46 protein-coding genes and 2 pseudogenes are annotated in these 53,728 nt (G+C 72.8%); 20 read left to right on the forward strand and 28 right to left on the reverse strand.

Going from position 1 to position 53,728, the window contains the following annotated elements; genetic code table 11:
* Nucleotides 1-431 precede the first annotated feature (431 nt).
* From AB0K02_RS29340 to AB0K02_RS29350, 3 genes are read right to left on the reverse strand one after another with little or no spacing between them, the layout of a single operon-like run.
* A complete protein-coding gene (locus AB0K02_RS29340; protein ID WP_365995583.1) occupies nucleotides 432-1,025 on the reverse strand; it encodes a TetR/AcrR family transcriptional regulator in 594 nt (197 codons plus the stop codon).
* 37 nt (nucleotides 1,026-1,062) lie between these two features.
* Nucleotides 1,063-2,715 carry an AMP-binding protein gene (locus AB0K02_RS29345; protein WP_365995584.1) on the reverse strand — a complete coding sequence of 551 codons (1,653 nt, stop codon included), beginning with the start codon at nucleotides 2,713-2,715 and terminating at the stop codon, nucleotides 1,063-1,065.
* Nucleotides 2,712-3,476 carry an SDR family oxidoreductase gene (locus AB0K02_RS29350; protein WP_365995585.1) on the reverse strand — a complete coding sequence of 255 codons (765 nt, stop codon included), beginning with the start codon at nucleotides 3,474-3,476 and terminating at the stop codon, nucleotides 2,712-2,714. The genes AB0K02_RS29345 and AB0K02_RS29350 overlap by 4 nt, the downstream gene beginning before the upstream one ends.
* Before the next feature lie 164 nt (nucleotides 3,477-3,640).
* Here AB0K02_RS29350 and AB0K02_RS29355 point away from each other — a divergent pair, with 164 nt between their 5' ends.
* The 4 genes from AB0K02_RS29355 (at nucleotide 3,641) to AB0K02_RS29370 (ending at nucleotide 8,512) form a co-directional block, all read left to right on the forward strand.
* Entirely contained in the window at nucleotides 3,641-4,882 is a 1,242-nt protein-coding gene (locus AB0K02_RS29355) for a DUF1343 domain-containing protein (RefSeq protein ID WP_365995586.1), read from the forward strand.
* 295 nt (nucleotides 4,883-5,177) lie between these two features.
* Complete coding sequence (locus AB0K02_RS29360) at nucleotides 5,178-6,470, forward strand: serine-threonine protein kinase (protein ID WP_365995588.1); 1,293 nt, start codon at nucleotides 5,178-5,180, stop codon at nucleotides 6,468-6,470.
* Between the two features lie 114 nt (nucleotides 6,471-6,584).
* Nucleotides 6,585-7,196, forward strand: coding sequence for a hypothetical protein (locus tag AB0K02_RS29365; RefSeq protein WP_365995589.1), 612 nt, complete (start codon nucleotides 6,585-6,587; stop codon nucleotides 7,194-7,196).
* 242 nt (nucleotides 7,197-7,438) lie between these two features.
* Nucleotides 7,439-8,512: an RNA ligase (ATP) gene (locus AB0K02_RS29370; RefSeq protein ID WP_365995590.1), complete on the forward strand. Its 1,074-nt coding sequence runs from the start codon at nucleotides 7,439-7,441 to the stop codon at nucleotides 8,510-8,512.
* A 51-nt stretch (nucleotides 8,513-8,563) separates the two neighbouring features.
* Here AB0K02_RS29370 and soxR read toward each other — a convergent pair whose 3' ends face one another.
* Complete coding sequence (gene soxR, locus AB0K02_RS29375; protein WP_365995592.1) at nucleotides 8,564-9,043, reverse strand: redox-sensitive transcriptional activator SoxR; 480 nt, start codon at nucleotides 9,041-9,043, stop codon at nucleotides 8,564-8,566.
* Nucleotides 9,044-9,151: 108 nt separating this feature from the next.
* On the opposite strand from soxR, the gene AB0K02_RS29380 reads away from it, so the two are divergent.
* Nucleotides 9,152-9,613 carry a MaoC family dehydratase gene (locus AB0K02_RS29380; RefSeq protein WP_365995594.1) on the forward strand — a complete coding sequence of 154 codons (462 nt, stop codon included), beginning with the start codon at nucleotides 9,152-9,154 and terminating at the stop codon, nucleotides 9,611-9,613.
* Here the strand turns inward: AB0K02_RS29380 and AB0K02_RS29385 are convergent.
* The 3 genes and pseudogenes from AB0K02_RS29385 to AB0K02_RS29395 form a co-directional block, all read right to left on the reverse strand.
* Nucleotides 9,601-10,227: a TetR/AcrR family transcriptional regulator gene (locus AB0K02_RS29385; protein WP_365995595.1), complete on the reverse strand. Its 627-nt coding sequence runs from the start codon at nucleotides 10,225-10,227 to the stop codon at nucleotides 9,601-9,603. The two genes, AB0K02_RS29380 and AB0K02_RS29385, sit on opposite strands and share 13 nt — an antisense overlap.
* A gap of 54 nt (nucleotides 10,228-10,281) precedes the next feature.
* The gene (locus AB0K02_RS29390) at nucleotides 10,282-10,569 is read right to left on the reverse strand and encodes a YiaA/YiaB family inner membrane protein (RefSeq protein WP_365995596.1); all 288 of its coding nucleotides are present in this window, start codon (nucleotides 10,567-10,569) and stop codon (nucleotides 10,282-10,284) included.
* 92 nt (nucleotides 10,570-10,661) lie between these two features.
* Nucleotides 10,662-11,479: pseudogene (locus AB0K02_RS29395) on the reverse strand (acyl-CoA dehydrogenase family protein).
* 62 nt (nucleotides 11,480-11,541) lie between these two features.
* On the opposite strand from AB0K02_RS29395, the gene AB0K02_RS29400 reads away from it, so the two are divergent.
* Genes AB0K02_RS29400 through AB0K02_RS29410 form a run of 3 tightly spaced genes read left to right on the forward strand, consistent with a single transcriptional unit; the run spans nucleotide 11,542 to nucleotide 13,940 of the window.
* Nucleotides 11,542-12,198: a TetR/AcrR family transcriptional regulator C-terminal domain-containing protein gene (locus tag AB0K02_RS29400; protein ID WP_365995597.1), complete on the forward strand. Its 657-nt coding sequence runs from the start codon at nucleotides 11,542-11,544 to the stop codon at nucleotides 12,196-12,198.
* Between the two features lie 15 nt (nucleotides 12,199-12,213).
* Complete coding sequence (locus AB0K02_RS29405) at nucleotides 12,214-12,915, forward strand: winged helix-turn-helix domain-containing protein (protein WP_365995598.1); 702 nt, start codon at nucleotides 12,214-12,216, stop codon at nucleotides 12,913-12,915.
* 32 nt (nucleotides 12,916-12,947) lie between these two features.
* The gene (locus tag AB0K02_RS29410; RefSeq protein WP_365995599.1) at nucleotides 12,948-13,940 is read left to right on the forward strand and encodes a DMT family transporter; all 993 of its coding nucleotides are present in this window, start codon (nucleotides 12,948-12,950) and stop codon (nucleotides 13,938-13,940) included.
* On the opposite strand, the gene AB0K02_RS29415 is transcribed toward AB0K02_RS29410, so the two are convergent.
* From AB0K02_RS29415 to AB0K02_RS29445, 7 genes are all read right to left on the reverse strand, one after another.
* Nucleotides 13,861-15,207 (reverse strand): MFS transporter, encoded by a 1,347-nt coding sequence (locus AB0K02_RS29415; RefSeq protein WP_365995600.1) that lies wholly within the window; start codon nucleotides 15,205-15,207, stop codon nucleotides 13,861-13,863. The two genes, AB0K02_RS29410 and AB0K02_RS29415, sit on opposite strands and share 80 nt — an antisense overlap.
* 456 nt (nucleotides 15,208-15,663) lie before the next feature.
* Nucleotides 15,664-16,743 carry a zinc-binding dehydrogenase gene (locus tag AB0K02_RS29420; protein WP_365995601.1) on the reverse strand — a complete coding sequence of 360 codons (1,080 nt, stop codon included), beginning with the start codon at nucleotides 16,741-16,743 and terminating at the stop codon, nucleotides 15,664-15,666.
* A gap of 16 nt (nucleotides 16,744-16,759) precedes the next feature.
* The gene (locus AB0K02_RS29425) at nucleotides 16,760-18,154 is read right to left on the reverse strand and encodes an aldehyde dehydrogenase family protein (protein ID WP_365995602.1); all 1,395 of its coding nucleotides are present in this window, start codon (nucleotides 18,152-18,154) and stop codon (nucleotides 16,760-16,762) included.
* Between the two features lie 213 nt (nucleotides 18,155-18,367).
* Nucleotides 18,368-19,597, reverse strand: coding sequence for an MFS transporter (locus AB0K02_RS29430; RefSeq protein WP_365995603.1), 1,230 nt, complete (start codon nucleotides 19,595-19,597; stop codon nucleotides 18,368-18,370).
* Between the two features lies 1 nt (nucleotide 19,598).
* A complete protein-coding gene (locus tag AB0K02_RS29435; RefSeq protein WP_365995604.1) occupies nucleotides 19,599-21,023 on the reverse strand; it encodes a citrate:proton symporter in 1,425 nt (474 codons plus the stop codon).
* 118 nt (nucleotides 21,024-21,141) lie between these two features.
* The gene (locus tag AB0K02_RS29440) at nucleotides 21,142-23,319 is read right to left on the reverse strand and encodes a molybdopterin oxidoreductase family protein (RefSeq protein ID WP_365995632.1); all 2,178 of its coding nucleotides are present in this window, start codon (nucleotides 23,317-23,319) and stop codon (nucleotides 21,142-21,144) included.
* A gap of 250 nt (nucleotides 23,320-23,569) precedes the next feature.
* Nucleotides 23,570-24,190, reverse strand: a complete 621-nt coding sequence (locus AB0K02_RS29445; RefSeq protein WP_365995605.1) for a TetR/AcrR family transcriptional regulator — start codon at nucleotides 24,188-24,190, stop codon at nucleotides 23,570-23,572.
* A gap of 99 nt (nucleotides 24,191-24,289) precedes the next feature.
* Here AB0K02_RS29445 and hmgA point away from each other — a divergent pair, with 99 nt between their 5' ends.
* From hmgA to AB0K02_RS29465, 4 genes are all read left to right on the forward strand, one after another.
* Nucleotides 24,290-25,618, forward strand: coding sequence for a homogentisate 1,2-dioxygenase (gene hmgA / locus AB0K02_RS29450; protein ID WP_365995606.1), 1,329 nt, complete (start codon nucleotides 24,290-24,292; stop codon nucleotides 25,616-25,618).
* A 23-nt stretch (nucleotides 25,619-25,641) separates the two neighbouring features.
* Nucleotides 25,642-26,394: a GntR family transcriptional regulator gene (locus AB0K02_RS29455; protein ID WP_365995607.1), complete on the forward strand. Its 753-nt coding sequence runs from the start codon at nucleotides 25,642-25,644 to the stop codon at nucleotides 26,392-26,394.
* A gap of 14 nt (nucleotides 26,395-26,408) precedes the next feature.
* Nucleotides 26,409-27,629: a type ISP restriction/modification enzyme gene (locus tag AB0K02_RS29460; protein WP_365995608.1), complete on the forward strand. Its 1,221-nt coding sequence runs from the start codon at nucleotides 26,409-26,411 to the stop codon at nucleotides 27,627-27,629.
* Nucleotides 27,630-28,094: 465 nt separating this feature from the next.
* Nucleotides 28,095-29,291: a CaiB/BaiF CoA-transferase family protein gene (locus AB0K02_RS29465; RefSeq protein ID WP_365995609.1), complete on the forward strand. Its 1,197-nt coding sequence runs from the start codon at nucleotides 28,095-28,097 to the stop codon at nucleotides 29,289-29,291.
* A gap of 35 nt (nucleotides 29,292-29,326) precedes the next feature.
* Here AB0K02_RS29465 and AB0K02_RS29470 read toward each other — a convergent pair whose 3' ends face one another.
* Entirely contained in the window at nucleotides 29,327-29,590 is a 264-nt protein-coding gene (locus AB0K02_RS29470) for a hypothetical protein (RefSeq protein WP_365995610.1), read from the reverse strand.
* A 283-nt stretch (nucleotides 29,591-29,873) separates the two neighbouring features.
* Here AB0K02_RS29470 and AB0K02_RS29475 point away from each other — a divergent pair, with 283 nt between their 5' ends.
* On the forward strand, nucleotides 29,874-30,809 hold the full coding sequence (locus AB0K02_RS29475) for a serine/threonine-protein kinase (RefSeq protein ID WP_365995611.1): 936 nt from the start codon (nucleotides 29,874-29,876) through the stop codon (nucleotides 30,807-30,809).
* A 105-nt stretch (nucleotides 30,810-30,914) separates the two neighbouring features.
* On the opposite strand, the gene AB0K02_RS29480 is transcribed toward AB0K02_RS29475, so the two are convergent.
* Nucleotides 30,915-31,724: an SGNH/GDSL hydrolase family protein gene (locus AB0K02_RS29480; RefSeq protein ID WP_365995612.1), complete on the reverse strand. Its 810-nt coding sequence runs from the start codon at nucleotides 31,722-31,724 to the stop codon at nucleotides 30,915-30,917.
* A 285-nt stretch (nucleotides 31,725-32,009) separates the two neighbouring features.
* On the opposite strand from AB0K02_RS29480, the gene AB0K02_RS29485 reads away from it, so the two are divergent.
* Nucleotides 32,010-33,104, forward strand: coding sequence for a DUF5925 domain-containing protein (locus AB0K02_RS29485; RefSeq protein ID WP_365995613.1), 1,095 nt, complete (start codon nucleotides 32,010-32,012; stop codon nucleotides 33,102-33,104).
* Between the two features lie 247 nt (nucleotides 33,105-33,351).
* Here AB0K02_RS29485 and AB0K02_RS29490 read toward each other — a convergent pair whose 3' ends face one another.
* Nucleotides 33,352-33,732, reverse strand: a complete 381-nt coding sequence (locus tag AB0K02_RS29490) for a GntR family transcriptional regulator (RefSeq protein ID WP_365995614.1) — start codon at nucleotides 33,730-33,732, stop codon at nucleotides 33,352-33,354.
* Between the two features lie 69 nt (nucleotides 33,733-33,801).
* On the opposite strand from AB0K02_RS29490, the gene AB0K02_RS29495 reads away from it, so the two are divergent.
* Entirely contained in the window at nucleotides 33,802-34,731 is a 930-nt protein-coding gene (locus tag AB0K02_RS29495) for a GNAT family N-acetyltransferase (RefSeq protein WP_365995615.1), read from the forward strand.
* Nucleotides 34,712-35,194: a DUF402 domain-containing protein gene (locus tag AB0K02_RS29500; RefSeq protein WP_365995616.1), complete on the forward strand. Its 483-nt coding sequence runs from the start codon at nucleotides 34,712-34,714 to the stop codon at nucleotides 35,192-35,194. The genes AB0K02_RS29495 and AB0K02_RS29500 overlap by 20 nt, the downstream gene beginning before the upstream one ends.
* On the opposite strand, the gene AB0K02_RS29505 is transcribed toward AB0K02_RS29500, so the two are convergent.
* The 5 genes and pseudogenes from AB0K02_RS29505 to AB0K02_RS29525 all read right to left on the reverse strand — a co-directional run bounded on the left by AB0K02_RS29505 (nucleotide 35,175) and on the right by AB0K02_RS29525 (nucleotide 39,775).
* Complete coding sequence (locus AB0K02_RS29505) at nucleotides 35,175-36,272, reverse strand: methyltransferase domain-containing protein (protein WP_365995617.1); 1,098 nt, start codon at nucleotides 36,270-36,272, stop codon at nucleotides 35,175-35,177. The genes AB0K02_RS29500 and AB0K02_RS29505 overlap by 20 nt on opposite strands.
* Before the next feature lie 51 nt (nucleotides 36,273-36,323).
* Nucleotides 36,324-36,772: pseudogene (locus tag AB0K02_RS29510) on the reverse strand (GNAT family N-acetyltransferase).
* Nucleotides 36,769-38,265 (reverse strand): tripartite tricarboxylate transporter permease, encoded by a 1,497-nt coding sequence (locus tag AB0K02_RS29515; protein WP_365995618.1) that lies wholly within the window; start codon nucleotides 38,263-38,265, stop codon nucleotides 36,769-36,771. Before AB0K02_RS29515 ends, AB0K02_RS29510 begins: the two are co-directional and overlap by 4 nt.
* Nucleotides 38,265-38,795: a tripartite tricarboxylate transporter TctB family protein gene (locus AB0K02_RS29520; RefSeq protein ID WP_365995619.1), complete on the reverse strand. Its 531-nt coding sequence runs from the start codon at nucleotides 38,793-38,795 to the stop codon at nucleotides 38,265-38,267. Before AB0K02_RS29520 ends, AB0K02_RS29515 begins: the two co-directional genes overlap by 1 nt.
* On the reverse strand, nucleotides 38,792-39,775 hold the full coding sequence (locus tag AB0K02_RS29525; protein WP_365995620.1) for a tripartite tricarboxylate transporter substrate binding protein: 984 nt from the start codon (nucleotides 39,773-39,775) through the stop codon (nucleotides 38,792-38,794). Before AB0K02_RS29525 ends, AB0K02_RS29520 begins: the two co-directional genes overlap by 4 nt.
* Nucleotides 39,776-39,906: 131 nt before the next feature.
* On the opposite strand from AB0K02_RS29525, the gene AB0K02_RS29530 reads away from it, so the two are divergent.
* Nucleotides 39,907-40,593 (forward strand): response regulator, encoded by a 687-nt coding sequence (locus AB0K02_RS29530; protein WP_365995621.1) that lies wholly within the window; start codon nucleotides 39,907-39,909, stop codon nucleotides 40,591-40,593.
* Nucleotides 40,594-40,606: 13 nt separating this feature from the next.
* Here the strand turns inward: AB0K02_RS29530 and AB0K02_RS29535 are convergent, their stop codons facing one another.
* Complete coding sequence (locus AB0K02_RS29535; protein WP_365995622.1) at nucleotides 40,607-40,975, reverse strand: VOC family protein; 369 nt, start codon at nucleotides 40,973-40,975, stop codon at nucleotides 40,607-40,609.
* 241 nt (nucleotides 40,976-41,216) lie between these two features.
* Between AB0K02_RS29535 and AB0K02_RS29540 the strand changes: the two genes are divergently transcribed.
* Together AB0K02_RS29540 and AB0K02_RS29545 are read left to right on the forward strand one after the other, a co-directional pair.
* On the forward strand, nucleotides 41,217-41,951 hold the full coding sequence (locus AB0K02_RS29540; protein WP_365995623.1) for a formylglycine-generating enzyme family protein: 735 nt from the start codon (nucleotides 41,217-41,219) through the stop codon (nucleotides 41,949-41,951).
* Between the two features lie 208 nt (nucleotides 41,952-42,159).
* Nucleotides 42,160-43,173: a lytic polysaccharide monooxygenase gene (locus AB0K02_RS29545; protein ID WP_365995624.1), complete on the forward strand. Its 1,014-nt coding sequence runs from the start codon at nucleotides 42,160-42,162 to the stop codon at nucleotides 43,171-43,173.
* 62 nt (nucleotides 43,174-43,235) lie between these two features.
* On the opposite strand, the gene AB0K02_RS29550 is transcribed toward AB0K02_RS29545, so the two are convergent.
* From AB0K02_RS29550 to AB0K02_RS29570, 5 genes are all read right to left on the reverse strand, one after another.
* Complete coding sequence (locus AB0K02_RS29550) at nucleotides 43,236-44,105, reverse strand: alpha/beta fold hydrolase (RefSeq protein ID WP_365995625.1); 870 nt, start codon at nucleotides 44,103-44,105, stop codon at nucleotides 43,236-43,238.
* 187 nt (nucleotides 44,106-44,292) lie between these two features.
* Nucleotides 44,293-45,273, reverse strand: coding sequence for a hypothetical protein (locus AB0K02_RS29555; protein ID WP_365995626.1), 981 nt, complete (start codon nucleotides 45,271-45,273; stop codon nucleotides 44,293-44,295).
* On the reverse strand, nucleotides 45,270-48,710 hold the full coding sequence (locus tag AB0K02_RS29560; RefSeq protein ID WP_365995627.1) for a DNA polymerase III subunit alpha: 3,441 nt from the start codon (nucleotides 48,708-48,710) through the stop codon (nucleotides 45,270-45,272). Before AB0K02_RS29560 ends, AB0K02_RS29555 begins: the two co-directional genes overlap by 4 nt.
* A gap of 1,156 nt (nucleotides 48,711-49,866) precedes the next feature.
* The gene (locus tag AB0K02_RS29565) at nucleotides 49,867-50,952 is read right to left on the reverse strand and encodes a S1 family peptidase (RefSeq protein ID WP_365995628.1); all 1,086 of its coding nucleotides are present in this window, start codon (nucleotides 50,950-50,952) and stop codon (nucleotides 49,867-49,869) included.
* 147 nt (nucleotides 50,953-51,099) lie between these two features.
* Complete coding sequence (locus AB0K02_RS29570) at nucleotides 51,100-51,867, reverse strand: IclR family transcriptional regulator (RefSeq protein WP_365995629.1); 768 nt, start codon at nucleotides 51,865-51,867, stop codon at nucleotides 51,100-51,102.
* A gap of 147 nt (nucleotides 51,868-52,014) precedes the next feature.
* Between AB0K02_RS29570 and hutH the strand changes: the two genes are divergently transcribed.
* On the forward strand, nucleotides 52,015-53,553 hold the full coding sequence (hutH, locus tag AB0K02_RS29575; RefSeq protein WP_365995631.1) for a histidine ammonia-lyase: 1,539 nt from the start codon (nucleotides 52,015-52,017) through the stop codon (nucleotides 53,551-53,553).
* Nucleotides 53,554-53,728 lie beyond the last annotated feature (175 nt).

The following is a 53,728-nucleotide window of genomic DNA, read 5'->3' on the forward strand; positions in this document are numbered from 1 at the left end:
TTTGTTTTTTTTTTTTTTTCTATTTTCTACCCGCGTGGTCTTCGGCGGGGCCTTCTCTCATAAACCGGTTGGGGCTCTGGTGGGGGGGGGGGGGGGGGGGGTTTTTTTTTTTTGGTGGGGGGGGGGGGGGGGGGGGGCCTTCCCCCACCCCGCCCCTTCCCGTAACTGGGGGCTCCGCCCCCAGACCCCGCTGATACGGGGGCTGCGCCCCCGTCCCCCTACGGAGCGGCAGCTCCGCGCCGCGCGAACGGCCCGACCAGGCACATTCAGCCCCGCCGGCGATTGAGGCGCGGGGCTCGGGGCAGCGCCCCGACAGCAGCGCCACGCGCACAACGCAGAGCCCGACCGCAGCGCCGCGCGACACGACGCAGAGCCCCCACGAGCGCGCCACGCGCACGACGCAGCCCGCCCCCATGGGGGGGCACGCGCGGTCAGGGGCGGAGTGCCCGCAGGAGGAGGTCCGCGAGGTGGTCCGCTACCTGCTGCTTCGTCAGGGGGCCGTCCGGGCGGTACCACGTCGACAGGTGGTGGACCGACCCGAAGTGGTAGTCCACCACCAGGTCCGCCGGCGTCGCCGACGAGAAGACGCCGCTCTGCTGCCCCTCCTCCACCAGCGCCCGGAACCGCTCGTGGTAGCGGCGCCGCTCGGCCCGCACCTGCTTGTGCTTCTCCGGGCTCAGGTGGTGCATGGAGCGGAAGAAGATCGCCGCGTCGTCCAGGTTGTCGATGGTGGTGACGACGACGTCCGCCGCCGCCTCGCGCAGCCGGTCCTCCACGGGCTCGTCCGCGTCGGCGAAGGCGTCCAGCCGCTCCTGCTGGACGCGCAGCACCCGGGAGTAGACCTCCTGCAGGAGGTCCTCCTTGGACCCGAAGTAGTGGTAGAGCGCCCCCTTGGTGACGCCCGCCGCCTCCACGATCTCCTGGACCGACGTGCGGTCGTATCCCTGCTCGGCGAACAGGCGGGTGGCGGCGGCCAGCAGCCTCTGCGGTACGGGGGTCGCCTCCCCGTCCGTCGTCCTGGCCATCGCCGCCACCTTCCTTTCCTGCCGGAACATCCGTGTTCTACACCCGGGAACGCAGTTCCCGTCTGAGGATCTTCCCACTTGTGGTCTTCGGGAGCTCCGGCAGGATCACTACTTCCCTGGGGTATTTGTAGGCGGCGAGCCGCTGCTCGCAGTAGGCGGACAGCTCCTCGGGCCCGACGCCGGCCCCCGTCCGCAGGCTGACGTACGCCTTGACCGTCTCCCCGCGGTAGGAGTCCGGCACGCCGACGACGGCCGCCTCACGGACCGCCGGGTGCGTGTAGAGGACGTCCTCGACCTCGCGGGGCCAGACCTTGAACCCGGAGGCGTTGATCATGTCCTTCTTGCGGTCGACGACGTAGAGCCAGCCGTCGGCGTCCATGAAGCCGATGTCGCCGGTGCGCAGTTCGCCGTCCGGGAACGCCTCGGCGGTGGCCTCGGGCAGGCGCCAGTAGCCGGGCACGACCTGCGGGCCGCGGACGGCGATCTCGCCCTGTTCGCCGAGGGGCACGTCGTCGCCCTTCTCGTCGACGATCCGCACGACGGTGTCGGGGCCGGGCAGGCCCACGGACAGGGTGCCCGACGCCGGATCGACGGGTGCCTCCCTCTCCGGGGGCACGGACGCACACGGCGCGGTGCACTCGGTGAGCCCGTAGCCGTTGCGTATGTACGGCCCGAAACCGGCGCGGAACTTCTCCACCAGCGCGGGCGGCACGGGCGCGCCACCCGAGGAGATCACGGCGAAGGAGGCGAAGTGCGCGCGGGTGGCGGCGGGGTGGGCGGCCAGTGCCATGAAGGCGGTCGACGGGCCGACGGTGTACGCCGGCCTGTGCTCGGCGAAGGCGTCGAGCACGACGCCCGCCTCGAAGCGGTAGGCGAGCGCGAGGGTGCCCGCGTTGGCGATGCAGACGGCGAGCTGGCAGACCATGCCGGTGATGTGGAAGAGCGGCGCGAGGGCGAAGTAGCAGGCGCCTTCGGGGACGGGGTGGCCGGTGCGCTGCCGCTCGGCGTTGTAGGTGATGCCGCCGTGGAGGTTCATCGCCCCCTTGGGGGTGCCGCTGGTGCCGGACGTGTAGCTGATCAGGGCCACGTCCGCGGCACCGAGTTCACGCCCGGAGGGCGCCGGGAGGCGTCGGCGGCCGACGGTGAGCAGGTCGTCGGCGTCCTCGGCCCGTGAAGCTCGCTCGAAGGAGAGGACCCGCTCGTCGTTGCGCGTCTGGAGGTCGAGTTCGCAGGCAGTGAGCGCGACGCGCACGGACGAGGCGGCGGCACACTCGCGCAGGTACGCCTCCCAGGCCCGGTCGGAGCAGATCAGCGCGGTGGCCCCGGAGTCGGCGAGGACATGGGCGACCTCGCCCGCCTTGTACATCGGGTTGAGCGGGACGACGGTCGCGCCGGCCTTCCAGGCACCGAGCAGCGCGATGACGAAGTGCGGGCTGTTCTGGAGCATGAGGGCGACGCGGTCGCCGCGGGCGACACCGCGCTCGGCGAGGTGGGCGGCGACGGAGTCGGAGAGGTCGTCGGTCTCCCGGTAGCTCAGCCGGCCGTCGAAGTAGGCGAGCGCGGGATGTTCCGGAGCGCGGGCGACGGCCGCGCGGAAGGAGTGCACGACGGTCGGGGGCGGGGTTATGGGGGCCCGCTGTGCCTCGGTCAGCTGCCCGAGCCACGGCTGCGCGGCGTACACGGAGTTCATCGGCCCGCCTCCTCCCACTTCCGCTGGATGTGGTTCATGCCGGCGATCCAGCGGTCGGTCTCGGTGGCGCGCGCCGCGTAGTAGCCGGCGACCTCCGGGTGCGGCAGGACGAGGAAGCGGTCCTCGTCCATCGCGTCGAACAGGGCGTCGGCGACGTCCTCGGGCTCGATCGCGGTCGGCTTGAGGACGATGTCGCCGGCCGATCCGGTGGCGGCGAGCATGTCGGTCCGTACGCCCTGCGGGCAGATGGCGTGGACCTTGAGGCCGCGGTGGCGGTAGGTGAGGGAGAGCCACTCGGCATAGGCGAGCGCTCCGTGCTTGGTGACGCTGTAGGGCGCGGCCCCGATCATCGTGAGCAGTCCGGCGGCGGAGACGGTGGAGACGAAGCGGCCGGTGCCGCGCTCCAGCCAGTCGGGCAGCAGGGCGCGGCTCGCCCGGACGTGCGCCATGACGTTGACGTCCCAGGCCGAGGCCCAGACGTCCTCGTCCGCGAAGGCGTCGCCGCCCGAGCCGAGACCCGCGTTGGCGCAGTAGACGTCGACGACGCCGCCGAGGGCGTGCCGGGCCTCGTCGACGACGTCGGACGCGTCACCGGGTACGGCGGTGCCGCCGATCTCGTCGGCGACGGCCTTGGCCTTGCCCGCGTCGATGTCGTTGACGACGACCCGGGCGCCCTCGGCGGCGAACCGGCGGGCAAGGGCGGCGCCGATTCCGCCGCCCGCTCCCGTGACAACAACTCCTGCGCCCCGCACCGTGCTCATCAAGCTCCGCCTTTCGCAGCGTCCCGGCTGTCCAGGCAGACTAACCGGTCGGTATGCCGACGTGGAAGGGGGCGGCCGGACGGCCGTGCCCGGGTCGTTCCCCCAGGGCGTCAGGAGCGCTAGCGTGCGTGGCCATGACAGACGGCGATCACGGAGGTAGCTCGATGAGCCTTTCCAGACGGGGTTTGCTGGCCGCCGGCGGCGCGGTGGGGGCCCTGGCCGCGACATCCGTCACGCCCGCCGCCGCCCATACGGGCCGCGGCCGGGTGCGCACCGGATTCGAGCGGCTGGCCGCCGACGGGTACGCGCTCCTGGCCGGTGAACGGATCGGCGTGGTCACCAACCCGACCGGCATCACGCGGGAGGTCCGGCACATCGTCGACGTCATGCACGCCGACGAGCGCGTGAACCTGGTCGCCGTCTTCGGACCCGAGCACGGCTTCCGCGGCACGGCGCAGGCGGGCGGCTCCGAGGGCCGCTACGACGACCCGGCGACCGGGCTGCCGGTGTACGACACGTACCTGAAGAGCGGCCGGCCGCTGGCCGACATCTTCACCGCGTCGGGCGTGGACACGGTCGTCTTCGACATCCAGGACGCCGGGGCCCGCTTCTACACCTACATCTGGACCCTCTTCGACTGCATGCAGGCCGCCGAGCTCGCGGGCAAGCGGTTCGTGGTGCTCGACCGGCCGAATCCGGTGACCGGCCGGGCGGCGCTGGGACCGGTGCTCGACAAGGCGTTCGCGACGTTCGTGGGCCGTGAGCCGATCTCGCAGGCGCACGGCATGACCGTCGCCGAACTGGCGCTGCTCTTCAACGGGGAGTTCCTCACACGACCGGTCGAGCTGGAGACCGTGACCATGACCGGCTGGCGCCGCTCCGACTTCTACGACGAGACCGGGCTGCCCTGGGTGCCGCCGAGCCCCAACATGCCCACCCCCGACACCGCGCTCGTCTACTCCGGCACCTGCCTGTTCGAGGGCACGAACCTGTCCGAGGGGCGGGGCACCACCCGCCCCTTCGAACTCCTGGGCGCGGAGGGCGTCGACCGCCGCTGGGCCGAGGCCGCGAACGCACTGGACCTGCCCGGCGTCCGCTTCCGCGAGGCGTACTTCGCGCCCACGTTCTCCAAGTTCCAGGGCAGGACGATCGGCGGCGTCCAACTCCACGTCCACGACCGGCAGTCCTTCGACCCCGTCGGCACCGGCATCGCGCTGCTGGTGACGGCGAAGCGCAGCTGGAGCGGATTCGCCTGGCGCCCCGACCACTGGATCGACAAGCTGACCGGTTCCACCAAGGTGCGCACGCTCATCGACGCGGGTGCGGACGCCGATGAGGTGGTGGGCGCGTGGCGGGACGAGTTGGCCGCGTTCCGCGCGGTACGCCGGCGGTACCTGCGCTACTGACCTCGCCGCGCGGCGGCGACTGCCGCACCGGAAGCGGGGCCTGCCGGCCGCGCCCCCATGCGCGGCCGGGTTCTCGCACGGCCCGCGCGTGGCTGGGAGTGAACCGTGGGACGAGGAACACGGGCGACGCGCGCGGCGGCCGGGTCCGGGCACGTGCGGCTGGTCACGCCGTACGGCGTCCTGATCCCTCCGCGCCGGGCCGGGGCGGCCGGCCGGCTCTGCCCGCTTCCGGGGTATGGCCGTTTCTCCCCTTGCGCAGGATCCTGTGGTGACGGGCCAAGGGGAGGGGCGGGCCATGTCGGGGACAGGTGTGCGACCGTACCGGGAGATCACTTTCGACGCGGACGGCGATGTGCTGGGGCCGTACGGCACCCTCATGGATCCGGACGTCACCGACCTGGTGATGTTCGCTCACGGGTGGAACAACTCCCCGGGCACGGCCCGGCGGCTCCACGCGTCGTTCTTCGCTCCCTTCCCCAAGCTGGTGGCGCAGACCCCGCAGGCACGGCTGGGGTACGCGGGCGTCGTCTGGCCCTCGATGCGGTTCTCCGACGAGCCGATCCCCGACGTCGAACCGGCGGCCGCCGGCGCCCAGCCGTCGGGCCCCGGCCTGGACGGGGCGACCCGCGCGGTGCTCGCCGAACTGTTCCCGGGACATCGCGACACCGTCGAACGGCTCGCGCAACTGCTGGACGATCAGCCGGAGTCACGGGCCGCCTTCGCCGAGTTCGGCAGGCTGGCACGGGAGTTGGCGGCCACGCCGCCCGGCGGCATGGAGTCCGGGTTCGCCGAGGACCTGCCGCACGACGAGCAGAGCCCGCCCGCGGTGCTGTACGAGGACACGCTCACCCTGTGCCGCAGGCTGGCCGCCGCCCTGGAAGCGGAGTCCGGGTCGCTGTACGGCGCGACGCCGTTCGGCGGCGGTCTGCGCTCCGCGTGGCGGGGCGCGAAGGAGTTGCTGCGGCAGACGACGTACTACGCGATGAAGCGCCGCGCGGGGACGGTCGGCGAGTTGGGGCTCGGGCCGTTCCTCGGCCGGCTGGCCCGTTCGGCGCCGCGGCTGCGGGTGCACCTCGTCGGGCACAGCCAGGGGGCGCGACTGGTGGCGTTCGCGCTGCGGGGACTGCCGGACGGCGTGGACAACGTCAAGTCGGTGACGTTGCTCCAAGGCGCCCTGTCGCACTACGCGTTCGCGTGCGGCCTGCCGCACGCCCCGCACAGCGCGGGCGCACTCGCCGCGGTGCAGGAGCGGGTCGACGGGCCGGTGGTCGCCTGCTACTCGCGGCACGACAGTGCCCTCGGCGTGTTCTATCCGCTGGCATCGGCCCTGGCCGGGGACGAGGCGTCGGCGGTCGGCGGCGACCGGCGCTGGTGGGCGATGGGCCACGACGGCATCCAGGCCGTCGCGGGCACGCCGCGGCTGACGCTGGAGGAGGCGCTGCGCGACGGCCTGCCGGACTCGGGATGCGTCAGTGTGGACGCCGCGCAGGTGGTGCGGCGGGGCGGGCCGCCCGCGGGTGCGCACAGTGACATCTGCCACGAGGAACTGGCCCGGGTGGTGCTGTCGGCGGGGCGCGTCGGCCGCTGAAACAGGGGCGTGATCCGGTCGACATGACACGTCCCGATTTTCGATGGAGCCGAAACGGGCACTCCTACGTCCATTCTTCAACGCCGATGTACGAGCGACGGAGGTGTCGACGCGATGGCGGGTTTCCGGAGTCTTGCGAGACAGGTGCGTGACGTGCGGTGCGACTTGGCGCTGCGGCGCTACTCACTGCGCAAGTGCCTGGAAAGATTTGCCCCTTATGGGCACCGGGCCACTTGGGATCATCTGTGCGCGAGGCACGGCATCGAGCCCGAGGACAGGGCACCGGATCCGGCGCGGCTGGTGGCCGCGCTGGAGGAGTTGGAGCAGGCGCGGGCCGTATGGCTCGCGTACGAGGAGAACTTCGCGGACCGCCGCAAACGGGAGAAGCACGAGGGGCTGCGGCGGCCCGGACACATCGACGACTGGCACCGCAGGACGTGGGGCGGCAACGGGATCGCGCGCTGCGACAGCCCCGGGACGCATCCCTCGGAGCCGCTGGACGAGGTGCTGCGCAGCCTGATAGGCGCGCTGGAGACGGAGCCCGGGGACGCGTGCCCGGTGTGCAGGGGAACGCACATCGTGTGGCGAAGGGACCTGGAGCACGAGCCGTTCTCCGGCCCGATCTGCACGGGCTGCGGGATCGTGGTGCCCCAGCCCGTGCTGACGCCGGAGGCGGTGACCGCGGCGAAGCGCGCGGGGCGCCGGGAACTCGCCTCGGTGGCCTGAGGGACGCCGGTCCCGGGTCGGGGGGCCCGGGACCTCTCCCTCATCACGCGGGGGCGCGCCGCGTGCCCGGACGGCGTCACGGGGGCGTGCGCGAGGATCTGATCCCGCACCCGCGGAGGGCGTCGGCCTGTTCTGCGGGCCGGGAGAGGATGCCGACGCTAGCAGACGTGAAATCCCGTGGCCCATTGGGATTTCACGGCCGAGAGTGGGGGCGACGAGGACCACGACCGAGGAGCCCCCCGATGTCGACGCTGCGCGTCACCGCCGAAATCCTGACCGTGCACGAGCACCCGAACGCCGATGCGCTGGAGCTGGCCCAGGTGGGCCTGTACCGCGCCGTCGTCGCCAAGGGCGTCTATCGCACCGGCGACGCCGCTGTCTACATCCCCGAGCAGGCCGTGCTGCCGGCGGCGCTCGTCGAGGAGCTGGGTCTGACCGGCCGGCTCGCGGGCGGTGATGCCAACCGGGTCAAGGCCGTGCGCCTGCGGGGTGAGCTGTCGCAGGGGCTCGTGTGCCGGCCGCGTGCGCTCGCGGACGTCGATCTGGCGCGGGCGGCCGCGGACGGCACGGACTTCGCCGAGCGGCTCGCCATCACCAAGTGGGCGCCGCCGATCCCGCCCCGGATGAGCGGCGATGTGGAAGCGGCACCGGACCTGCTGCCGTGGGTGGACATCGAGAACCTGCAGCGCTATCCGGGCGTCTTCGAGCCCGGGGAGGCGGTCGTGATCACCGAGAAGCTGCACGGATCCGCCTGTCTGGTGACGTACGGCACGGCGGACGGCGGCCGGGTGCAGGTCTCGTCCAAGGGTTTCGGCGCCAGGGGACTGGCCATCAAGCGGGACCCCGCGAACCTCTACTGGCGCGCGGTGCTCGGGCACGGCGTGCCCAGGATCGCGGCGCGCCTCGCCGAGCGGCTCGGTGCGAGCCGGCTCGGGGTGTTCGCCGAGGTGTACGGCGCCGGCGTCCAGGACCTCGGTTACGGCAAGGACGCCCGGGCGGAGAACGGGCTGGGCTATGCCGTGTTCGACATCTCGGCGGAGATCGACGGCCAGGTCCGCTGGCTGGACCCGGCGGCCGTGCTCGGTGGTGAACTGCCGGTCGTTCCCCGGCTGTTCGCCGGTCCGTACGACGCGGAGAAGGTGCTGGAGCTGGCGAGCGGCCGCGAGACGGTGTCGGGCTGGCGGCTGCATCTGCGCGAGGGCGTCGTCGTGCGGCCGGCGGTGGAGCGGTACAGCCCGGTCACCGGCGGGCGCGCGATCGCCAAGGCGGTGAGCCCGGCATACCTGACCCGTAAGGGCGGCACGGAGTACGAGTAGGACCCCACGACAGGCGGGCCCGGCACGGGGTGCGGGCCCGCCTCGCGTGTGTCAGGCCGGGTCGCCCGTGGCGCGCCGCCGCTCCGGCAGGAGCCGGGAGCCGGTCGACCGCTCGCCGAAGACGTCGTCCGGGTTGGACAGCACGCATGTCTGCAGCGAGAGGCAGCCGCAGCCGATGCAGTCCGTCAGATGGTCCCGCAGACGGCCCAACTGCTTGATGCGCTCGTCCAGTTCGCTGCGCCACGCCGCCGACAGGCGGGCCCAGTCCTCGCGGTCGGGGGTGCGCTCCTCGGGCAGTTCGGCGAGCGCGTCGCGGATCGTGGCGAGCGGGATGCCGACGCGCTGCGCCGCTCGCACGAACGCGACGCGGCGCAGCGCGTCCCTGCTGTAGCGGCGTTGGTTCCCGGCGGTGCGGCGACTGCTGATGAGGCCCTTGGACTCGTAGAAGTGCAGGGCCGACACGGCCGCGCCGCTGCGCGCGGAGAGCTGGCCGACCGTGAGCTCATGGATCTTCTCGGGAATCTGTGGCACCCCTCGAAGCCTACTGGCCGTCCGTTGACAAGCGGACCGCTCCCCCACCATGCTGAGCAAGCGCTTAGACACGGGCTTTCGAAGACGCGAGAGGCAGGGACCAGCAACATGGCAGAGCCGAGGATCTTCACCTCCCCCGAGGAGCTGCGCGCCGGGGTCGGCGAGCAGCTCGGGCACAGCGACTGGCTGGAGGTCGACCAGAAGCGGATCGACCTCTTCGCCGACGCCACCGGCGACCACCAGTGGATCCACGTCGACCCCGAGCGCGCGGCCGGCGGCCCCTTCGGCACGACGATCGCCCACGGCTATCTGACGTTGTCGCTGCTGCCGGCCCTGGTGCCGCAGGTGCTGCGGGTCGAGGGCATGAAGATGGGCATCAACTACGGCACCAACAAGGTGCGCTTCCCCGCCCCCGTGCCGGTCGGCTCCCGGCTGCGCGCGACGGCCGTCCTGCAGAACGTGGAGGAGGCGGGCGGCGGCGTGCAGGTGACCGCCCTCGTCACGGTCGAGCGCGAGGGCGGCGACAAGCCCGTCTGTGTGGCGGAGTCGGTGTCCCGCTACTTCTTCTGAGCCCCCACCATCCGCAGGACGAGGTCGGCGTAGAACGCGCCGACCTCGTCGGGCGTCCGCCGGCCCTGGGTGTTGAACCAGCGGGCCACGTCGATGCACAGCGACAGCACGGCGACGGTGGTGCCGGGCACGTCGGGCACGTCGAACTCGCCCGCCGCCACGCCCTCTTCGAGCAGTCGGCGCACCACGGCGTCGGTCTCGCGGCGCAGCGCGATGATCTCCGTGCGGTGGGCTTCGCCGAGCGCGTCCAGTTCGTACTGCACGACCCGCGCGGTGGTGTGCCGGCCGGCGTGCCAGCGGACGAAGGACCGCACGGCGTCGGCGAGCCGCTCGGTGGGCGTGCCCTCGCCCTCGTACGCCGCCGAGAGGATCTCCAGCGCCTTGTCGTGGCCGATCCTGCTGATCCGGTGGAGCAGCTCTTCCTTGGTCTTGTAGTGGATGTAGAGCGCCGCCGGGCTCATGCCGGCCCGGCCCGCGATGTCACGTGTCGTGGTCGCGTGGTAGCCGCGCTCCGCGAACGCCTCGACCGCGGCGACCAGCAACTTCCGGGCCGCCTCCGGAGTGACCTCGTCCCACGGCTTGTCTTCTTCGGCCGTCCGGTCCGCCGCACTCATCGCTAGCCCCTTCCCTGGTCAGGCGAACACCATACCGTGACAGTGAGCGGGCGCTTAGAGCTTCTGGAACGGGTCGTGCTCGGCGAGCAGCTTCTCCAGCCGGGCCTGGTCGACCCGGCTGACGATCTGCCCGGCCTCCTGACGGTCCCTGACCACCTTGGCGAGGGTGAAGGCGGAGGTGGTGAGGTAGAGGACGGCGATGCCGAGGAAGGCGCGCACCCAGGCGTCCGCCTCCAGGTTGAAGATGCCGACGGCGACGGCTCCGAGCGCGATGGCGAAGGAGGCGACGGCCTGGCCGTAGTACGCCGCGGTGTTCTGCTGCTTGACCGGTGTCTCACTCATGGGCACAGCGTCGCGCCCCGGTCGTCGGGCGGCATGCGCGCTCGTACTCAGTCGGCGTACTTCGGCGTACTCACGTGCCTCCCGCGGCCCTATCAGAAGGCGGAGACCCCGGTGAGCGCCCGGCCGATGATCAGTTTCTGGATCTGGCTCGTGCCCTCGTAGAGGGTCATCACCCGGGCGTCGCGCAGCAGTTTGCCGACCGGGTACTCGTCGATGTAGCCGTAGCCGCCGAAGACCTGGAGGGCGTTGTTCGCGGCCCGGACCGCCGCCTCGGAGGCGAAGAGCTTCGCCTTGGACGCGGCGGTGGCGAAGTCCTCGCCCCGGTCGACGAGACCGGCGACCCGCCAGGTCAGCAGCCGGGCGGCGTCCACGTCGACGGCGATGTCGCTGATCAGCTCCTGGACCAGCTGGTGGTGTGCGATGGGCCTGCCGAACTGCTCGCGCTCGCCCGCGTACCCGACGGCCGCGTCCAGTAGCCGTCGCGTACGGCCCTGGTGGCCAGGTTTCCCGCGTCGGAGCCGGTGCCGGGCTCGGTGAGACCGAAGCAGCCGACGGCCTCGCCCGCCGTCAGGCCCGGCAGCCACCGGCGCTTCTGCTCCTCGGTGCCGTAGGCGGCCACGGTCTTGGCGACCAGTCCGAGCGAGACGGAGACGATGCCGCGCACCGACGAGTCACCGCGGCCCAGTTCCTCGGTGACCAGGCAGTACGCGAGATGGTCGCCGCCGGAGCCGCCGTACTCCTCGTCGATCGTGAGCCCGAGGAAGCCGAGCGCGCCGAGCTTCTTCACGATGCCCCGGTCGACGCTCTCCGCGCGGTCCCATGCGACGACGTGCGGGGAGATCTCGCGGGTGACGAAGTCCCGGGCGAGCCGCCGTACGGCCGCCTGCTCCTCGCCGAGCTCCAGGTCCATGTGCGGCCACCCCACTTTAACTATCACTGCTAGTTTCTTTACGGGTGCCTACTATGTGCCGCATGGCCCGACCGCGCAAGCCCCTCCTCAGCAGAGAACGCATCGTCGAGACGGCGAGCGCGCTCGTGGACGCCGAGGGACTCGACGCGGTGTCCACCCGCCGCCTCGCCGCCGAACTCGGCGTGAGCGGCCCCTCGCTCTACAATCACTTCCGCAACAAGGACGAGATCCTCGACGCCGTCGCCGACGCCGTCAGCGCCCGGGTCGACCTGTCGATGTTCCGGGAGGACGACCCCCGCGACTGGCGCACGGCCCTGCACGACTACGCGGTCTCCTACCGGGCCGCGCTGACCGCCCACCCCCACACCGTCCCCGTGCTGGCCCGCGGCCCCGGACGCCGGCCGGCCGGCCTCAAGGTGGCCGACACGGTGTTCGGAGCGATGGTCCGCGCGGGCTGGCCCCCCGCCCAGGCCACCCACATCGGCGCGCTGATGCGCTACTTCATCACCGGCTCGGCGCTCGGCTCCTTCGCCCGCGGCTTCGTCGACGACGCGGCCGCGTACGACCCGGCCGACTACCCGCACCTGGGCCAGGCCCACCTGCTGGCGGAACGACAGGAACAGGTGGACGAGGGCGCCTTCGAGACCGGACTGCGGGCACTGCTCGACGGTCTCGCGATCCAGTACGAGACGCTTCGGCCCGCGCCGAACCGTCGCTGACGCATCCTGGGAGGCATGACCTCCTCGCGTGACCTCGCCGCCTTCGCCGCGCTCCTCGCCGACGAGACCCGGGCCGGGATCTGCCTCGCGCTGCTCGACGGGCGGGCCTGGACGGCCGGAGAACTCGCGCGGCACACCGGGGTCGCCGCGTCGACCGCCAGCGAGCATCTCGGCAAGCTCGTCGCCGGCGGGGTGCTCGCCGAGGAGCGCCAGGGCCGGCACCGCTATGTGCGGCTCGCCGACGAGCGTGTGGCGCATCTCGTCGAGGAACTGGCCGCGTACGCCGCGCCGGAGGGGCCGGCGCGACCGCCGCGCGGACTGCGCGAGTCGACCGTCGCCGCCGCCATGGCGCGCGGCCGCACCTGCTACGACCACCTCGCCGGCAGACTCGGCATCACGATCACCGGGGCCATGACCGAGCGCGGACTGCTCAGCCAGGACGCCGGCTTCGCCCTCACGGAGCGGGGCGCGCGGTGGTTCGGCGAACTCGGGGTGCCGCTGGAGCGCACCGGCCGCCGTCCGCTCGTGCGGGGCTGCCTGGACTGGACCGAGCGCAAGCCGCACCTCGCGGGGCTCGCCGGGGCACGGCTGTGCCGCCACGCCCTGGACGCCGGCTGGTGCGTGCGGATCGGCTCGGAGCGGGCGGTGAAGGTGACGGCCGAGGGCGAGCGGGCTCTCGACCGGCTGCTCGGCATCGTGCCCGGGACATTGCGGTGAGCGCCGAAGGGTCCGGGCCCTACGGTCGCCCCATGACGAACCCGATTCGCCGTACGCAGCACGCTCGGTGGCCCGCACTGGCCGCAGCGGGCGTCACCGTCGTGCTGTGGGCCTCCGCCTTCGTGTCCATCCGCAGTGCCGGCGAGGCGTACTCCCCCGGAGCCCTCGCCCTCGGCCGCCTGCTCGCCGGGGCCCTCGCGCTGGGCTGTGTGCTGCTGGTGCGCCGCGAGAGGTTGCCGCCCCGGGCCGCGTGGCCCGGCATCGCGGTGTCCGGGCTGCTCTGGTTCGGCGTCTACATGGTGGTGCTCAACTGGGGCGAGCAGGAGGTCGACGCGGGCACGGCGGCGATGGTCGTCAACATCGGGCCCGTGCTCATCGCGCTTCTCGGCGCGCGGCTGCTGGGCGAGGCGGTGCCGCCCCGGCTGCTGGCGGGCATGGCCGTGTCGTTCGCGGGCGCGGTCACGGTCGGCCTGTCGATGTCCGGCGAGGGCGGGGCGTCCACGCTGGGGGTCCTGCTGTGCCTGCTCGCGGCCGTCGGCTACGCGGGCGGCGTCGTGGCGCAGAAGCCGGCGCTGGCGCACGCGAGCGCGCTGCAGGTGACGGCCTTCGGGTGCCTGGTGGGAGCGGTGGCGTGTCTGCCGTTCGCCGGGCAGCTGGCGGACCAGGCGGCCCGTGCCCCGGTGTCCGCCACGCTGAACATGGTCTACCTCGGCGTGTTCCCGACCGCGCTCGCCTTCACGACCTGGGCCTATGCCCTGGCGCGTACGACCGCGGGCCGGATGGGAGCGACCACGTACGCCGTCCCGGCCCTGGTGGTGCTCATGTCCTGGCTGGTACTGGAAGAGGTGCCGGGGCCGCTGACCCTGGCCGGCGGTGCGCTGTGCCTCGCGGGGGTGGCGGTGTCGCGGTCCCGGCCGCGGAGGGCGTCCGCGGCCGGGGCGCCCGTCACTCCGCGGGAGCCGGCTCCTTCACCTCCGGCGTCGCCGGGGCGGCCGCCTTCGCGGCCCGCGAGGCGAGAATCCTGATCGAGACCAGGGCGATCACGGCCAGCCCGATGATGTAGGCGGAGACGGCCATCGACGTGCCGGTGGCCTCCAGCAGCAGCACCATCATGAACGGCGCCAGGCCGCCGCCGAAGACCGCGGCGATCTGGTAGCCGAGCGAGGCGCCGGTGTAGCGCATCTCGGCGGTGAACAGCTCGGCGAACAGGGCGGCCTGGGGTCCGTACATGATGCTGAGGAAGCAGCTCGTGACGAAGGTTCCGACGCCGAGCCACAGCAGCGAGGCCGTGTCGATGAGCAGGAACATCGGCACCGCCCACAGCAGCAGGCCCACCGCGCCCGCGGCGTAGATGCGCAGCCGCCCTATGCGGTCGGACAGGGACGCCGCCGCGGGGATCAGGACGAGCTGGGTCAGGCTGACGCACAGGGAGACGGCCAGCACCGCGCTGCGCTTCATCTCGAGCTCGCGGGTCGCGTAGTCGAGAACGCCGGTGATGATGATGTAGAACGTCGCGGTGTTGACGGCGAAGGAGCCGCCGGCGAGGAGGACGGTGCCGAGGTGGCTGCGCAGGATGGTGCGCAGCGGCGAACGCCTCTCGGTCTTCTCCTGGGCGGCGAGAGCGCGTTCGGCCTCGCGGAACGCGGGGGTCTCCTCGACCCGGGTGTGGATGTACCAGGCGAGGCCGAGGACGAGGAACCCGACGAAGAACGGGACGCGCCAGCCCCAGGAGGCGAAGGCCGCGTCGTCGGTGAGGGAACCGGCCACGAGGAAGACGGTGTTGGCGGTGACCACGCCGATGGGGACGCCGAGCTGGACGAGGCTGCCGTACAGACCGCGCTTGCCCTCGGGGGCGTACTCGGTCGCCATCAGCATCGCGCCGCCCCACTGGGCGCCGACGGCGATGCCCTGGACGATCCGGAGCAGCACGAGGACGACGGGGGCGGCGATGCCGATGGTCTCGTACGTGGGGAGCAGCCCGATGCCCGCGGTGGCGACGCCCATCAGGGTCAGCGCGAGGACCAGCATGGGCTTGCGGCCGCGCTTGTCGCCGAGCTGGCCGGCGATGATGCCGCCGACGGGGCGTGCGAGGAAGCCCACCGCGAAGGTGGCGAAGGCGGCGAGGACGCCGGCGGAGGAGCTGCCGGCGGGGAAGTAGAGATCGCCGAGGACGAGGGCGGCGGCGATGCCGAAGACGAAGTAGTCGTACCACTCGACGGCGGAGGCGAGAGCGGCGGCGGTGGCGACGCGCCGGCGGTTCGGGGCGGCGGGGGACGGGGGTGCGGTGTCCATGCGTGCACTCCAAAGGTGCGGGGACGAGGAGTGCGGGGACCGTACCGACCGGTGGGTATGGAGTCAACGGGTAGCGCAAGGATGGGCTCCGCGGGGGCGCAGCGGGAGCGGGCAGCACGAAGGGGCCGGGGGCGGCGATGCCCTCCGGCCGGGCGAGCAGCAGATATGGCCGGGCAGGCAACATGGCCCTGGGGGCGGGCAGAAGCTCCCAACGCACACCGGCGCGGTGCAACCCCAGCCGGTGCGCGACGGCGCAAGCCTGGACGTCCGGACCGATGTTCGCCCTGCCGCCGCAGGCTCCGGAGCCTGCGGCGGCAGGGCGAAGAACCCGTCCTGAACCAGGGCGGGCCGAAGCCCCCAACGGGCGGCAGGGTGCGGAACCCGCGCTCGGCAGGGCGCTGGGCTGTCGAGGCCGGGGCTCGCCCCGGGTACGGGGAGGGGCGTGGTGCGGGAAGGTCAGAACACCACCAGCGACCGCCCCCCGCGGCCCTCGCGCATCGCCGTGAACGCCGACGGGATGTCCTCCAGGCCGATGCGGTCCGTCACGAGCACGCCCAGGTCGAGGCCGCCCCCGCGGATGTGGGACGCGAGGACCGGGAGGTCGCGCTCCGGGTCGCAGTTGCCGTAGACGCAGCCCGACAGCGTCCGGCCCCAGTGGAAGATCTCCAGGGCGTTGAAGGTGACCTGCTGGTCCTTGCCGCCGATGCCGACGACCGTGGTGCGGCCGCCGCGGCGGGTCGAGTCCCAGGCCGTGCGGATCGTGGTCGCGCGGCCGACGCACTCGATCGCGACGTCCGCGCCCCGCCCCCCGGTCAGCCGGCGTACCTCCTTCGCCGTGGTGTCGGACGCGACCACGTACTCCGTGGCGCCCGCCCGGCGGGCCAGTTCCTCCTTCTCGGGCGAGACGTCGACCGCGATGACCGTGGCCGCGCCGGCGATCCGGGCCGCCTGGAGCGTGGCGAGGCCCACCCCGCCCACGCCGTGGACGACGACCGACTCGCCCTCGCGTACGCGGGCGGAGTGGTGGACGGCCCCGTACCCGGTGAGCACGGCGCAGCCGAGGAGCGCCGCGTCGGTCAGGGACACGCCCTCGGGCGCGGGGAGCACGCAGTTCGCGGCGACGACGGTCTCCTCGGCGAACGCGGCCACGTTCAGCCCGGGATGCAGTTCGGTGCCGTCCGCGGTGACGGCGTGGACCCGCCCCGCGCCGGTCAAGGCGTCGGCGCACAGCCAGATCTCCCCGATCGAGCAGGCGTGGCAGCTGCCGCAGGACGGCGCCCAGTTGAGGACGACGCCGTCGCCGGGTGCGACGTGGGTGACGCCCTCGCCGACAGAGACGACGGTGCCGGCGCCCTCGTGGCCGAGGACGGCCGGGACGGGCACGCGCATGGTGCCGTTGGACAGGGACAGGTCGGAGTGGCACACCCCGGCGGCGGCGAGGCGGACCCGGACCTGGCCGGGGGCGGGCTCGGGCAGCGAGATCTCGGCGATCTCCAGGGGGGAGCCTACGGCGGGCAGGACTGCGGCGCGGACCACGATGGTGTCTCCCGGCTCAGAACTGGAGGGACTTGGTCTGGAGGTACTCGGCGAGGCCGTGCGGGCCGAGTTCGCGGCCGACCCCGGACTGCTTGTAACCGCCGAAGGGAGCACGGGGGTTGAACCTGCCGCCGTTGATGTCGACCTGCCCGGTGTCCATGCGGCGGGCGAACGCGACCGCCTCGGCCTCGTCCCCCGCCCAGACGGCGCCGGCCAGACCGTAGACGGTGCCGTTCGCGATGGCGAGCGCGTCGTCCTCGTCCTCGTACTTGAGGATCGAGACGACCGGACCGAAGATCTCCTCCTGGGCGATGGTCATGCCGGGGGTGACGTCGGCGAAGACGGTCGGGCTGACGTAGTAGCCGGTCTCCAGCGGCGCGTCCGGGCCGCCGGCGACGATTCGCGCGCCCTCGGCGATGCCCTTCTCGATGTAGCCGCGGACCCGCTGCTGCTGCTGGGCGTTGACGAGTGGGCCCACCCGTTCACCGGGAACGTACGTGGCGACCGCGGAGGCGGCCAGCGCGACGGCCTCGTCGTACCGGTCCTTGTGCACGAGCATCCGGGTCCATGCGCTGCACGTCTGGCCGGAGTTGGACATCACGTTGGCGATGCCGACGTTCACGGCCTTGGCGAGGTCGGCGCTCGGCAGGATGACGTTGGCGGACTTGCCGCCGAGCTCCAGGGCGACGCGCTTGACCGCGGCGCCCGCGCTCGCGCCGATCCGCCTGCCCACGGCCGTCGAGCCGGTGAAGGACACGAGGTCGACGTCCTCGTGTGTGGCGAGGGCCTGGCCCGCGACCGGCCCGAGGCCGGTGACGAGGTTGAACACTCCGGCGGGTACGCCCGCGTCGTGGACGGCCTCGGCGAAGAGCTGTGCGGTCAGCGGGGTGTCCTCGGCCGGCTTGAGGACGACGGTGCATCCGGCGGCGAGCGCGGGGGCGGCCTTGGCGACGACCTGGTGCAGCGGATAGTTCCACGGCGTGATCGCGGCGACGACGCCGGCGGGCTCCATGAGGACGGTGGAGTTGCCGATCGTCTCCTCGAAGGAGTAGTCGGCGGCGAGTTCGGCGTACGAGCCGGCGACCAGCAGCGGCATGCCGGTGTGCACGGCCTGGGCGAGCGCGGGCGGGGCGCCGAGCTCGGCGGTGACGGTGGCGGCGATCAGGTCCTGGCGGCGTGCCAACTCGTCGCGCAGGGCCGTGAGCAGGGCGGCGCGCTCGGCGGGCGGGGTGGCCGCCCAGGCCGGGAACGCGGCGCGGGCCGCGCGCACGGCGGCGTCGACGTCCTCGGCGGTACCGGCCGGCACATGGGCGATGACCTGCTCGTCCGCGGGGTTGACCACGGCGATGGTGTCGGTGGTGGCCGCCGGCCGCCACTGGCCGCCGATGTACATGCCGTCGTGCGCCTTCATCGCTCTCCTCCACGCTTCACGGTCGTGTCCGCGCCCCAAACTAGCGATGTTAGTTTTCGCGCGCCAGAGGCAACCGGGCGATGTCCGCGTCACATCTTCCCCGGCAGTCCAAGAGCGCTCGCCGGTAAGAAGGAGGCAGAGAAAGGCCCCCGGCCACGCGGCCGCGGCCTCGTGACGTGAGCGCGGTGTCCGGGGTGCCGGCGGACAGGGCGGCTATGGCTGCCGGTTCCCGTGTTCGGCCGGGTGCACGGGGCGAGTACCGGGCTTCGATGCGGGCTCCGGGGGGCCCGCGGGGCGGGGGCGGCGGAGGGCCGCCGCCGACGACAGCACCAGCAGTGCCCCGGTCAGGACGAACGGCGTGGCGGCGCCGGAGAGCCCGGCGACCAGGCCGGCGCCCGCGGGCGCGGCCACCTGGCCGAGGCGGTTGCCGGTCAGGCGCAGGGCGAGCGCCGTCGACCGCGCGTCGGCAGGTGCCGCCTGCACCACCGTCGACATCGACAGCGGCTGGCCGGCACCGAGGCAGAACCCCAGCAGGATCAGCATCGCGGCGAGCGCCCACAGGGGCGTGGGCAGCGCGATGCCGCCGCACAGCAACCCGCCGACCAGGCAGGTCGTGGTCAGCAGACCCCTGCGGCCCATGAGCCGGATCATCGGGGTCATCACCAGCCGGCAGGCGATGGTGGCCGCGGCCCGCAGGCTGAGCAGCACACCGACGACGGCGGGCGCGATGCCCCGGTGCTCGCCGATCACCGGGAGGTACGCCGTGAGGATGTCGGTCGCCGAGAGCACCGCGAGGCTGATGAAGATCCCGGCGGGTACGCCGCGGGTGCGCAGGATGCTGTGCACGGGCACCGTCGCGCGATCGGCGCGCGGCCGTGGCGGGGTGCGGTGCTCGATGCGCCACAGCGAGGCGAGGGACGCGGCGGCCACCGCCGCCGCGACGAGCAGCGCGTATCCGCTCGTACGGGCCAGGTCGCCGCCGATCACGGCACCGGCGGCGACCGGCCCGACGAGCTGGCCGAGCGAGGCGCCGATGGTGAAGTGGCCGAAGTTGCGGTCCTGTTCGGCGGGTGCGGACTGCCGGGCGACGATGGACTGGGCGCCGATGACGAAGCACAGGTGGCCGAGCCCCATGACGCCGCTCCAGGCGGCCATCGCCGTGAGGGAGCCCGCGGTACCGCCGAGGGCGCATCCGCCGGAGATCAGGACGACGCCGACGGGCAGCAGGGGCGCGCACCGCCCGTGGTCCGTCCTGCGCCCCAGCGGTACGGCGGCGAACAGGGGAAGCAGCGCGTAGACACCGGCGATGACGCCGATGGCGCGCTCGTCCGCGCCCAGCGACAGGGCGCGGTAGGAGACGGCGGGCCGCGCCATCGACACCGCGCCCTGGGCGAACGAGAACGCGATGACGAGGCGCAGCAGCCAGCTCCGGGAATCCGTCACGTCAGATGATTCCGAAGAGGATTCCGGCGCCGAGGACCACCAGCGAGGTGAGCGCGGCCCACTTGACGGTGAAGCGGGTGTGGTCGCCGAACTCGACCTTGGCCATGCCGACGAGGACGTACACGGCGGGCACCAGCGGGCTCGACATGTGCAGGGCCTGGCCGACGAGCGAGGCGCGGGCGATCTCCAGCGGGGAGACGCCGTGGGCGGCGCCGGCCTCGGCGAGGACGGGCAGGACGCCGAAGTAGAAGCCGTCGTTGGACATGAAGTACGTGAGCGGGAGGCTCAGCAGACCGGTGACGACGGCCATGTGCGGGCCCATGCCCTCGGGGATCGCGCCGACGAGCCAGTCGGCCATGTGCTCGACCATGCCGGTGCCCGTGAGGACGCCGGTGAAGACGGCGGCGGCGAAGACCATGCCGGCGACGTTGAGGACGTTGTCGGCGTGGGCGGCGATCCGGGCCTTCTGGTCGGACATCCGGGGGAAGTTGACCGTGAGGGCGAGGGCCGCACCGAGCAGGAAGAGGACCGGGATGGGCAGCAGCTCCATGATCATGGCGGCGAGGAGCGCGACGGTGAGCCCGGCGTTGAACCAGTAGAGCTTCGGGCGCAGGGTGGCGCGGTGCGGGTCGAGGCCCTGGAGGCCCTCGTCGTCGTCCTCGGCGGCGTCCTTGCCGGCGGGCGAGTCGCCGCCGGCGTCCGATGCGCCCGCACCGGAGCCACGGCCCGCGGCCGGCTTCGCCGGGTCGCCGCCGCCCGTCTTCACCAGCACGGTCTCGGTGTCCGGCTCCAGGACCTCGTCCAGGGAGAGGTAGCCGAGGCGCTTGCGCTCGCGACGGCCGAGGACGTACGCGAGGACCATCACGAACAGGAGGCCGACGCCGAGGGCCGGGATCATCGGGACGAATATGTCGCCCGCGTCCAGTTTGAGCGCGGTCGCCGCACGGGCGGTCGGGCCGCCCCAGGGCAGCGTGTTCATGACGCCGTTGGCGGTCGCGGCGATACCGGTCAGGACGACCAGGCTCATCTTGAGGCGCTTGTAGAGCGGGTACATCGCGGAGACCGTGATCATGAAGGTCGTCGAGCCGTCACCGTCCAGCGAGACGATGGCGGCCAGCAGAGCCGTACCGATCACGATGCGCAGCGGGTCGGCCTTGCAGAAGCGCAGGATGCCTCGGACGATCGGGTCGAACAGGCCGACGTCGATCATGACGCCGAAGTAGACGATTGCGAACATCAGCATCGCGGCCGTGGGCGCGAGATTGCCGACGCCCTCGAGGACGTAGTCCCCGAGGTGCGCACCCTTTCCGACGATGACGCAGAAAAGTGCGGGGATGAGGACCAGCGCCGCTATCGGCGACATCTTCTTCATCATGATCAGGACCAGGAAAGTCGCGATCATGGCGAAGCCGAGGATTGTCAGCATGGGGACACCTAACGTTCATCCTTGAACTCCACCGGGGCGGCGGTTCGGATGACGTTAGGTGTCGTCAATCGCCGTTAACAAGGTGTTGACACGTGAGCAATACGAGCAAAAGCCCAGGTCAGTCCATGGGTGCGACCTCGACGGGGAAGCCGTTGAGCACGGCCGTGCCCGACAGGGGGTCCAGCCGGGAGCCGTCGAGGAGCTGGTTGACGTTGACGCCGGGACGGGCGGAGGCCACCGAGAGCCGGGTGCCCGGCCGGTCGTGACCCCAGCCGTGCGGCAGGCTCACGACACCCGGGCGGACGTCGGCGGTGATCTCCACGGGTGCCTCCACCCGCCCGCCGTCCGCGGTGACCGTGGCCGTCGCGCCGTCCGCGAGGCCGAGGCGGGCCGCGTCGTCGGGGTGGACGTGCAGGGTGCAGCGGTTGGTGCCGCCGCCCAGTGCCGGCACGTTGTGCAGCCAGCTGTTGTTGGAGCGCAGATGGCGGCGGCCGACCAGGACGAGCCCGTCGGGACGCCGGTCGAGGGCGCTGCGGAGCCTCGGCAGGTCGGCGGCGATCGGCGCGGGCAGCAGCTCGATGCGCCCGCTGCGGGTCTTGAGCACCTGCTGGACGCGCGGCTGGAGGGGCCCGAGGTCGATGCCGTGCGGGTTCTCCAGGAGCTTGGCGAGGGTGAGCTCGTACGGGCCGAGGCGCAGCATCAGGTCCAGTCGGCGCTCGGCTCCGCTGCCGCCGGTGAGTTCGGCGGCGATCTCCGCCGGATCCTGGCCGTGCACGGGTGAGTGGGGGTCGGCGACGGCCTTGGCGAGGGTGCCCTGGACGACCATGTCGTCGACGGCGGACGGCTCGGCGCCGTGCATGCCGCCGACGGCGAGGATCAGCCGGGCGTGGATCTCGCACTCGTCCATCAGCCCGTCCTCCAGGGGGACGGCGGCGGGTGTGTAGCGGACCTGGTTGCGCACGGCGAGGGCGTTGAAGGCGAAGTCGAAGTGGGCGCTCTGGGACGGGGGCGGCGGCGGCAGTACCACGTCGGCGTGGCGTGACGTCTCGTTCAGGTACGGGTCGACGCTGACCATGAAGTCCAGGCCGCTCAGCGCCGCGTCGAGGCGGTCGCCGTCGGGGGCGGAGAGCACCGGGTTGGCGGCGATCGCGACGAGGGCGCGGATCCGCCCGTCGCCGGGTGTCTCGATCTCCTCGGCGAGTGCGGCGATGGGAAGCTCGCCCTTGGCCTCCGGGTGTCCGCCGACACGGCTCGACCAGCGGCCGAGAGCGAAGCCCTTGCCGGGGCCGGCCGGGCGCGGGGCCTTGTCGGTGGCGGCGAGGGGGAAGAGCGCGCCGCCGGGCCGGTCCAGGTTGCCGGTGAGGATGTTGAGGACGTCGACGAGCCAGCTCGCGAGCGTGCCGTGCTCCACGGTGCAGCTCCCGATGCGCCCGTAGACGGCGGCGGACGGCGCGGCCGCGAGCTCGCGGGCGATCGTACGGATCTCCTCGGCGTCCATGTCGCAGGCGGCGGCCACGGCTTCCGGGGTGAAGTCCCGCACCGCCGCCTCGACGTCGTCGAGCTGCTCCACGTGCCCGGCGAGGGCGCCGAGGTCGGTCAGCTTCTCCTTGAACAGGACGTGGGCGAGGGCGGCGAGCAGGAGCGCGTCGGTGCCTGGGCGGATCGCGACGTGCCGGTCGGCGAGCCGGGCGGTGCGGGTGCGGCGCGGGTCGACGACGGTGAGCGTGCCGCCTCGGCGGCGCAGCGCCCTCAGCTTGCCGGGGAAGTCGGGTGCGGTGCACAGGCTGCCGTTGGACTCGAGCGGGTTGGCGCCGAGGAGGAGCAGGTGGGCGGTGCGGTCCAGGTCGGGGACGGGGATGGCGACGGCGCTGCCGTAGAGCAGTCCGCTGGAGACGTGCTTGGGCATCTGGTCGAGGGTGGAGGCGCTGAAGACGTTGCGTGTGCGCAGGGTGGACAGCAGGAGCGGCGGGTAGAGGCCGCCGGCCATGGTGTGCACGTTGGGGTTGCCGAGCACGACACCGACGGCGTCGGCTCCGTACTGCTCGATCAGCGGTCGCATGCGGGCGGCGACCAGGTCGAACGCCTCCTCCCAGCTCGCCTCGCGCAAGCGGCCCTTCTCCCGCACGAGCGGGGTGCGCAGCCGGTCGGGATCGACGTCGAGCTCGCCGAACGAGGCGCCCTTGGGGCAGATGAAGCCCTCGCTGAAGACGTCGTCCCGGTCACCGCGCGCACCGGTGACCCGGGTGCCCTCGATGGTCAGGGTGAGCCCGCAGGTGGCCTCGCACAACGGGCAGATGCGCGGTGCGGTGCGGGCGCCCGGAGCGGCGGGCGGCGAGTTCGTGGTGGTACGGGCGGCAGGTGCGGTGCGGGACACGGGTCCTCCCCCGGGGCGGGCGGCACGGTGGCGGGTGCTGGCCCGCCGAGCATACCGACCGGTATGCATGGGCGGGAAGGGCTGTCACGTCGGGGGCGAGATGACACGAAGGGACACCTCCGGCGCGGAACGATGACGCCGGAGCCGGACCGGCCGTCCTCACGCTCCGCGCTCAGGCGTCGTCCAGCACGTCCGCGAGGTACGCGCGCAGCAGCCGCCGCGTCTCCCCCACGATGCCCTCGTCCCCCGACTCCCCCATACGGAAGGCCAGTTGGAGCAGGGCGTCCGCCGCCTCGACCGCGACCAGGACCGCGCGCCGCAGCCCCGCGTCCGGCTCGCGCCCCTGATGCGCCGCGAGCAGACGGACGAGCCGGTCGGCGACCTCCTCGTTGGGGCCGGCGGCCGGGCCGCCGACCGGGACCTGCGCACCGAAGTCGATCAGGGCGAACCCGGGGACCGTCCGCTTCATCGCCAGGTACTCGTCGAGCATGACGTCGAGGACGCCGCGCCAGTCCCCCGCCGGCAGCGGGACGAGGCGCCCGGCGACCCGCTCGGCGTACCGGTCGAGGTTGCGGTGCCCGAGCGCCCCCACGAGCGCCCGCTTGTTGCCGAAGAAGCGGTAGACGGAGCCGATCGGGACACCGGCCCGCACCGCCACGTCGCGCGTGGACAACTCCTCGTAGCCGCAGGTGTCGAGGAGTTCGGCGCAGGCGTCCAGGATGCGCGCGAGGCGGTCGGCACTGCGCCGCTGCACGGGCGCACGGCGCAGAGGTGGCTGCGACACGCCGTCCATGATGCCGTCCCGTTGCCGTTGACGGGAGGGTCCTGCAATCCTACGGTTGTCCATAGGAATGAGTTCGGGAACGGAATCCCTCGGCACCGGGAGCGGGCGATGAGCGGTATCGACGAGACGCGCAAACTTGTGGAGGGGCTCGGCGACGAGTCGTTCCTGTCCGGCTTCGGCAACGAGCACAGCTCGGAGGCGGTCCCCGGCGCCCTCCCCCACGGGCGGAACTCACCGCAGCGCGCCCCGCTCGGCCTCTACGCGGAACAGCTCAGCGGCAGCGCCTTCACCGAGCCCCGCGCCCACAACCGCCGCTCCTGGCTGTACCGCATCCGCCCCTCGGCCATGCACCCGGCGTTCGTCCGCGCCGACAACGGCCGCATCCGGACAGCCCCGTTCACCGAGACGGTCCCCGACCCCAACCGCCTGCGGTGGAACCCGCTGCCGGACCCCGCGCCCGGCACGGACTGGCTCGCGGGCCTGTGGACACTCGGCGGCAACGGCGACGTGACCCAGCGCACCGGCATGGCCGTGCACCTGTACCACGCCAACGCTCCCATGGAGCGGGTGTTCAGCGACGCGGACGGCGAGCTGCTCATCGTCCCCGAGCGCGGCGGCCTGCTGCTGGTGACCGAGTTCGGCCTGCTGCCCGCGCGGCCCGGCGAGATCGCGCTGATCCCCCGCGGCGTCCGCTTTCGCGTGGAGCTGCTCGACGAGAGCGCCCGCGGCTACGTCTGCGAGAACTACGGGCAGCCGTTCCAGCTGCCCGACCTCGGCCCGATCGGTGCCAACGGCCTCGCGCACCCCCGCGACTTCCTCGCGCCGGCCGCCGCCTACGAGGAGGTCGAGCGCCCCGTCGAGGTGGTCAACAAGTTCTGCGGGAACCTGTGGACCGCGACGTACGACCACTCGCCGCTCGACGTCGTCGCCTGGCACGGCAACCACGTCCCGTACGTCTACGACCTGCGCCGCTTCAACGTCATCGGCACGATCTCGTACGACCACCCCGACCCGTCCATCTTCACCGTCCTGACCTCGCCGTCCGACACCCCCGGCCTCGCCGGCGTGGACTTCGTGGTCTTCGCGCCCCGCTGGCTGGTGGGCGAGGACACGTTCCGCCCGCCGTACTTCCACCGCAATGTGATGAGCGAGTACATGGGCCTGATCGAGGGCGCGTACGACGCGAAGGCCGAAGGCTTCGTCCCCGGCGGCGGCTCGCTGCACAACATGATGTCGGCGCACGGCCCCGACCGGGAGACCTTCGACCGGGCGAGCTCCGTCGAGCTGAAGCCGCAGAAGGTCGACAACGGCCTCGCCTTCATGTTCGAGACCCGCTGGCCGGTGATCGCGACCGAGCAGGCGGCGAACGCCGACCACCTGCAGAAGGGCTACGACACCGTGTGGCAGGGTCTTGAGCGCCACTTCCGGCCCCAGTAAGAGATGCCGTGTAGGGAGACGCCGTGACCTCCTTCGCCCCGGACTCGCTCGTCCTGAACCGCAAGCTGCCGCTGTGGTACCAGGTCTCGCAGTCGCTGCGCGCCTCGATACTGGGCCGTGCGCCCGAGGCGTCGCTGCGGCTGCCCACCGAGGAACAACTCGCCCAGCACTACGGGGTGAGCGTGCTCACCATGCGGCAGGCGCTGAAGGAGCTGGAGGAGGAGGGGCTGATCTCCCGCCACCGCAGGCGGGGCACCTTCATCGAGCCGGGGGCCCGCAGGAGCGCGCCGAGGCGGCTGCTGGGCTCGATCGACGCGATCGTGGCCCAGCAGTCGGGTGAGCACACCACGGTCCTCGGCCACGGACCGCAGCCGGTCCCGGGCGAACTGGCCGAGTTCTTCCCCGACGAGGACGAGGTCGTGGTCTTCCGGCGGCTGCGCTGCGACGGCGACAGCGGCGAGCCCACGAACTGGGCGGAGAACGCGCTGCGCCCCGAGTTCGCGGGACGCGTGGAGTGCGCCGACCTGGAGCGCTGGCCGATGACGAAGGTCCTGCGGGACGTGCTGGGCGTCCGGATCAGCCGGATCACGGACACGGTGGAGGCGCGGCTGGCCGACCCGCAGACGGCGCAGCTGCTGCGAGTGCCGCTGCTCAGCCCGATCCTGCACTACACCGGGGTGACGTACGACGAGGACGGCCGGGTCGTCGACGTGGCCCGCATCCGCTACCGCGGCGACCGCTTCTCCTTCTCGGTGACCGTGGATGCCGCGGACTGAGCGGCTTCATTAGCATGCGGACGGTGACTGCTCTCACCGAGGACGTGACCGAGGACGCGCCGCTGCTCGACGACCTCATGCCCTGGTCCGTGGCGCCGCTGCGGCTGGGCCGTGGCTGGGTGATGGCGCCGGACGCCACGTCCCTGCGGGCCCGCTGGGACGCGCTCGTACGGGCCGACGGCGCCGAGCGGGAAGCCCTGTTCGGGCCCACCCGGGCGCGTACGCCGCACAGCGCGGTCGCGCAGCTGCCGGGGCAGGCGACCGGGACGGGGCGGATCGCCCGCGAGCGGGGCCGCTGCCCGGAGCCCGTGCGCGTGCTGCACGGCGCGTTCGACGAGCAGTGGCTGATACCGGACCACCGGCTGATCGACGCGGCCCGGCCGGAGTTGTGGCGGGTGCGGGACGAACGGCAGCTCTTCGTCGTCGAGCACGGCCACGTGCCCAAGGCCGCGGGGCCCGCGCTCGTCGTGACGGCGCTGCTGCCGGACGGGCGCTCACCGGCGGGCCGCCCGGGCCGGATCCGTCCCCTGTACCGCAGGCCGGGCGGGCGGGAGCCGAACGTCTCGCCGGGGCTGCTGGACCTCCTCGCGGACCGGTACGGGCACGGGGTGACTGCCGAGGACCTGGTCTGCTGGACCCTGGCGGCAGCCGTCGCCTCCCCCGCGGGGTGCGCGGTCCCGCTGACCGCCGACGCCTCCGTGTGGGCGGCGGGCGTGGAGCTGGGCCGACGGGCGATGCGGATCCAGCTGCGGGGCGCGCACGGCGGGGAGCGCCCGAGGCTGCCGGGCGGCCGGCGCCCGTATGTGCGGGCGGCCCTGCCGGCGCGGCCGGACGCGCTCGCGTACGACGCCGACGAGGAGACGCTGACCATCGGCGACGGCGGCCGCGTCGCGCCGGTGCCGCGCGGGGCCTGGGAGTTCGAGGTGGGCGGCGTGCGGGTGCTGGAGCAGTGGTTCGCACAGCGCAGGGCCGGCGGGGAGCCGGGCTCCTTGGAGGCGGTGCGGCCGGCGTCCTGGCCGCAGGAGTGGACGTCCGAGCTCCTGGAACTGATCACGGTGCTGGGGCTGCTGGTGGAACTGGAGCCGGAGCGTCAGCGGTTGGGGCTGGGCGCCCGGATCGGGGCGGCGGAGCTGCGGGCGGCGGGAGTCCTGCCGCCGCCGGGGGCGGCGCGCCGCCCGGCGTCGGTCCTGGACCACGCGGAGGAGGGCCCGGAGGGCCAGTTCGCCCTGCTGTGACGTCCCCCACCCCGCCCCTTCCCTTACCGGGGCTCCGCCCCGGGCCCGGCGCTGCGGGGGCCGTCGCGGGTCCGCGGGTCCGCAGATCCGCCTGTCCAGGCACCCCACCGTCGCCAGGCACGAGAACGCCTCCCGGCGGGCTGGAGCGTGGGGGGCACATTCAGCCCCGCCGCGCTTGACTCCCGGGGTTCACCTTCAGCCCCGCCGACGATCGAGGCGCGGGGTTCGGGGCGGAGCCCCGACGAGGGCGTGCGGCCACGACGCCACGTCCGGCAGGAACCCACCCCCCGGCCGGACACCTCCAGCCGCGTCGGTGACTGAGGCGCAGGAGCTCGGGGGCAGCGCCCCCCGAAGCGCAGCGTTCGCAGCGCGCCCGGCGTCAAGGGGACGCCGTGGCCAAGTCCGCCCGGCGTTTTCATGATCTCCAGGGGTGACAAGATGGCGGATACACATTAGACACGGCCTATGAGCCAACAGCCACTGCCCCTGGACGGCATCACGGTCGTCGCCGTCGAGCAGGCCGTCTCCGCGCCGTTCGCCACGCGCCAGCTCGCCGACCTCGGCGCCCGCGTGATCAAGGTAGAGCGCCCGGACGGCGGTGACTTCGCGCGCGGCTACGACACCGCGGCCCGCGGGCTCGCCTCGCACTTCGTCTGGTGCAACCGCGGCAAGGAGTCCATCGCCGTCGACCTCAAGGACCCGCGCGGACTGGACATCGTGCACCGGCTCGTCGCCGACGCCGACGTGTTCGTGCAGAACCTCGCGCAGGGCGCGGCGGCCCGGCTCGGCCTGGACGCCGCGGCCCTGTGCGCGCGGCATCCGCGGCTGATCGCCGTCGACATCTCGGGCTACGGCTCGGGCGGCCCGTACGCCCACAAGCGCGCGTACGACATGCTCGTGCAGTGCGAGGCCGGTCTGGTCTCGGTGACGGGCACGGCGACCGAGCCGGTGAAGGCGGGCGTCCCGGCGGCCGACATCGCCGCCGCGATGTACGCCTTCTCGGGCGTGCTGGCGGCGCTGCTGCGGCGCGGTACGACGGGCCGTGGCGGACCGGTCGAGATCTCGATGCTGGAGTCGCTGGCCGAGTGGATGGGTCACCCGCTCCACCACGGGATGCACGGAGGTGCGGCCCCGGCGCGCACAGGTGTGGCGCACGCCGTCATCGCCCCTTACGACGCGTACGCCACCGCCGACGGCGGCCAGGTGCTCCTGTCGGTGCAGAACGACCGCGAATGGCGTCGGCTGGCCGGACAGGTGCTGGCGCGGCCGGAGTTGGCGGACGACCCGGACTTCGCCACGAACACCGCGCGCACCGGGAACCGGGCACGTACGGACGCCGTTGTGGCCAAGGCCCTGGTGGGGATGACGACGCAGGACGCGATCGACCGGCTGGAGGCCGCGGGCATCGCCTGTGCGCGCCTGAACAGCGTGACGGACGTGGCCGCACACCCGCAGCTGGCCGCCCGTGACCGGTGGCGTGAGGTCGACTCGCCGGTCGGGCCGCTGCGGGCACTGCTGCCCCCGATCACGCTGCCGGGCGGGGCCCCGGCGCGGATGGGGGCGATTCCCTCGCTCGGCGAGCACACCGACGCGCTGCTGCGGGCCCTGGGGATGACGGATGAGGCCGCGGCGGCGCTACGCCGGGACGGTGTGGTCGCCTGAGCGGTCGCGCGAGGAAGGGAGTCGGGCGGGGTCGGTCAGCCGCGGCTGCCGAACAGGGAGCGCCGCAGTCGCCGCAGCGGGGCGAACAGCGAGACGCGCGCGCTCTTGCTCCCGCGCCCGTGCCGCACGTCGCGAGAGGTCAGCTCGCGCATCAGCAGGGTCGCCTCGGCGGCCTCGCCCTGCGGGACGGCAGGGCCGCCGAGCACCGCGAGGTGGCGGTCGAGACGCGAACTGGTCGCGACGCTTCCGCAGGTGATGGCAGGCACACGGGGCCTGCTGCGAACTGTTATCTGATCCATGTCACTCCCCACCCGTACGAGACACCCGGCCCGGGCACATTAACCCTATCTCCCCGGCGGGACACCCGTGTATCCCGCCTGCATGATTCACCACACTCATACGGAGGTTGACGGTTACTCTCCGAATGCATGTGATTCCAGGGCGAGTTGGGCGGCCGTGGCAGTCATCGCGGCAGGCCCGGCAACTGACGGATGATCAAACCATGTCCGTGCTCGATGAATTGAGTTGGATTCGCGGGGTTTCCACCATGTTGCGGCTCCGGTCGCGGACAGGGGGCATGGCATGAGCGGACCATCGGGAACCGAGCGGCTGATTGCGGAGCGCTACCGCCTGATCGGGCCGCTCGGCCAGGGCCGTACGGGCGTGGCGTGGCTGGCCCGCGACGAACTGCTGGGCCGCGAGGTCGCGGTCAAGGAGGTCCGCGCACCGGCCGGTCTCGACGCCACAGCGGCTCGCCGGCTGTACGGACGGCTGGAGCGGGCGGCGCGGGCCGCGGGCCGCGTCTCGCACCGCAATGTGGTCGCCGTCCACGACGTGGTCACCGACGACGGCCGCCCCTGGATCGTGATGGAACTCGTGCGCGGCCTCGCCCTGTCGGACGTACTGGAGGCGGAGGGGCCGCTGCCGCCCGCACGCGCCGCGCACATCGGCGCGGAGGCCGTCGCCGCCCTGCGCGCCGCGCACGCGGCGGGTGTGGCGCACCACGACGTGAGGGCGGCCAACGTCCTCGTCGGCAACGACGGCCGCGTGATGCTGACCGGTTTCGGCCTGGCGCCGGAGAGCGCACCGGATGCCGAGCCGGGCGCCGACGCCGATCTGTGGTCGCTCGGCGCCCTGCTCTACACGGCGGTCGAGGGCCGCTCCCCCGGCGCGGACGAGGAGGTCCGGCCCTCGGAGCGGGCGGGCGCACTGGCACCGGTCATCTCGGGGCTGATGCGGCGGGACCCGGCGGAGCGGATGCCGGCGCCCGAGGCCGAGCACCGGCTGCGGCTGGCGAGCGCGGGCGGAGCCCCGCGTGCGAGCGCAGCGCCGCCGTCGCGGCCCCCGCAAGGCCGGGGCGATGCCGAACGCGACACGCACGCAGGCGGCACAGGGCCGTCCGCGAGCCCGTCGCCTTCCGCCGGCGAACCGCGCCGTGCCGTGACGGTGCTGACGGCAGGTGTGGTCCTGCTCCTGCTGGCGCTCGCGGCCCTGCTCTGGGCGGTGCTGAGCGGGTGAAGCGGCGGGCCCCGCCCTGCCGCCGGGACGGCCGGGCAGGGCCCGCACCCGTACAGGTCTGCGGGAGGGAACGGCGTCCGGTCCGGCGCGCCGGCGGTTCCCGGATCAGGCCTGTGAGGCGAAGACAGGCAGATAGCCGCCGGACTGTCCGGACGCCGTCGGGTGGTACGACTCGCTCATGTTGAACCAGTTGACGCTGTGCAGCCAGGCGTCTCCCGAGCAGATCTCGTGCCCGGTGAACGTGCCGACGACACTGCCGAAGGTGTATCCGTGGTCGGCCGCACGCTTGGCGGTCGCCGCGTTGAGGTAGTCGGCCGCCCCGTTGATGGCGGACCGCTTCGTCTCGCTCATTCCGGCCGAGCAGCTGCCGTTGAGCTTGTAGAAGCGCGGATAGCCGAGGACGACGACCCGGGCCGCGGGCGCCTTGGCCCGGATCGCCGAGTACACCTGGTCGAGTTTGCCGGGCAGGGTCGTGTCGACATAGCGCTTGGCCTGCTCGATCCGGGCGAGGCACTCGGCGTCGGAGCTCAGGACGCAGGTGGTCATCACATCGGAGAAGCCCGCGTCGTTGCCGCCGACCGTGATGGAGACGAGGTCGGTCGCCGAACTCAGCGGCCCGAGCTGACCGGCGGTCACATCACCGGTGCGCGCGCCCGAGCAGGCGGTGAACGCGAACGACGAGGGCGCGTTGCTCCCGGCCCAGAGTCTGGGATAGGCGCGGGTGCTCCGCTTGCAGTTGCCGCTGGAGCTGTCGTAACTGCCCGCTCCCACACCGGAGGAGTAGGAGTCGCCGAGTGCCACGTAGTCCACTGCCTGGACGGTGGAATCGGCCTGCGCCGGGCCCGCTCCGGTGAGAGCGAGAACAGCGCCGAGGAGGAGTGAGGATGAGAGTGCCGCGACACGGGACAGTTTCATGGAACCTCCCTTGAGCAGGATCTCTGCCTCAACTTTCGTAGCAGCGAAGCCAGTTGACCGGAAGTGTCCATGCCAAAGATGTTACTGACGGGTCATCGGCCGAAAGAGGACAGGAGCAAGTGATAGGGAATATTCCGCCCGAACGCCGCGACAGTCGCGAAAAGCTGGCCGAGACCGGCTGCTCCGGCTCGGCGGGCCGTGGGCCGTGTCCGCCGGGACACGACGTGACGCCGCACCGGTCAAAACACGGTGCGGCGCCCGGGACCGTGCCGGATCATGGGCCGTATGCCTGCCAACCCGTATGACGCCCTGCCGATCCGGCTCAACGTCGACGACAGCGATTCGCCGTCGGACGTCGTCGACGCGCTGTTCCTCGGCCGCTTCGCGGCGGGTGAGCAGCCGTACTCGCACAGTTCGACGATCGACCGCGTCAAGCCCGGCGCGACGCTGCTGCCGCCCTCGGCCTCCGTGCTGCGGTCGGCCCGTGACGACGACCGCAGCGCCACGCTCGCCGAGGGCGAGGGCTGGACGCTGCTCATCTCTCGCTGGAACCGGGGCGCGGACGTCACGGTCACCGCCGTGACGTCCGAGCTGGCCCAGAAGGTGCTCGACGAGGCGACGGACGGCGCGGCCGACGAACCCGAACCGCAGCCGGAGAACGTGACCATGGGCTTCTGGTACGTCTCACCGCGGCGCGGTCCGCACCGCACGACCCGTCAGATCTCCGCCGGCACGTGGGAGGAGATCCGGCCCAACTACACCGCCCCGGTGGCCGACGCGATGGACCGGCTGATGAAGGTCACCCCGGACGACATCGCCGGCCGGCTGCTGCTGCTCCACGGCCCGCCCGGCACGGGCAAGACGTCGGCGCTGCGCACCCTGGCCCGCTCGTGGCGCGACTGGTGCCAGGTGGACTGCGTGCTGGATCCGGAGCGGCTGTTCAACGACGTCGGCTACCTGATGGACATCGCCATCGGCGAGGACGAGGGCACGGCGAAGGGCCGCTGGCGGCTGCTCCTGCTGGAGGACTGCGACGAGCTGATCCGCGGGGAGGCGCGGCACACGGCGGGCCAGGCGCTGTCGCGCCTGCTCAACCTGACGGACGGTCTGCTCGGCCAGGGCCGCAACGTCCTGGTCGGCGTCACGACCAACGAGGACCTGGAGCGCCTCCATCCGGCCGTCGTCCGCCCGGGCCGCTGCCTGGCCCGCATCGAGGTGGGCCCGCTCACACGCGGCGAGGCGGTGTCCTGGCTCGGCACGGAGGAGGGCGTGGGACGCGAGGGCGCGACGCTGGCGGAGCTGTTCGCGCTGCGCCGCGGGACGTCTCCGGCGTCGGTGCCGTCGCAGTCGGCGGGGGCGGACGCGGGGCTGTACCTCTGAGAGCGGTGGGGGCCGGGGCGCCGCTGCGCGGAGCCTTTCCCCACCCCGCCCCTTCCCGTACCGGGGCAAGCTCCGGATCCCGTACCGCGCTTCGCGCGGTGTCCTCAATGGCCGGACGGGCTGATTTCGCTGCGTGAAATCCCGCCCCGCCGGCGATTGAGGCGCTGGGGTCCCCGAACCGCCAGGCCGTAGGGGGAGGGTCCGGGGCCCAGCCCCCGGTTACGGGAAGGGGCGGGGTGGGGGAAAGTCACTCCGTCCGATCGTACGCCGCGCGCAGGCCCTCGCGCGCGGCGGCCAGCGCCGCCTCGTGCGTCAGGCCGAGGCGGCGCACCTCCGCTGCGAACGTCGCCGCCGCCGCGGCGGCCTGGCGGGCCGCCGCGTCACCCGCCGCCGCCACGAACGTGCCGTTGCGGCCGCGGGTCTCGATCACGCCGTCGCTCTCGAGTGCCCGGTACGCCTTGGCCACGGTGTTGGCCGCGAGGCCCAGTTCCTCGGCCAGGCCGCGGACGGTCGGCAGCCGGTAGCCCACCGGCAGCTCGCCCGAGCGGGCCCGCTCGGAGATCTGGGCGCGCACCTGCTCGTACGGTGCGTCGGCGCCTTCCAGGTCGATGGTGATGTTCAAGGTCACGGCGCGATTGTCCCCCACCGCACCGATATTGGGAGGCGCCGCGGCACGGCGGCACGTAGCTTCGGCCCCATGACTGTCATCGTCAGAGATCTCCGTTCCGGCTGCGCGGAGGACGCCGAGGCCGTGACCCGGATCCGGCGTGCGGTGCTGCCCTTCGACGTGACCACCCCCGAGTCGGTCCTCTTCGGCGTGCGCACCGCCAACCCGGCCAAGAAGCACCGCCTGCTGGTGGCCGAGCGGGACGGCGTCGTCATCGGCATGTCGCACGTCGGCATCGCCTACGACGCTTCCGAGCCCGGACTCGCGTACGCCAACCCGGTCGTCCACCCCGAGCACCGGGGGCGGGGCGCGGGAGGGCTGCTGCTGCGCACGGCCGAGGAGCATCTCGCCGGCGAAGGCGCTCGCTCCCTGTTCTCCTGGGTCGAGGACACCCCCGCGTGCCGGGCGTTCGCCGAGAGGCGCGGCTTCCGTCCCAGCCGCGCGGCGCACTTCCTGCGCCTCGGCCTGGCGGCCGGGACGCTGCCGGAGCTGCCGTCGCTGCCGGCCGGGGTCGAGCTGCGGACGGCCGCCGACTACGAGGACGACCCGCGCCCCGTGTTCCACGCGGACGCCGAGGCGACGTCGGACGAGCCGAGCGACGTCGGTGCGGACTTCACCGACTACGACGACTGGATCCGCCACACCTGGGAGAACCCGCTGCTCGACCGCGACCTGTCCACGGTCGTCGTCGTGGACGGCGAGATCGCCGCGTTCACCGCGGCCATGACCGATCGCGAGACCCGCTACCTGAGCGGCATGACGGGCACGATGCGTGCCCACCGGGGCAGGGGCTTCGCGAAGCTCGCCAAGACGGATTCGCTGCGCCGGGCCAGGGAGGCCGGTTTCACGGACGCGTTCACGAGCAACGACGCCGACAACGGACCCATGCTGGCGGTCAACCGGTGGTTCGGGTACGAGATCTGCGCCTCGGAGGTCCGGCATGTCCGTGCTCTCGGCTGAGGTCCGCCTGGTCAAGGCCGGGGTCACCAAGATCCGTTACCCGGCGGAGCCGCTCTTCGACGACGGCACGCATCTGGTGGTGCGCGCTCCCTGGGCCGCCCCGGGGGTCCGTGACTTCGGCTTCGTGCGGTTCGAGCCGGGTGATGTGTTCACCGAGCACTACTGGCGCGACCGGTGGTACGCGGTGAAGGAGGTCCGCACGGGCGCGGGTGTGCTCAAGGGCTGGTACTGCGACATCACCCGGCCCGCCGTGGCCACCGGCGGCGAAGTGGTCGTCGAGGACCTGGACCTGGACCTGTGGGTGTCCGCGGACGGGCTGACGGTCCTGCGCCTCGACGAGGACGAGTTCGCCGGGAGCGGCCTCGCCGACCGGGACCCGCAGGCGGCGGACGAGGCCGTGCGCGCTCTCGACGAGCTCGAACTCCTCGCCCGCAGCGGCTCCTTCAGCGACCTCCTCGGCTGACCGGAAGCACCACCGCCCGGTCCGGCCCGTCCGCGTCGTACGCGATGGAGTCACCGTCCTCGTGCCAGTGGACGACGAATCTCTCCCCGGCGCGATAGGCCTCCAGCCCTGCCCGGCAGTAGGCGACCATGTCGCCGGGCAGGGCGTCCAGCCGGTGCCAGGCGATCTCGGAGCACTTGTCCGGCTCGCGGTTGTACGGCTCACCGGCCGCCTCGTGGTCCGCCTCGAAGAACCAGCCGGTGCGCGGCTGCCCGCCCGGGCCGCGGTGCTGCATGACCAGGGCGGCCCGCAGATCGCCCGGCGCCAGCTCCACGCCGATCTCCTCGGCCGCCTCGCGCACCATCGCCGCGCGCACGTCCTCGCCGTCCTCGACGTGGCCCGACGGCCCGTTCCACAAGCCGTCGCCGTAGCCCGTGTTCGCGCGGCGGGCGAGCAGCACCTCGTCCCCGCGGCGCAGCACCAGGTGCACGTCGATCACCTCGGTGTGCCGGCGGGGCGCGGCCGTGCAGGCCACCAGCGCGTAGCGCTCGTCGTCGACGGCCTTGCCCCACAGGGCCGGGTCCTGCGACAGGTTCTCGTGGTGGATCCGCTCGGCCAGCGGGGCGAGTGCCTCGGTCAGCCGCTCGGCCGGCAGCCCGTCGCCGCTCCAGACGCCTTCGACGAGGACGAGCCGGCCGCCCGGGCGCAGCAGCGAGGCCCAGTGGCGCAGGACGGCCTCGGGATCGGACAGCAGCCAGACGACGTGCCGGGCGAGGACGACGTCGAACCGGCGCCCGCCTACCGGGGGCTGCTCCGCGGGGCCCTCGAGGATCTCGGCGCCCGTGCCGGCGAGCTTGGCCCGGGCCCGGGCGACCATGCCGGGCGAGAGGTCCACGCCGGTCACCCGGTGGCCCTGTTCGGTGGCGAGGAGGGACAGACTGCCCGTGCCGCAGCCGAGGTCGAGCACGTCGGACGGGTGGGGCGGCAGCCACTGCCCCAGCCGCCCGGCCCATGCGCTGCGGACTGAGGGCTCCGTGAGGCCGTGGTCGGGGTCCTGGTCGAACGTGACCGCCAGGGCGTTCCAGTCGATCGTCGTCATGGTCCGATCGTCGCAGCCACCACTGACAACCGGCCCCGGGCGGCCTCCGGTTCAGGTCAGCGGCTTGCGGTAGTGGAAGCGGTCGTACGGCCCGTCGACGCGGCGCTCGACCATCTCGTAGCCGTAGTGCTCGTACATCCTCTGGCTTCTCCCACATCTTCGCGTTGGTCAGCAGCCGGACCTCGGGCAGGCCGAGTTCCCGTGCGCGCGATTCCACGAAGGCCAGCAGGCGGCGGCCGAGGCCCGTCCCCTGGGCGTCGGGGTGGACGGCGATGTTGTCCAGACAGAGGTGGTCGGCCTCGGTCCCGCAGGACCACGAGGCCGACCACCGGATCCCCGGTCACGAACACCCTTCCCGCCGCCACGTCGGCCGCGTGGTCGGCCTCCATCGGCGCCGGTACGAGACCGATCCGCTCGATGTAGTGGTGGTAGGCCGCGTCGGTCACGGCCTTCACCCGAGGAACGTCGCCGGGCACTGCGGGGAGGATGTCGTCTGTCATGCCGACACGGTACGGCGGCGGACGATCACCTTCTTCAGCAGCGGCCACGCCAGCAGGATCACGATCACCGCGTACACGGCCACGGAGAAGGGGGTGTTGACCAGTCCCGTGACGCTGCCGTCACTGATCTGCAGGGCGCGGCGCAGCTGCTGTTCGGCGGCCGGGCCCAGGATGACGCCGATGACCGCGGGCAGCACGGGCAGCCCGTAGCGGCGCATCCCGAACCCGATGAGGCCGATGACGAGCAGGATCACCAGGTCCAGGGCCTCGCCGCCGACGGCGTAGGCGCCGACCGCGGCGAAGAACAGGATGCCCGCGTAGAGGTACGGCCGCGGGATGCGCAGCAGCTTCGCCCAGACCGGCGCGAGCGGCAGGTTGAGCGCGAGCAGCAGCACCATGCCGACGAAGAGGGAGGCGATCAGACCCCACACCAGGTCGGGCTCGCGCTCGAAGAGCAGCGGTCCGGGCTGGATGCCGTACTGCTGGAAGGCGGCCAGCATCACGGCGGCGACGGCGGTCGTGGGCAGACCCAGCGTCAGCATCGACACGAGCGTGCCCGCGGCCGACGCGGAGGCCGCCGACTCGGGTCCGGCGACGCCCTCGATGGCGCCGCGGCCGAACTCGTCCTTGTGCCGGGACAGTCGCTTCTCGGTCACGTAGGACAGGAAGGTGGGGATCTCCGCGCCGCCGGCCGGGATCGCGCCGAACGGGAAGCCGATGACCGGCCCGCGCAGCCATGCCTTCCAGGTGCGCTTCACGTCGGACCCGGCGAGCCACGGGCGGCCGACGGGGATGGGCTCGCCCGTCGTGCGGCGCAGGTGGGCGGCGACCCACAGGGCCTCGCCGATCGCGAAGAGGCCGACGGCGACGATGACGACGTCGATGCCGTCCGCGAGTTGGAGCGAGCCGAAGGTGAGGCGCTGCTGACCGGTCATCTGGTCGAGACCGACGAGGCCGATGGTGAGGCCGATCAGCAGGGAGGCCAGTCCGCGGATGCGGGAGGAGCCGAGGACCGAGGTGACGGCGATGAAGGCCAGCACCATGATGGCGAAGTAGTCGGGCGCGCCGATGTCCACGGCGAGGTCCGCGACGGTCGGGGCGAGCGCGACGAGCAGGATCGTGCCGATCATGCCGCCGGTGAAGTGGCCGACGGCGGCGGCGGCGAGCGCCTGGGCGCCCCGCCCGGCCTTCGCCATCGGGTTGCCCTCCAGCGCGGCGACGACGGCCGCGCTCTCGCCGGGGGTGTTGAGCAGGATGGAGGTGGTCGAACCGCCGAACATCGCGCCGTAGTAGATGCCGGCGAACATGATGAACGCGCCGGTCGGCTCCAGGCCGTACGTCACCGGCAGCAGGAGCGCCACCGCCATCGCCGGGCCGATGCCGGGCAGGACGCCGATCGCGGTGCCGAGCAGCACGCCGATCGCGGCCCAGAGCAGGTTGACGGGGGTCAGCGCGGTGCCGAAGCCGTCGAGAAGGGAGTTCAGGGAATCCATCAGAGCACTCCCATCAGCGGGCCGCCGGGCAGCGGGACGCCGAGCAGGTTGTTGAACACGAAGTAGGTGACCACGGACAGGACCGCCGCGATGAGCGGGTCACGGTCGTGGTGCCTGCTGCCGAGCGCGAAGGCGGAGCCCCAGAAGAGCAGCGCCCCGGCGACGGGGAAACCGAGCGGGCCGATCAGTGCGGCGAAGGCGAGGAAGACGCCGCCGAGGAGCAGGACCGTGCGCCAGTCGCTCGGCTCGCTCAGGTCGATGTCCTCGCCGCCCTCGGCCTCGCCGCGGCCGCCGCGCAGGACGTCCACCGCGAGGAGGACGGCGACGACCAGCAGGCCGCAGCCGACGACGACGGGGACGGTCCTCGGCCCCACGGGGCCGCGCTGGGCGATGTCGACGTCCATGGTCAGCGCGTCGGTGAGGACGAGGACGCCGATGACGAGGAGCAGCAGGCTCACACCGAGCTCGGAGTGCTCGCGCAGCCAGGAGCGGCGTGCCTCGGTGACAGGGGTGGTGACGGTGTCGCTCACAGTCCCAGCTCCTTCAGCACGGAGTCGACCTCGTCGTCCTGCTCCTCGAGGAAGTCGCCGAAGAGATCGCCGGTGAGGAAGGCGTCGTCCCAGCCGTTCTTCTTCAGCGATTCCTGCCACTGCTTCGACTTGTGCAGCTCGGTGACGAGCCGGATGAGCTTGTCGCGCTCCGCGTCGCTCAGTCCGGGCGGTGCGACGATGCCGCGCCAGTTGGTGAAGTCGGTGTCGAGGCCGGCCTCGCGCAGGGTGGGGGCGTCGAGCCCGGGGACGCGCATCGGACCGGTGACGGCCAGCAGCCGCAGCTCGCCCGACTTGATCTGGTCGAGGTACTCGCCGACGCCGGAGACGCCGAAGGCGACCTTGTTGCCGAGGATCGAGGCGAGCAGTTCGCCGCCGCCGTCGAAGGGGACGTAGTTGACGGACTTGGGCTCAATGCCGGCGGCCCGGGCCATCAGCATGGGCGCGAGGTGGTCGGGGCCGCCGGGCGAGGAGCCGCCGCCGACGGCCAGCTTGCCCGGGTTCTTCCGCCAGGCGTCCAGCAGCTCGCCGATCGTCTTGTACGGGGAGTCCTTGGCGACCACGACGATGTCCTGCTCCTCGGTGAGCCGGGCGATCGGTGTGGTGTCGGCGAGGGTCTTGGGCGCCTTGTTGGTGTGCACGGCGCCGACGACGCCGAGCCCCATGGACATGGCGAGCTTGCCGTTGCCGTGCTCGCCGGCGAGGCGGGTGAGCCCGACGGTGCCGCCGGCTCCGGGGAGGTTGAAGACCTCGATGCCGTGGGTGAGCCCGGCGTCCTCGGCGTTCTTGGCGGCGGTGCGGGCGGTGATGTCGTAGCCGCCGCCGGGGGTGTTGGGGACCATGAAACGCAGGCCGGGGATCTGCGTGCCGGTGTCGGTGCCGCCGTCCGTCGAGAGCAGCGGGGGCACGGCGAACACCAGCAGCGCGGCCCCGAGCAGGGCGATGGAGGTGCGCAATCGCACGGGAGGGCCTCTCATGAGCGGTGAGTGGGAGCTGTGAGGTGGCCCACATGTTGCCTTCGTGTTAAGAAGCTGTCTCTCTTCCGGAATCAACGGACGTTGTGGTCCTTGTGGTCGCGGCCTAGCGTGTCGGCGTGACCAAGGTGCTGGTGGTGGACGACGACTTCATGGTCGCCAAGCTGCACAGCCGCTATGTGTCCGCGACGGAGGGGTTCACGGTCGTCGGCGTGGCCCACAGCGGTGCGGAGGCGCTGCGCGCCGCGGAGCGGCTGCGGCCCGATCTCGTGCTGCTCGACGTGTATCTGCCCGACATGGACGGGATCCGTGTGCTGCGCGAACTGCGGGCGGCCGAGGCGGGCGACCCGGACCGGGTGAGCGCGGACGCGCTGTTCATCACGGCCGCGCGGGACGCGGCGGTGGTGCGGTCCGCGCTGCGGGCGGGGGCGCTGCACTACCTGATCAAGCCGTTCAACCAAGCGGCGCTCCAGGAGCAGCTGCGGCACGTGGCGTCGTTGCGTTCCCGGCTGGAGCGGCTGGACGAGGCGCGTCAGGAGGACGTGGACCAGATCTTCGGCACCCGCCCGCCGGGCTCGCGCGAGCTGCCGAAGGGGCTCGCCGCGCACACGGCGGAGCTGGTCGAACGCATCCTGCGCGATCACCCGGGCGACCTGTCGGCCTCGGAGTGCGCCGAGGCGGGTTCGCTGTCCCGCGTGAGCGCCCGCCGCTACCTGGAGTACTTCGCGGAGACGGGCCGCGCCGAGGTGACGCTGCGTTACGGGGGCACGGGGCGCCCGGAACGCCGCTACCGCCGCGTGGGCTGATCCGCGCGTGGGTTCAGCCGGACGCCGCCGGTGGCTGGTGGAGTCCGAAGGGGGAGCCCTGGTCGTCCTGGCAGAGCTGGAAGCGGCCGAAGCGCGCGACGGACTCCTCGTCGCCGCTCGGGTCGGCGTCCTCGGCCGTCCCGCCGAGTTCCCGGACCCGGGCGACCGCCGCCCGCATGTCGTCGACCCGGAAGAACACGTACGGGCTCGCGCCCGGATCCTGGCCGTGCACGCCGCCGGGGACGCCGCCCGTGCGAATGGCGTACCCGCCGCCCTCCGTCGTACCGGCCTCGAAGCTCCAGCCGAACAGGCCGCCGTAGAAGGTCCGGGCCCGCTCCGAGTCGCCCACGCCCAGTTCGAAGAAGGAGATCTCCCCGGCCATCGCTCGCTCCCGGCATCGTGACGGACAGTGCCGGTCCCACGGTACGGCTGGGGTCGGGGTGCCGCACGCGAGCAGGGGGACGAGGTGGTCTCTGCCCTCACGGAGCCGCCCAGCCCCCTTCTCGCAGCCGATGCGCTGCGTGGACGGATGCGCCGGGCGCGGGAGCGACAGCGACTCCGCCGCCTCCCGGATCCCCTCCGAGAGATCGGTGGAGCGGGGGGCGCCGGTAGGGTGGCCCGCTGTGGACGCGGTGGCAGAAAGCGAGATGGTTGCCGTCCCGTCGGGACGGGTGACGCTGTCGGACCGGCGGACGCAGAGCAGTTGGCCGGCCGAGGTCGCGCCGTTCGAGATGTCGGCGTTCCCCGTCACTCAGTCCTGGTACGCGCGAATCACAGGCCGGCGGCCGAGCAGCGCCCGAGGCGAGCGATTCCCGGTTGAGGGTGTTTCGTGGTGGGACGCGGTCCAGTTCTGCAACGCCTTGTCCCGGCGCGAGGGGCTGACGCCCGCGTATCACCTGTGCTCCGACGCCGAGACGGCCGAATGGGACACTTCGGCAGACGGGTATCGGCTGCCGACCGAGGCCGAATGGGAGCACGCCTGTCGTGCGGGTACCACTGGCCCGCGGTACGGCCGGCTCGACGAGGTCGCCTGGTACCAAGGCAACTCCGACGGGCGGATCCATTCCGTCGGCGGCAAGCAGCCCAACGCCTGGGGCCTGTACGACATGCTGGGCAACGTGTGGGACTGGTGCTGGGACGTCTACGACGCCGAGGTGTACGGCACCTACCGGGTGCTGCGTGGTGGTGGATGGGCCGACGAGCACTGGAGCTGCCGGGCGTCGGTGCGCAGGCGCAGTCACCCGACCTTCCGGATCGACGACGTGGGATTCCGCGTCGCTCGCTCCACACCGGGCGACACGGGCGAGACGCTCCTGCTTCCCCAGAGCGCAGTCGCGCGTCGGAACGCGGCTTTCTGAGCCCCCTCTTAGCGTCACCTTAAAGGCAGCATAAGGATCGCCTTTCCCCGCTCCCAGCAGGCGATTTCGCGGTGCTCAGGGGCTAGCTTGCTGATCGCCGGGGCCGGTTCGCGCAGTCGGCGCCGTAGTCCTACGGGGGGCCGCACCGCCCGTTCGAGCCGGGCCCCGCCCCTCACGCCTCCGCCGCCATTCGAAGGAGAACGTCACCATGACCGCTCGCCGCAGGGCCGCCACGGTCGCCGCACTCGGTCTCGCCTCGGTCGCGCTGGCGGGACTGGCCGCCGCCCCGGCAGCCGCCCACGGATCGATGACGGATCCGGTCAGCCGGGTGTCCGCCTGTTTCGCCGAGGGGCCGGAGAGTCCGGTGTCGCAGGCGTGCAAGGCGGCGGTCGCGGCGAGCGGGACGCAGGCGTTCTACGACTGGAACGAGGTCAACATCGCCAACGCCGCGGGCAACCACCGGCAGCTGATACCGGACGGCGAGCTGTGCAGCGCGGGCCGCGACAAGTACAAGGGGCTCGACCTGCCCCGCGCCGACTGGCCCTCCTCGCCGCTCGCCTCCGGGAACCACACCTTCCGGTACAAGGCGACCGCTCCGCACAAGGGCACCTTCGAGCTGTACCTGACGAAGGACGGCTACGACCCGACGAAGCCGCTGACGTGGTCCGACCTGGAGGAGAAGCCGTTCGCGAAGGTCACGAACCCGAAGCTGGAGAACGGCGCGTACGTCTTCGGCGGCGTCGTGCCGAACCGGTCGGGACGGCACCTGGTCTACTCGATCTGGCAGCGCTCGGACTCCCCGGAGGCGTTCTACACGTGCTCCGACGTGGTGTTCGGCAAGGACAACGGCGGTGTTCCCGCGCCGGCCGCCTCCGCGCCCTCGGACCGGGAGATCGCGCAGGGCGCGGCCAAGTCGACGGTGGACCACGGCGGTCACGGCGGTGACGACCACGCGGAGGCGGCACATGCGGCGGCGTCCGCCGGGAAGCGCGACGCGGCGCCGTCGCCCGAACCCGCCGACAACGCCCCCGAGGCCAAGGGCGCCGGTACGCCCTCCGCCGCCCCGCAGCCGCCGGGCGAGAACCTCGCCGAGACCGGTGGCGACAGCAGCACCCCGTACATCGCGATCGGCGGCGCCGCAGCTCTCGCCGTCGGCGCCACGGCGCTGTTCGGGCTGGGCCGCCGCCGGCCGGCGGCGTCGGGCGGACGCCACAGCCGCTGACACGCCCTGAGGCCCGAGGCGGCCGTCCGCTCGCGCGAGCGGACGGCCGCCTCGTCCGTTGGTCAGCCGAAGACGGAGGCGCAGGTGGTGGGCTTGGCGTGCGCGGGGTCGAGGGCGTTCGCCACCTCGTGGTAGGCGATCAGGTCGAACACGCCGATCGCGACGTGCTCGGACAGGTCGAAGGGACACAGGTCCTGGAGCAGGACGTTGCGGACGTTCGGCCCGCTGAGGTACTGCGACCCGTAGGGCGTGACGACCTGGTCGTAGCGGGTGGCGATGACCGTGTAGCGCACGCCGGGCACGGTGTCGCCGCCCGCGTTGAGCTTGGTGAGGAAGGCCGATCCGGCGACCTGGTCGGCGAGTGCGGGGGTGTGCTCGCTCAGGAGGTCGGCGGCGCCCGGGAAGTACGGCAGGAGCTTGGTGAGCCCGCCCGGGGTGGTGCCGTGGTTGCTCGGCGCGATGCCGACGAGGGCGTTCACCTTGTCCGCGCCGCCCAGGTACTTGAGGTAGTAGCGCGGCATCATGCCGCCCTGGGAGTGGCCGACGATGTCGGCCTCGGTGGCGCCGGTGGCGGCGAGGACCCGGTCGACATAGGCGTCGAGTTGCTCCGCCGACTTGTCGATGGGACCGAGGCCGTGAAAGAAGGGCACGCCGGGGAGCTGCCCGTAGTCGAGGGAGAAGACGCAGTAGCCGCGCTTCACCAGGTACGGCGCGAGGGCGAGCCAGTTGTCGACGGAGTTGCCGAGGGTTCCGTGGACGAGGACGACGGGGCGGGGATGGGCGGCGGAGGGCTTGCAGGTGTCGTCGTTCCAGCCACTGGTGGGGGCGGTGGCGGTGGTGGCGGCGGTTGCGGTGGCAGTGGGGACGAGAGCGACGGCGACGGCCAGCAGGAAGGCTGACAGTGGTCGGAGCGCACGTTTCCAAGGCAGCATCGATCGGTCTCCTTGCGGCTCAAGGGAGTTGCGATGGCTGAATGTGCTTGCCGTGCACACAACAACCTACGGATCGGTAACCGCACGGGGAAGTGACGTGCCGGTAAAGACTGACTCTTCGTCAACAGCAGCCCGGGCCGCGCGCCCCCGCCGCCTGCACCGCTGCCGCGCCCTGGCGGCCGGTGACCTATGCGGCCAGCGACCCCGGCAGGACCGCCCTCGGACCGAACCTGGCGCGTGCCTGGTCAGCCACGGCCTCGATCCGGCGCGCCCGTTCGTCGGCCGGGTCGAACGACAGCTGCCGGGTGGCGCGTTCGGCCGGCATCAGACCCTCGGCGCGCAGCGACAGCCCGCGCACCCGGGCCCGCTGCAGTGCGAGCGACGCGTACAGGGCGTACGCGGCGCCGGTGAGTGCCGCGGAGTGGGCGGTCGGCTCGCACAGGGTACGGGTACGGACGGTCGTGGACCGGTCGGCGTAGCGCACGGTGAGGGTCAGGGAGCGGCACACCTCGTGCTCGCCGCGCATCCGCGTGCCGAGCTCCTCGGCGAGCGAGAGCAGCGCCCTGCGGTGCTGCGTCCGGTCCAACTCGTCGAAGGGGAAGCTCCGTTCTGCGGCGACCGAAGAGGAGAGGGCGTCCGGGACGACCGTCGTGCGGTCGATGCCGCGTGCCCGCTCCCACACCTCACGGCCGGCCCGCGCGCCCAGGATCCGCTGGACCACGGCGATCGGCGCGTCGGCGACGCGTCCGGCGGAGTCGAGACCGTAGGCGGACAGGGTGCGGGCCGTCGCGCGCCCGACGCCGTCGAGCGCGGCGACCGGCTTGTCCGCCAGGAAGGCGGCGGTCTCGTCCCGCGCCACCACCAGGGTCGTACCGGGCACGGCCTCCCGCGCCGCCATCCGGGCGAGCATCGGGCCGGGGCCGGCGCCGATGACGCAGTCCACCCCGCAGTGCGCCAGCGCCCGCACCCGCAGCAGGGAGGCGAGCTCGGCCGTGTCCCGGCCGAAGTACCGTTCCGCGCCCCGGACGTCGACGAGCGCGGCGTCGGGCGGCAGCGCCTGGACGACAGGACTGATGTCCCCGGCCACCCCGAGCAGGTCGGGCAGCATCGCCTCGGCCCCGGCCTCCTCGGACGCCGGGGGCAGCAGGAAACGTACGTAGAGGATCATCCGGCGCTCCCCGGGCTCTGGTGCCACAGCTTCCTTCCGGTGGCGGCCGTGTCACCGGCCGGCCGCAGATCGGCCCACGGGTTCATCTCGTAGCCCGTCGGCAGCTGGATCCGGCGGCCGCCCGCGGCGTCGCCGTCCGGGTGCGCGGCCGGGGCCGCCAGCCGGGCCGCGACCGCGTCGAGGCCGCCGGTGCTGCGCAGCTCCGCCAGTTCGGCCAGGTTCCAGGCGGCCGCGCCCACCACGCTGAGGCTGCGCGGTCCGCGCCGCTGCACCACTCCGCGCACCAGCAGCAGCCAGGAGTGGAAGACGGTGTGGGCGCAGGCGGCGTGGCTGTCGTCGAAGAAGGCGAGGTCGACCAGGCCGGTGCCGTCGTCGAGCGTGGTGAAGATGACCCGCTTGCCGGACCGGATCGGCGGCGTCTGGGTGGCCGCCTTGGCGCCCGCGACCAGCACCGTCTGGCCGTGCCGCGCACCGCGCAGCCGCTGTGCGGAGAGCACGCCCAGCTCGGCCAGGAAGGCGCGGTGATCCTCCATCAGGTGACGGGAGGCGTCCATGCCGAGCACGCCCAGCTCGGCGCTGAGGCGTTCCGCGTCACCGAGATCGGGCAGGCCGACGGAAGCGGTCTTCCTCCCCTGGTCGAGCGGGAGCTGACTGCCGTACGACGCCGCTTTGCGTCCGCCGCGGTGGAGTTCGGCGAGGTGCAGCAGCAGGTCCCGGCGGTTGGCGCCGAAGGCGTCGAGGGCGCCGACCTGGGCGAGCCGTTCGGCGACGGGCCGGCCGGGACGGGCGCGCTGCCAGAAGTCCAGGAGCGAGGAGTAGGGCTGCCCGGCCTCGATGCGTGACTTCTCGGCCTCGCTGATGCCGTGGACGTCCCCGAGGGCGAGCCGCAGGCCCCACCTCCCGGACCCCTCGCCGCCCTCATCGCCAGACACCAGTTCGATTCGATGGGCGGCGCCCGACCGGTTGACGTCCAACGGCAGCACGGGCACCCCGCGCCGCCGCGCGTCCGCCAGCAGCAGCCGCTTCGGGTACATCCCGGGGTCGTGCGTGAGCAGTCCGGCGAAGAAGGCCGCCGGGTGGTGCGCCTTGAGCCAGGCCGACTGGTACGTGGGCACCGCGAAGGCGACCGCGTGCGCCTTGCAGAAGCCGTACGAGCCGAACGCCTCGACGATCTCCCAGGTGCGGGCGACCACGTCGGGCCCGTACCCCTTCGCCCCGGCGCGCTGCGCGAACCAGACCTTGATCCTGCCCTGCGACTCGGGATCGGAGAGCCCGCGCCGCACCCGGTCGGCCTCGTCCCGGCCGCAGCCGGTCATGATGTTCACGATCTCGATGATCTGCTCGTGGAAGACGACCACCCCGTACGTCTCCTTCAGCGGCCCCTCCAGATCGGGATGCGGGTAGCGGACGGGCGCGCGGCCGTGCCGGGCCTCGATGAACGGCCGGACCATGTCCGCCGCGACCGGCCCCGGCCGGAACAGCGAGATGTCCACGACCAGGTCGTGGAAGTTCTCCGGCTGCAGGCGCCCGACCAGGTCGCGCTGGCCCGGGGACTCGATCTGGAAGCAGCCCAGCGTCTCGGTGGACCTGATCAGGCGGTACGCGCCCGGATCCCCGGGCGGCAGGGAGTCGAGATCGACCTCCTCCCCCGAGACCCGGCGCACCTCGGCGACCGCGTGCGCCATCGCCGACTGCATCCGCACGCCGAGGACGTCGAGTTTGAGCAGCCCGAGCCTCTCCACGTCGTCCTTGTCGAACTGCGACATGGGGAAGCCCTCGCCGCTCGTGGGCACCACGGGGGTGCGGGCGAGCAGGGAGGAGTCGGAGAGCAGCACACCGCACGGGTGCATGGCGACACCGCGCGGCAGGGCGTCCAGCGCCTCGACCAGCTCCCACAGCCGTCCGCGCCGCTTCAACTCCATGGCGACCGGCTGGAGTTCGGGCAGCTCGTCGAGCGCGGCACGCGCGTCGCGGGCCCGGATGTGCGGGAAGGACTTGGCGATCCGGTCGATCTCGGCCGGGTCCATCGACAGGGCCGCGCCCACGTCCCGTACGGCGTGGCGCACCCGGTAGGTCTCGGGCATGGCGACGGTCGCGACCCGCTCCTCGCCGAAGCGGCCGATGATCGCGCGGTAGACGTCGAGGCGGCGGGCGGACTCGACGTCGATGTCGATGTCGGGCAGCACCCGGCGGCGCTTGGACAGGAAGCGCTCCATCAGCAGCCCGTGCTCGACCGGATCGGCGTGCGCGATGCCGATGAGGTGGTTGACGAGGGACCCGGCCCCGGAGCCGCGCGCGGCCACCCGGACGCCCATCCGCTTCACGTCGTCGACCACCTGCGCGACGGTCAGGAAGTAGGAGGCGAATCCGTGGTGGGCGATGATGTCCAGCTCGTGGTGCATCCGCTCCCAGTAGGCGCGCCGGCCCTCGTAGCCGCGCAGCACCATGCCGGCCGCGGCACGGGAGGCGAGCACCCGCTGCGCGGTGCGGTGTTCGGCGCCGACGAGGTGGGGCTCCGGGAAGTGCACGCTGCCGATCCCCAGGTCGTCCTCGGGGTCGACCAGGCAGGCCGCGGCCGTCTCCTCGGTCATCGTGAGCAGCCGGTGCGCGGTGTCGCGCCGGAAGCCGGCGGCCTCGGCGACCAGCTCGGCGGCACGGGCCATGGCGGCCGGGTCCTTGAGCCAGCGCTCACCGCTGTCGAGTTCTTTGCGCGGGTCCACGGGCACGAGCCGGCGGGCCGAGTCGAGGACGTCGGCGACCGGGCCGAGGCCGGGGTCCGCGTACCGGACGGCGTTGGTCAGCACGGCCCGTACGCCCTGGTCGGCGGCGAGGCCGAGGGTACGGGCGGCGTGCCGCAGCGAGCCGGGGCCGGTGCCGGTACGGCCGTGGTGGACGACCTCCAGGCACAGCCGGTCGCCGTACCGCTCCCGCCAGGGGGCAAGCAGCCCGGCGGCGCGGTCGGGGCGGCCGGCGGCGAGCGCGCGTCCGACCTCGGAGGAGGGGCCGAGGAGCACGGTCAGCCCGTCGCCGTGGTTGTCGTGCCACGGCAGCAGCGGGCTCTCCCGGTCGGCCGCATGGGCGGCGGTGATCATCCGGCACAGGTCGGCCCAGCCCTGGCGGGAGCGGGCGAGGAAGACGGTCCGAGGCGCGGATTCGTCGATGAACGCGCCTCCGCGGACCGGTGTGCGGCGGCGTTCGGCGGGTCCCTCCCGGTGTTCGCGCTCCCCCACCGCGAGGTCCACACCGAACAGCGGCCGTACGCCCGCGCCGGAGCACGCCTCGGCGAAGCGGACCGTCCCCGCGAGGGTGTCGCGGTCCGTCAGCGCGAGGGCGTCCATGCCCCGCTCGGCAGCGCACTCGGCAAGCCGCTCCGGGTGGGAGGCCCCGTATCGCACGGAGAACCCGGAAACGGTGTGCAGATGCGTGAAGCCCGGCATCCGCACCTCCTGGATCAGCCCGTCTCACCTCCCCTGTCCTTTCCACCATAGACCAAATTTCGAACACTCGTACGATGATCGTGGGGCGTGTGCCGTTCGCGTCCGCCCCGGGCCGTCCATCAGCCGCTTGACCGCGTCCCACCTGCGGGAACACCGGGTCCCGCGGAGCGCTGGGCCGTGGGCCGGGCAGACGACGGGCCCCCGTCGAGGGCTCTCCCGGCAGCGGCCGCGGGCTCGAACACGCGCTTCCAGGGGGAGCGGCGCGGCGGGGCCGGGGGGGTGCTGTCGGCGGGGGCGGGAGCTTTCCCCCACCCCGCCCCTTCCCGAACCGGGGCTCCGCCCCGGACCCCATGGCCCTGCACCCTGCCGGGCGCGGACCGCCACCGCGCTTCGCGCGGGGCGATCGACTGCCGGCCCGAGGGCCGGTGCGGCCCCGACGAGGGCACTTCAGGCCATGCCGGGGACGCGCGGCTCGGGCCAGAGCGACGCAGGCATGACGCGGGCGCGGATGACAGACGACGTGGGGTTCGGCGCTGGCCGCGCGGGGCCACCACGCGGGTGCGGAGGCGCGGACACTTCGGGCCCGCCGTGCGACAGCGACCCGGGGCCGCGACAGAGCACGCAGCCCGGGGCACAGCGACGCATGCGGGTGACACACAGCAACGCAGAGGTCGGGGCCCACCGACCGGGCCACCACACAGGTGCGGAGGCGCGGACACTACGGCCCCGCCGTGCGACAGCGACCCGGGGCCGCGACAGAGGACGCAGCCCGGGGCACAGCAACGCAGAGTTCGGGGATCCACCGCCGGAGGCCACCACGGGTGCGAGGACCGGCAGCCCCCGACGGGCGGCCCGGCGATGCCACTCCCGGTGCTCGAGACGCGAGGCCCAGGACAGAGGACGCAGCGCCCGGGGCGGCGACGCGGTGCGGATGACAGCGTGACGCGGGGGCGCGGGGCACAGCCGCCACGGGCACAGCGACGCCGGGGCCGAAGCCGGCAGCCCCCGACGAGCGGCCCGACAGCGGAAACTCCCGGTCCCGCCGCGCGATCGGGACGCGGGCCCGGGGCGCAGCCCCGAGGAGAGGCCGCGTGGGGCGGCGGGCACATGCGAGGGGCCCGGGGGCAGCGCCTCCGGGCCCCTGGTCACACCAAGGTCAGCCGATTTCCGCGCCGAACGTCGACAGCGCCTCCGTCACCGGCTGGAAGAACGTCTCGCCTCCCGACGAGCAGTCACCGCTGCCGCCCGACGTCAGACCGATCGCCGTGTCGCCCGCGAAGAGCGAACCGCCGCTGTCGCCCGGCTCGGCGCAGACCGTGGTCTGGATGAGGCCCTCGACGATGTCGCCGTTGCCGTAGTTCACGGTCGCATCGAGCGCGGTGACCTCACCGTCGTGGACCTGCGTCGTGGAGCCGCTGCGCTGCACCTGCATGCCGACGGTCGCGTCACCCGCCTTGGCGATGGCCTGCGCGCTGCCGTTGTAGAGGTTGACCTCGCTCGGGTGCGCGGTGTCCCCGTTGTACTTCACCAACGCGAAGTCGTTGCCCGGGAACTGCGAGTCGACCATCGTGCCGATGGCCGCGCCGCCCGCCGAGTCCGACCACTCGCTGCCGGACTGGCCGCAGTGGCCGGCGGTGATGAAGTGCGGCTCGCCGTCCTTGACGACGTTGAAGCCGAGGGAGCAGCGTCCGCCGCCCGAGTGGATCGCGTCGCCGCCGGCCACGAACGGCTTGAACTCGCCCTTCGTCCGCTTGAGTTCGGCCTTGGCGCCGAGGCCCTCGACGACCTCCTGCAGCTTGGTCAGCTCCGCGCCCTCGACCGTGCGGTCCGCCGTGACCACCAGCTTGTTCGTGACCGGATCCGTCGCCCAGGAGGTGCCCGGGATACGCGCCTTGTCGGCCAGCGTCTGCCGCGCGCCCGTCAGTTCGGCGAGCGTGTTCTCGACGATCCGGGCCTTCCCGCCCGCCTCGCGCACCGTCTGCGCGGCGTCCTCGGAGACGACGTTCACCACGAGGGCCTTGGCCTCGGCGTCGTAGTAGGCGCCGGCGCCGTCGGCACCCAGATCCTGCGTCAGCGAGAGGGCGAGCGTCCCCGCCGCCGGCGCCGTCAGGGACTTGAGGGCGTACTGCTCGGTGCTGTCACTGGCGTTCGCACTCTGGAAAGTGACGGCCGCGGCGACCAGGGCGACGACCGCGCCGCCCGCAACTGCCGCTTTTCTCCTGGGTATGCGCCGGTGCTTCACTACATGACCTCCTGTGGGGGCCGCGCCCGGGCACGTGGGGTGCCCGGACACGGAGGATGGGGCGCCCACTATTCCGAGGCGTCACACTCGCACACAAGGCCGACACTTGGACGGGCACACGACAACTCGCGTGCGTTCACAGCCTCTTCACAGGGGCGGTACGCCGCCCACCCGCCGGCTCAGCTCAGCAGCCGTGCGCGCGACCTGTTCGGCGATGCGCCCGCGCTGCTCCGGGTCCACCTCGGCGGCCGGGAACGTCACGGCCACCCCCGCGATGGGATGGGCACTGTGGTCGAGCACGGGCGCGGCGACCGACGAGAAGCCCCGCGTGACCTCGCCCTCCTCCGTCGCGTAGCCCCGGCGCCGCACCTCGACCAGGAGGGCGCGCAGCGCCGAAAGGGAGCGGGGCCCGGCCTCGTTGCGCATCACGAAGGCTGACGGGTCCGGAAACAGCGCCCGGACCTGCGCCTGGGCGAGCCGGGCGAGCATCGCCCGGCCGCTGGCCGTCAGGTGCGCCGGCAGCCGGACACCCACCTCCGTCACCAACGGGGCCCGGCCCGGCGCCCGTTCCTCGATGACGTAGATGACCTCGCGGCCGTGCAGGACCGCGAGGTGCGCGCTGTGTCCCGTGCGGTCGACCAACGCGGCCAGCGGCACCCGGGCCAGCCGCTGGAAGGGGGCCTGGCGGCTGTAGCCGGAACCGAGTTCGAAGGCGCTGACACCCAGTCCGTAGCGGCGTTCGTCGGCGAGGTGCACCACGAACCCCTCGCGCACGAGCGTGTCGAGGAGGTGGTACGTCGTCGAGCGGGGCAGTCCCACGTCTCGGCTGATGGCCGCCGCCTGCACCGGACCGACCTGCCGGGCGAGGTAGCGCAGGACGGCCAGCACCTGCGCGGCGGCGGGAACGATCGACATGCCGCGACGCTACCGCGCCCCGGCCGGCAGGGCGTCCCCATGCGCGCCTGATGTCGTCTGGGATACCAGACCCAATGTCTTGGATACCAGACACAACCTCACGGTCGGCCATGGTGGCACCGCTGTGACCTCGTGCTTCATGGAGGCATGGCAAATGTTCTCGTAGACGTCGGCGCGCTGTCCGCCGACGATGTCGTGTCCGTCGCCCGTCATGGGGCGACCGTGTCCCTGTCCTCGGCGGCACAGGACGCGATCGTCCACAGCCGCAAGGTGATCGAGGCCCTCGCCGGGGACACGACCCCGCACTACGGTGTGTCGACCGGCTTCGGGGCCCTCGCCACCCGGCACATCCCCACCGAGCTGCGCGCACAGCTTCAGCGCAGCCTCGTCCGCTCGCACGCCGCCGGCACCGGCCCCGAGGTCGAGCGCGAGGTCGTCCGCGCACTGATGCTGCTGCGCCTGTCGACTCTCGCGACGGGCCGCACCGGTGTCCGGCTGGAAACCGCGCAGGCGTACGCCGCGCTGCTCAACGCCGGCATCACCCCGGTCGTGCACGAGTACGGCTCTCTCGGCTGCTCCGGCGACCTGGCTCCCCTCGCCCACTGTGCGCTCGCCGTCATGGGCGAGGGCGACGTGCGCGACGCCGACGGTGTCCTGCGCCCCGCGGCCGAGGCGCTGGCCGCGGCCGGCATCGAGCCCGTCACGCTGCACGAGAAGGAGGGCCTGGCGCTCATCAACGGCACGGACGGCATGCTCGGCATGCTGATCCTGGCCTGCCACGACCTGCGCCGGCTGCTCGCCACCGCGGACATCGGCGCCGCCATGAGCGTCGAGGGCCAGCTCGGCACCGACGCCGTCTTCGCCGCCGATCTCCAGGCCCTGCGCCCCCACCCCGGCCAGGCGGACAGCGCCGCGAATCTGAGGGCCCTGCTCGCCGGGTCGGCGATCGTCGCGAGCCACCGCGGTCCCGAGTGCACCCGGGTACAGGACGCGTACTCGCTGCGCTGCTCCCCGCAGGTCCACGGCGCCGCGCGCGACACCACTGCCTATGCCGCGCTCGTGGCGTCGCGCGAGCTGGCGAGCGCCGTCGACAACCCTGTGGTGACCCCCGACGGCCGGGTGGAGAGCAACGGGAACTTCCACGGGGCCCCGGTCGCCTGCGTCCTCGACTTCCTCGCCATCTCCGTCGCCGACGTCGCCTCCGTCGCCGAGCGGCGCACCGACCGCTTCCTCGACGTGGCGCGCAACCACGGTCTGAACGCGTTCCTCGCCGACGACCCCGGAGTGGACTCGGGCCACATGATCGCCCAGTACACGCAGGCCGCCATCGTCTCGGAGCTCAAGCGGCTGGCCGCGCCCGCCTCCGTCGACTCCATCCCCTCCAGCGCCATGCAGGAGGACCACGTCTCGATGGGCTGGTCGGCGGCCCGCAAACTGCGCCGCGCCATCGACGGTCTGACGCGGGTCATCGCGGTGGAACTCCTCACGGCCGCCCGCGCCCTCGATCTGCGCGCACCGCTGGCGCCCTCCCCGGCGACGGCCGCCGTCGTCGCGGAGCTCCGCCGGGACGTGCCGGGACCCGGCACGGACCGCTACCTCGCTCCCGAGATCGAGGCGGCCGTCCGGTGCGTCGCATCCGGCCGCGCCCTGAGCGCCGCCGAGGCCGTCACCGGTCCCCTCGTCTGACCCCTCGTCCGTTCCCCCGCCCCCTCCCACGACGGCCCCGCGAGGCCGTCACCGAAAGGAAGAACATGTTGGAAGGCGCACGCCCCGTTCGGGCCCCGCGCGGTACGGAGCTGAGCGCTCTGGGCTGGCAGCAGGAGGCCGCGTTGCGGATGCTGCAGAACAATCTGGATCCGGA

The organism is Streptomyces sp. NPDC049597, assembly GCF_040675505.1.
In the GTDB taxonomy this organism is placed as follows: Bacteria; Actinomycetota; Actinomycetes; order Streptomycetales; family Streptomycetaceae; genus Streptomyces.

Bases quoted from the DNA above. Each gene is read 5' to 3' on its own strand.
- AB0K02_RS29340 (WP_365995583.1), bottom strand. From the start codon at position 1,025: ATGGCCAGGACGACGGACGGGGAGGCGACCCCCGTACCGCAGAGGCTG.
- AB0K02_RS29345 (WP_365995584.1), bottom strand. From the start codon at position 2,715: ATGAACTCCGTGTACGCCGCGCAGCCGTGGCTCGGGCAGCTGACCGAG.
- AB0K02_RS29350 (WP_365995585.1), bottom strand. From the start codon at position 3,476: ATGAGCACGGTGCGGGGCGCAGGAGTTGTTGTCACGGGAGCGGGCGGC.
- AB0K02_RS29355 (WP_365995586.1), top strand. From the start codon at position 3,641: ATGAGCCTTTCCAGACGGGGTTTGCTGGCCGCCGGCGGCGCGGTGGGG.
- AB0K02_RS29360 (WP_365995588.1), top strand. From the start codon at position 5,178: ATGTCGGGGACAGGTGTGCGACCGTACCGGGAGATCACTTTCGACGCG.
- AB0K02_RS29365 (WP_365995589.1), top strand. From the start codon at position 6,585: ATGGCGGGTTTCCGGAGTCTTGCGAGACAGGTGCGTGACGTGCGGTGC.
- AB0K02_RS29370 (WP_365995590.1), top strand. From the start codon at position 7,439: ATGTCGACGCTGCGCGTCACCGCCGAAATCCTGACCGTGCACGAGCAC.
- AB0K02_RS29380 (WP_365995594.1), top strand. From the start codon at position 9,152: ATGGCAGAGCCGAGGATCTTCACCTCCCCCGAGGAGCTGCGCGCCGGG.
- AB0K02_RS29385 (WP_365995595.1), bottom strand. From the start codon at position 10,227: ATGAGTGCGGCGGACCGGACGGCCGAAGAAGACAAGCCGTGGGACGAG.
- AB0K02_RS29390 (WP_365995596.1), bottom strand. From the start codon at position 10,569: ATGAGTGAGACACCGGTCAAGCAGCAGAACACCGCGGCGTACTACGGC.
- AB0K02_RS29400 (WP_365995597.1), top strand. From the start codon at position 11,542: ATGGCCCGACCGCGCAAGCCCCTCCTCAGCAGAGAACGCATCGTCGAG.
- AB0K02_RS29405 (WP_365995598.1), top strand. From the start codon at position 12,214: ATGACCTCCTCGCGTGACCTCGCCGCCTTCGCCGCGCTCCTCGCCGAC.
- AB0K02_RS29410 (WP_365995599.1), top strand. From the start codon at position 12,948: ATGACGAACCCGATTCGCCGTACGCAGCACGCTCGGTGGCCCGCACTG.
- AB0K02_RS29415 (WP_365995600.1), bottom strand. From the start codon at position 15,207: ATGGACACCGCACCCCCGTCCCCCGCCGCCCCGAACCGCCGGCGCGTC.
- AB0K02_RS29425 (WP_365995602.1), bottom strand. From the start codon at position 18,154: ATGAAGGCGCACGACGGCATGTACATCGGCGGCCAGTGGCGGCCGGCG.
- AB0K02_RS29435 (WP_365995604.1), bottom strand. From the start codon at position 21,023: ATGCTGACAATCCTCGGCTTCGCCATGATCGCGACTTTCCTGGTCCTG.
- AB0K02_RS29445 (WP_365995605.1), bottom strand. From the start codon at position 24,190: ATGGACGGCGTGTCGCAGCCACCTCTGCGCCGTGCGCCCGTGCAGCGG.
- hmgA (WP_365995606.1), top strand. From the start codon at position 24,290: ATGAGCGGTATCGACGAGACGCGCAAACTTGTGGAGGGGCTCGGCGAC.
- AB0K02_RS29460 (WP_365995608.1), top strand. From the start codon at position 26,409: ATGCGGACGGTGACTGCTCTCACCGAGGACGTGACCGAGGACGCGCCG.
- AB0K02_RS29465 (WP_365995609.1), top strand. From the start codon at position 28,095: ATGAGCCAACAGCCACTGCCCCTGGACGGCATCACGGTCGTCGCCGTC.
- AB0K02_RS29470 (WP_365995610.1), bottom strand. From the start codon at position 29,590: ATGGATCAGATAACAGTTCGCAGCAGGCCCCGTGTGCCTGCCATCACC.
- AB0K02_RS29475 (WP_365995611.1), top strand. From the start codon at position 29,874: ATGAGCGGACCATCGGGAACCGAGCGGCTGATTGCGGAGCGCTACCGC.
- AB0K02_RS29480 (WP_365995612.1), bottom strand. From the start codon at position 31,724: ATGAAACTGTCCCGTGTCGCGGCACTCTCATCCTCACTCCTCCTCGGC.
- AB0K02_RS29485 (WP_365995613.1), top strand. From the start codon at position 32,010: ATGCCTGCCAACCCGTATGACGCCCTGCCGATCCGGCTCAACGTCGAC.
- AB0K02_RS29495 (WP_365995615.1), top strand. From the start codon at position 33,802: ATGACTGTCATCGTCAGAGATCTCCGTTCCGGCTGCGCGGAGGACGCC.
- AB0K02_RS29500 (WP_365995616.1), top strand. From the start codon at position 34,712: ATGTCCGTGCTCTCGGCTGAGGTCCGCCTGGTCAAGGCCGGGGTCACC.
- AB0K02_RS29505 (WP_365995617.1), bottom strand. From the start codon at position 36,272: ATGACGACGATCGACTGGAACGCCCTGGCGGTCACGTTCGACCAGGAC.
- AB0K02_RS29515 (WP_365995618.1), bottom strand. From the start codon at position 38,265: ATGGATTCCCTGAACTCCCTTCTCGACGGCTTCGGCACCGCGCTGACC.
- AB0K02_RS29535 (WP_365995622.1), bottom strand. From the start codon at position 40,975: ATGGCCGGGGAGATCTCCTTCTTCGAACTGGGCGTGGGCGACTCGGAG.
- AB0K02_RS29545 (WP_365995624.1), top strand. From the start codon at position 42,160: ATGACCGCTCGCCGCAGGGCCGCCACGGTCGCCGCACTCGGTCTCGCC.
- AB0K02_RS29550 (WP_365995625.1), bottom strand. From the start codon at position 44,105: ATGCTGCCTTGGAAACGTGCGCTCCGACCACTGTCAGCCTTCCTGCTG.
- AB0K02_RS29555 (WP_365995626.1), bottom strand. From the start codon at position 45,273: ATGATCCTCTACGTACGTTTCCTGCTGCCCCCGGCGTCCGAGGAGGCC.
- AB0K02_RS29560 (WP_365995627.1), bottom strand. From the start codon at position 48,710: ATGCCGGGCTTCACGCATCTGCACACCGTTTCCGGGTTCTCCGTGCGA.
- AB0K02_RS29570 (WP_365995629.1), bottom strand. From the start codon at position 51,867: ATGTCGATCGTTCCCGCCGCCGCGCAGGTGCTGGCCGTCCTGCGCTAC.
- hutH (WP_365995631.1), top strand. From the start codon at position 52,015: ATGGCAAATGTTCTCGTAGACGTCGGCGCGCTGTCCGCCGACGATGTC.